The organism is Leptospira limi (assembly GCF_026151395.1).
Classification (GTDB): domain Bacteria; phylum Spirochaetota; class Leptospiria; order Leptospirales; family Leptospiraceae; genus Leptospira_A; species Leptospira_A limi.
Window position 1 is genome coordinate 230,685 of record NZ_JAMQPV010000002.1, and the last position, 57,671, is coordinate 288,355.

Genomic DNA, 57,671 nt, shown 5'->3' on the forward strand with positions numbered 1-57,671 from the left:
GTCCAATTCATGGAAGAGTAAACACCTTTGTATTCATCTCCTATGGCAGGAGAGTTATCAAGACCACCTAGGAAAAATAATCCATCTGTTGCATAAAATGGAGTTCCGTCACCAAACATGAGTCCCCATCCAATGGCCCAATAAGAGAAAGTTGCCGCAGCAAAAACGATAAAGTTTTTTGCTAAGATGTTCACTGTGTTTTTTGATTGTGCAAAACCTGATTCAACGAGAGCAAAACCAGCATTCATAAAGAACACCAACATACCTGCAACTAATACCCATAATGTGTCTAGTCCTACAGTTAATGTTTGGATTGCTTTTGCGGTTTCTTCTGCTGGGTTCACGACGGTTGCAGCTTCATCTGCAAAAAGGAACATCGGAACTACCAGGAGAAGGAAGGCGATTGATTTGAAATATTGTTTCATATTGCCATGTATCCTTTCCATGTTATTTGCTGAAGAAGGATGCAAGATTGGTACCCGATGAGAAAAATCGATTCAAATTGTCCAAAAAAAATCAAGTGGTGCCTAAAAACCCTCCAATATGCCTTAAAATCCAATCTGACCATTTAGCAGTGGAAACCAACTTCACTAGAACTCTTACTCAATCTGATGTTTTCAAAAACAGAATGATTAAATTATAAGCAATCCGCCTTATGAAATAAGATCTGTCCAAAAAAACCATTACAAGCAGACTCCATTCCCCCTCTAATAGGAGTGAATTCTGAACGTATCCGTATCTGTAACGACAAACCGATTCGTAACCATAAAACCTATGTCCTCTATTGGATGCAAGCCTACAGACGGTTTGATGCCAACCATGCCTTCGAACATGCAGTAAAACTTGCTCGTGAATTAGGTAAAGAACTCATTGTATACGAAGGCCTACGTATGGATTATCCGTGGAATTCAGAACGAATTCACAAATTTATCTTGGAAGGTATGTATGAGAACCAAACAAGAGCAGACGAACTCGGAATCAATTATTGGCCCTTTGTCGAAACTCCACAAAATTTAGGAAAAGGTTTACTCAAGGAGATATGCGAGAACGCATGTGTGATCATCACTGATGACTTTCCATGTTTTATCATACCAGAACAAACAGCAAAGTTAGCACAAAAGATAGACTGCCAATTACTTTCGGTAGATGGAAATTCGATCATCCCCTTCTCTCGGTTTCAAAAACCAGCAAGTGCAGCAAGAATCCTTCGTTTATGGATCCATAAAGAATTGAACTCCAATTTTCCGTCTCCCAGTAAACCCATTTGGAAAAAAGAAGACCTAACAAATACCAGAGGCAAAACAAAACCAAATCAAAAAATTGGACTTCCAAAATCCATCGAACCTATTATAAAAACAATTCCCTTCCAAAACCAAGTTTCCCCCGTGAAAGATGTGAAAGGTGGTCGGAAGGAAGCCTTGCGATTGTTAGATGTATTTATCAAAAAGAAGTTGGATCTGTATCTTACAAAACGATCAGAACCAAATCGACCCGAACAAACTGCAACCAGTGGGCTTTCTCCTTATTTACACTTTGGTTGGATTGGTCTGGAAGAAATTTTTTATGCAGTGTTAAAACATAGTTCCAATGGAAAATGGAATCCGGAACGACTGAGCCATACAAAACCAGGAGACAGAGAAAATTTTTATTCTCCCTCCGTTGCCACCAATCATTTTTTAGATGAACTGGTCACTTGGCGTGACATCGGTTATCTATTTTTCTGGAAAGAAAAACCTAACAACATTACACTCGATCATTTGCCAGATTGGGTGAAAACAAATTTCAAAAAACACGAGAAAGATCATCGGGAATTTGTTTATTCATTAGAACAATTTGAATCTGCAAAAACCCATGATGAAATTTGGAATGCTGCACAAACTGAGCTAGTCCAAACAGGCAGAATGCATAACTATATGCGCATGTTATGGGGGAAAAAAGTCATAGAATGGACAAAGACTTATGAAGAAGCATTTACAATCTTAGAACACCTCAATAATAAATATGCTTACGATGGTAGGAATCCAAATTCATACACTGGAATTTTATGGTGTTTTGGACTTTTTGATAGACCATGGTTTCCCGAACGAAATGTATTTGGAAATGTGCGTTTTATGTCTTCCGATTCAACAAAAAAGAAGTTTAAATTGAATTCCTATATGGAGTATATTGGTGAACTGAGTGGAAAATCCAACTCACTCTTTCCATGACAGAACCGATCCAACCGATATTTGAAGAGAAAACCAACTTAAAAAGCGAATCGGTTTACGATTATTTTGTAATTTTATTCAATGATTCCATCCATGAGTTTTCGTATGTTGAAGACTGTTTGATGAAAATATGTTTCAAAACAAAACGAGATGCCAAAAAAATTGCAATGGAAGCTCATTCGAAAGGCAAAGCCATTTGTTTCCAAGGGAGTATGGAAGAATGTGAAACAGTTGCTGAAAATATGACAAACGCGAATCTCACTGTGAGTTTTGGTGTATGAAAGAGTTAAAAGAAATTTTTTTAGAGGAATTATACAAACAAAAAGATTTAGATAAGGCTAAATTTTTCCCTCGGTTTTTTAAGACAGAACCAGGAGAATATGGTGAAGGTGACCAATTCCTTGGTATTACTGTGCCAAAACAAAGATTAGTTGCCAAAAAGTATGCACAAAACCTTAGCTTAAATGATTTACAATCCCTGATTGTTTCTCCTTACCACGAGGTACGTTTCACAACCCTACTCATCCTCATTCAAAAATACCAAACCAAAAAAATAACAGAGATGGAAAAAGATAAAATAGTCAAATTTTATCTAAAAAATACAAAGTACATCAATAACTGGGACTTGGTGGATGTAAGTGCCGATAAAATCATAGGTGATTATTATTTTGATAAAAATAATGTGACAATTCACAAACTTAGGAACTCGAAAGATTTATGGGAAAATCGAATCGCAATACTCAGTACGTTCCATTGGATCAGAAAAGGAAAATTTGAAGAAACACTATCGTTATGTGAACATTTTTTGAATCACAAACATGATCTCATCCATAAAGCAACGGGATGGATGTTACGTGAAATCGGCAAACGAGACATACAAACTCTTCGAATGTTTCTCAAAAATCATGCAACAAAAATGCCTCGTACAATGCTTCGTTATGCGATTGAAAAACTAACCACTTCCGAAAGGAAAAAGTGGTTAGAACTAAAAAAAGAAAACTAATCTCTAGGAAGTACTTTTGTTACAAAGTAAACCTTTACAGGTTCTGATTTCCCTTTTAAGTTTAACTCTTTAGTATCTTCAAATTCGATGTATTTTTCTCCGCCAGCAGCAAGGAAAGCAGCTTCCGATACGGCGACTTTTCCTGGTATTCCATGACTTTCCAGTCTTGCGGCCGTATTCACTGCATCACCAATGACAGTATAATCCATTCTTTTGACTGATCCAATGTTTCCGACAATCGCTTCCCCAAAATTCACACCAATACGTAATCGGAAAGTTCCTGGTTCTAAACCTAATTGTTCATTGATCTCAACCATTTTCTTTTGCATGTCCACTGCACAAGCGATTGCATGATAAGCATCGAGGTCCGTTTGTTTGGGTGCTCCCCAAAATGCCATGATGGCATCTCCAATGAATTTATCTAAAGTAGCTGAATAATGAAATATCAAATCCGATAAGGACTCAAATATTGTATTTAAATGGCTTAAAACGACTCCTGGCGGATTTTTTTCAGCAAATGTTGTAAAACCAACTATATCTGAAAACAAAGTTGCAATGTCTTTCTCTTCGCCACCTAACTTAATATTGTCTGCTACAATCGTTTCCATCACTGCTGGTGAAAAATAGCGGGACAACCTTTCTTTTTCTTCCTTTTGTTTTTCTACCATCTTACGTGAATCAATCATGTTTTTCACAATGGACAATGCAACTGAGATGGTGAAGGCAGCAAATGCATAATCCTTCACAAATGTATGGCTTGGGTACCATTCCCATTGCATTTCCACAAAAATATCATTTAACATGAGCATTATGAATGCAAAAAAACCAAATGATACCGTTCCCATCGAAGGAACTTTTCTCCCGAGGAACAGAATGTAAAACAAAGCTCCTCCGAGAAGAATTGTAAAGAAACTCCAATAAAAAAAGTATTTAGATAAAAAAAGTAAATTGGGAGATAATAGAACTACAATTGCGGAAACAATGCCAGCACCATCAATGTATCGATTTGTTAACCTGATCCAACCACTCCGAACATGTGCAAATCGTACGATAAAATTAAATAAAAAATGGACAAGTGCAATCCAAGTAACATACTCCAATTTTTTAATCCAAAAACCATCACTCAATATTGAATAAATGATCTGGCTCTGGAACAATGTATTGAGAGCCATAAAAATAGAACCTAACGAGAAGTATATGGTTGCATTTTCGTCATTTCGAAATAAAAACTGCCAATATAAATAAAAACATCCAAGTAAAATGGTCAATACGATGACAAAAATTTTCTTAAAATCATTCCAATACTCAGCTCGTTCAGAATATTTATAAGAAGAAATATAAAATTTATCATGTGACAAACCAGGACTCAAAGGGTATTTCGCATACACTCGGACAGCCAGTACATTTGGTTCATCAATTTTTAATAAGTGGAACGGAATTCGATAAAATCTAATTTTATCACTATAAAGAGATTTATCATCTAATTGGGCATTGGTATCAGTATCGAGAAGTAAACCAGTTCCACCGATGTACTTACCATTCCAATACACTGCATCTGCCTGGCTAATTTGACCAAGCCTTAAGCTTAAATTTCTTGATTTGAATTTATTTTGAATGTCACTACTCGTGATTGTGATCTCAGTCCGATACCAACCATAACCTTTGTATTTCTCCATATAATCAAAAAAACTTGGGAAATACAATTCGCCATCACCATCGGTCACCTTGTCCCAACCAGTTTGGATTTGAAAACCAGAAATCCATCCTGTTCGAACCGATTCATCTAAGTTTGGTTGTGCATATGAAAAAACATGTGCTTTGATTTCACCTTCCTCTTCATCCAGATATAAATCATCCTCTGTGTTTTCCGTCACTCGAGGTGAATCACCAGGTTTGAAACTCCATTTATGAATTTCCTTTCCGAAGGAAGATTCAGATCTTAAATCTAAGATTTGATTCGTGAGTAATACTTGTCCCGAAACTTGCGAAAAGGAAAAAAGAAGAATGAAAGGAAGAACAAACGTGGAAAAGAGTCTTTTCGAAAAAACCATGTCAGAAATCGTATTCAAAAGAAAAGGAACTGGCAAGTAGAAAACATTGGACAAAGTCAAAGTAGAAGGACTCAATTCCGACTTTTCGGGAATCGTTACTGCACCTAACGGAAAAAAGGTGGACATTTTTTTTGTCCATCCAGGTGACGAACTTGTAGTGGAATATGTCAAAAGACGACCACGCCAGAGATCCTTAAAAATCCATGAAATCATCCGAAACCACAACTGGGATTTGGTGAAATGTGATGTGTTTGGCAATTGTGGTGGTTGTACTGGCCAACACATACCATACGAAACCCAATTGGAGTTAAAATTCCAACCAATCTTACAATTATTCCAAAAAGATTTAGGAATTTCCTTAAAGCCAATCCCTCAAACAGAAACGTATTCCTACCGTTCGCGGATGGATTTTTCTGTATTTCCAGGTCCTATCATTGGCCAAAGGCAACGAGGCAATTTTAGGAAAGTTGTGCCCATCAAACATTGTTCCATCCAATCAGCTTGGGCGAACCAAGCGTTACAGGATGTACAATCTGTTCTCGACCAAATGCCAGAAGTCATATGGGACAGAAAATCAGAAGTTGGAGGATTAAAATACCTAACCATTCGTAAGGCGCAAAATACCGAGGATGGAATTCTCATTTTTACATTCACTGAAGGCTACGAAGCAGATCCCAAAATGGAATCCTTTCGAAACTTATGCCTTTCTCAATTGAAACAACCTTCATTGCTTTTTTGTTACAACCGTCCCAAATCAGAAGTTTCGGCAGTGGGCCGTCCTGAAATTTTACGTGGAAAAGATAGTTTTACTGAAATGGTCCTTGGCCATCGATTTGAAGTTCCATTTGATTCTTTTTTCCAACCAAACCCAAATGGATTTTTACCCATCTTAAATTTCATCAAGGAAAGAATGGCAAAGGATCAGTCAACTTTGATTGATTTGTTTTGTGGAAATGGTTTCTTTTCCTTGTTATACGGTGAACATTTCCAACATGTTGATGGTTACGAACTCACAGAATCTTCGATCAAAACTGCTTCTCAATTATTCAAAGAAATCTACCCAACAAAATCTCATTCCTTCCAAGTGGCCAATTTATTTCTTTCTACAGACGGACTCAAAAAACAAGAAAATGCAAGTTTGATTCTAGACCCTCCAAGAGCCGGTGCTGGAAAACTAGTGAACCATTGGATCCGGGACTTCGGCCCTGAATTTGTATTCTATGTCTCTTGTAATCCTTATTCACAAAAAGAAGATGTGACTTTATTTTTGTCGGCTTACGACTATGTTGATGGAATTTTGATCGATCCTTATCCGCATACACCGCATACGGAATCGGTCCTTTTCTTTCGTAGAAAACACCAATAAAATCCCTTTATCGATTTTCTCTTTCTTCCGAAAATAGTAGAGAGGGAACTATGAAACAACGGACAGCGATTTTATTTATTTGCATCGTCATTTTAGGACAAATCGGATGTGCGAGTGTTATGGTAACGAACTGGGCCCCAGATGAATCCAATTTTAAATCAAGACCCGTAAGAGTTCTTCTTGGTTATGCGAGTGAAGAAGAAATTTTTAAATCCTCAGGTGAAATCATTGTTAAAGATGCAAACGATCTCACTATCAAAAAAGCATATGATTTTTTATCCTTAAATCCAACAGCGATCAAAGCACCTATCTCCATTCAAAGTAATTCAGAGTGGGTGGATTACAAAGGTGTGAGTTACCGTGGCAGTATTTTACTAAAACCTATTGATGGAAAAGTTCTCATCATCAATTTTGTTCCCGTTGAATTATATTTACTATCTGTTGTACCTTCTGAAGTGAGTGCTTCTTGGCCTAAAGAAGCCTTAAAAGCACAAGCCATTTGTGCGAGAACGTATGTTGTGAAAGAAATGTTAAATCGAAAAAAACAAGAGTATGATGTGGACACATCAACGAATACTCAAGTTTACAAAGGTAAAAATAAAGAACATAAAAACACAACGGAAGCTGTATTTGAAACGGAAGGTCTGATCCTCATTCACAAAGGCCAACCAATCCAAAGTTTTTTCCATTCGAATGCTGGCGGTTACACGGAAGATCCAGCAAATGTTTGGGGGAATTCTGTTGAATATTTAAAACCAGTTCCTTCTGAATATGATAAGGATGGAGATCAATATTCTTGGGAAGAAAAATGGAAAACTGATTATGTAAACAATAGCTTACGCGACTTAGGTGTTGGTGATATCCAAGATATCATCGTTGCCAATCGATTCCCAACTTCCCGTGTGAATGAATTAGAAATTATAGGAACATCTGGAACCAAAAGAATCAAAGCGACTGAATTTCGAAAAAAAATCGGAGCGACAAAACTAAAATCCACTCGGTTTGGAATTCGAAAAGAAGAGTCTGGTGATTTTTATGTGAAAGGTTTAGGTTCTGGTCATGGTGTGGGAATGTCACAATGGGGAAGTTTTGCAATGGCAAAAAGTCAATTCAACCACAAAGAAATTTTACAACACTATTTCAAAGGAATTGAATTCGCAAGAATCGTTGCCAGATAAAGCTTAGATTTTGGTTTCCATCGTCAGAAGATTTTAAATTCTGACTTTAGGTCCCAAAACTTATGGCAACACTGGAAGAATACTTATCCCAAATCAAAGATCTGACGATTGTTCCGCCAGTCTTACTTTCCGTACTTTCCCTAGACGATGATAATGAACTTTCCTTTGGTGAATTAGAAAAAAAAGTCCAATCAGACCAGGTCCTTGTCGCAAGATTATTAAAATTAGCCAATTCTCCTTTTTTCTCCCGAGGAAATCCTGTCGCCAATATGAAACAGGTCATCACTCGTCTCGGATTTAAAACCGTTCGCAGTATGGTGGCAATGTCTATGACAGACTCTCTGTTTAGCCAGGGGAATTATAAAAAATTCCGTGATGAAGTTTGGGATCATTCCGTTGCAAAAGGAATTTTTGCTCAAATCCTCTGCGAAGAAAAAAAATTCAAAAAAGAAGCCGAACTTGCCATCACATGTGGACTCATGCAGGATTTGGGTCGAATTGTTTTGAATACAATAGATCGCAAAAAATATGTAGAAGTGTTAACAGAATTCCAAACATCAGATGTAAGTCTTATCACGTTGGAAAAAAAAGCATATGGCGTGGACTCGTATGAAATGGGAAGTGCAGCAGCTAAACTTTGGAAAATGCCTTCGATTATCATATCTTCCATTGAAGATTTATCAAAACCGATTGCAGAACAAACCTCCCTTGGTCAAATCATTGGTTTTGCTGGTGTGATTGCCAAACTAACTGGGCATGGAAAACAAGAACCAGAAACGATTCAAAAATTTGAAGAGTACCGAAGTGTTTTGGGTTTAGAAATTGAAGATATGAAAGTGTATGTAACTACAAAGGATGAAAAACTGAAAACAAACGAATTGTATCAGTTTTGTAGCACTTTATAATCTAAAGTTACTTTAGTTTGGTTTTACACTTAAAATTCTGTGTAATCCTTCTTTTCCTTTAATTTTTACAGGTTCCAATTCTTCATATCGGTATTTTTTAGAATACTCTTCCGGTAGATGGTTATATAAACCTTCCGAAACATAAACATGCATTGGCTTAGCCATGGATTCTAACCGACTTGCCATGTTCACAGTATCCCCTACTGCTGTGTAAGAAAGTTTTTGAAACGAACCCACGTTCCCTACAATCACATTCCCTGATGCCACACCAATTCCAATCTGCGGAGTGAATCCATAAATTTGATTCCATTTTGGTTGCCATAATTCAAATACTTGCAACATTTCTAATGCACAATCGAGAGCATTTTGCCTATGGTCTTCTTGGAATACAGGTGCGCCAAACAAACACATAATGGAATCACCTATGTATTTATCGATCATACCACCATAACCCAAAATCACTTCCGTCATTGCGGTAAAGTATTCATTCAAAAAGGAAATTACATGTTCTGGCTTCATTTTTTCAGATAATGATGTATAACCACGAATATCTGAAAATAAAACAGAGACTTCTTGTTCCTTCCCTTTTTGATCTAATGATAAAGTATTATTCATCAAACTTTCAACAATGATTGGATCAACGTACATCCCGAATACGTTTTGCATTTTCTTTTTTTCAAACTCTAAGTTTAACTTTTCTTCATATTCTTTCTCAAGTTCCTTTTTAAACTTTTTAACCATCGTATTCAAATCTTGAATTTCTGATTGGTTCATCCCGTAAAGATCTTGAAAACGTTTTAAACTATCGTCCATTTGGATGGAGACTACTTTTTTACGATAAATTTCTCGGAACAAATTTCGGAATCGATGTTCTAAAATATTTTTCTTTAACCTACGTTTGCTGAAGTATTCATTGATACCTAATTGAAACGCATGGATTGGTAGTTGTTTCCCCTCTGCCTTAGTAAATACAACCACTGGGAGTTCGGAAGGACCAGCCATATCCATTATTTTTTCTAAGATCAATTCAGAAGATTCTTCTAATTCAGGGAATTGGATCTCAGTAATGAGAAGGTCATACTGGACTTTTTTAATTTCCTCGGCTCCATTCTCAAAAATAGAACGCCATGTCAAATCAATGTATTCACCAAACCATTCCACAAGTAATTGGGAAATGGTATCGTATGATTTTTTCTGTGGTTCTAAAACCAACACTCTGACAATTTCTTCTTTTTCTAATTCCACGCGCCTTATTTTTCACTCTCTAAAAATTTGTGAAGCGCCTCTTGGAATTGGAATGAAAATCTTCCTAATAACAAACGGAAAGCTTGTAAAATGACATCAGGTCTTGGGGGATCTCCTGAAATATAAAGGTCTGGTTCTTTTGGTAACCTCCCCATGGGGAAAAGTCCACCACTGACAGCTTCTGTCCCACAGGCTATCAATGCTTTAGGTTCACTGATGACATCCCATGCAGTTTGCAACGGAGCTACCATATTTTCGCTGACAGGTCCTGAAAACACGATTGCGTCGGCATGTTTGGGACTGGCAACACATCGAACCCCTTCCCTTTCGGAATCAAAAACGGAATTGTAGGTGGCATTCAGTTCCGACTCGACTGTATTGTTTCCACCTGCTGCAACTTCTCTATACAAAAACCCACGTTTTTGTGTTAAATGGCGAAATCGTTTTTGGTTTTCAGTGAGTGTAAACTTAGTTTGGTTGGGGAACTCCAATTTTCCATTTTTGTAAGACGTGTAAAATTCCTCTCGGTGTAAAACGAAAGTGTATATAAATCCGGAATTGCAAAGTTTGCCCTCAGGGCAAATTTCGACACAAAGTCCACATTGCAGGCACTTACCATAATCCATTGTAATTAGGTCATCCCCTTTTCTATGGATTACCTTTGTTGGGCAAAGGGTTTCACATTCCTTACAGTTTCCACATCCATTCTCCATTGCCTTCGTGGGAACTGGAATCCCTCTTTGGTTCGGATGGACATAGGAAGTATTCTCAAAATTAAGAACATTTTTTTTCGTGAAAAAATTCTTTAATTCAAATAAAAAACTCATAAGTCAAATCCAGCATAACTTAGATTAAATGATTTATTGTTTAATGGGAAATCGCTCACTTGTTCTCCACGAACTGCTAACTCAAGTCCATGCCAATTTAATACAGAAGGATCGCGAATATAAGAATTAATTACAAACCCATTTTCATCGATATTAAGGGCAACTAATAATGGACCTCTCCATGCTTCTACTGTTGCATAAAAAATACCTGATTGTAATTTTTTTTCTTTTATACCTATTGATGATCCAATCCCTTTTGCATTCCAAATCGAATTCCAATCTAATTCCTCTACTTTTTTTTCCATCCAATGTAGCGACTGTTCAATCTCAGCATACCGAATGTACATTCTAGCCCACACATCACCATTGTAATGATGGTGTTCTTCCTTTATAGGAAGTGGATTCCAATCAGGGTAATCTGGATGATTGATTCGTAAGTCTTCCACGACACCTGCCATTCTAGAAACCATTCCAACGAATCCGTGTTTTTGAACATCGGATTCTGAGATAAATCCACAACCTTGCATCCTTTCCTTAAGGGTGGAAATAGAAAGAGCTCTTAAAATTTGAGGACGAATTCGAGTTTGGTAAACTTTTTTTAATTGGTAAAAGGCATCTTTAGCCTGTTTGGCGTTTATTCGATGATTGAGTAACAGTTTTCCTGGACGAATCACTGATTTCCCAAAGCGGTGTCCTGTCCATGTCTCCATAAGTCCTAGTGCAGCGCCCCTATCGGTAACACAAACTCCATATAACGGATAATAACCGATATCTTCCGAAATACCACCTAAATCTCCAATGTGGACGGCAATTCTTTCCAACTCTACGAGTAAAGATCGAAACAAGCGAAGGTCTTTTGGTAACGAGATTTTATAAAAATCTTCATATATTTTTGAAAAAGCTAACGCATATCCAACACTTGTATCACCAGAAATCATTTCTGAATATGGCATTACTTGATCCACCGACTTACCAATTAAAATATCTTGTATACCTCGTTTCTGGTAACCAAGACGAATTGTTAAATGGCGAATCACTTCACCTTCGACAACAAACCGAAAATGACCTGGTTCTATGATACCAGCATGGATGGGTCCAACAGCATGTGAATAATGATCGATCGAGAATGGGACAGATAATCCATGATAAGCTAAATCACGGATCACACCAGATTTTTGGTGTAAAGATAAAACTTTTCCTCTCTGGTCAGACAAATAATCATCTTCCTTTAAACCAGAATAGTCTTCATGCCCCATGTCCTGACCAAATGAATGCCTAACCAACCAAATCGGATATTGGTCATCCAATAAAAAATCAATTGTACTTTTTTTGGACCTTTCCACTTCCATAACTACATTTTGATTCTCATGAATGAATTGATAATATGTGTCGTTAAAATGAGTGATGCCTGTAATTTTCTTCATAAGTAAATTGCCATCAAATTATACATGCCATATGCACCAACTGAGATGGTGAAAATTAAACTAATCCAAAAAAAATAAAATCGCAAACGTAGTGTTCGATACACTTCAGGATTAAAATCACGGTTCTCAAGCCTTACCATTGGTAACACTTTATTTAATGAAACAAAAAAGAAAACGGAACCCAAAATTGGGAATATAAATAAGTAAAATTGTTTATTTATGATAGTAATCTCGATGATTTTCAAATCCAAAACAAAAACTGGAGAAAGAGGAAAAACAAATGCAGTCAATAGTGCCAATAAATAAACATACAATGCTTTATGGCTCAACATAGTCCCATTGAGGATCTGAGAAATTTTTCGTTTCCCAGCATCCATTCTTAATATCCCCATAGACAAAAAGACAAGTAGTTTTACTAAAACTGTTGTTGCGAGTAAAAAGTAAAATACTTCATCAGAAACATCCAACCATAAGAACAGAGTTAACATTCCCGTATGGAAAAGTGCAACCTTAGCGGAAATTCTTCGAATATCATCTCGAGATACTAACATTAAAGTTGAATATAAAATCGTTAAAATACCAATGAATAGTAAACCATTGGATGCATTTATCAAATGAAGATTTAATTCATTTTCCAGCTTAATCAACGGTCGAATTGCAAGTACAACGCTAACGGGGACAAATGAAGCAATCAAAGAAGATATTTGACTAGGGCTTTCTGCATAAGTATCGCCAACCCAAAAGTGATTTGGGACCAAACCCAACTTCCCGCTATATCCATAAATCGTTAAGAGGATTCCTGTTTCCACAAGAAGACCCGATTGGCCTACTAACCCAAGTTTGAGGGATGCAAAATCTAAATTTTCTAAAGGAGTGGATGCAAACAGAAGTATTACGATCCCCAAAAAGGCCAATCCAAGGGCATAGGAATTAATCAATAAAAATTTCCATCCAACATGGAAAGATCGTTCTGTTCCACTTGAAGAAATCAATAATGCCCCAAACAAAGTGGAAGCTTCAATCAAAATCCATTTTAATACAATATTATCTGTAAACCAAGAATAAAATAATACAGAAAAAAAACAAAATTTGAGTAAACTCCACAACCAAATCCTTGTTTGTCCTTTAGTGGGAGCAAAAATAGAAATTAAAAATATAATAACAAAAGTAATGATACCGGATAAATAAAATACGATTTCCATCATAACTTTCTTTCCTTTACATGCATGTGAGGCGAAAGCTGCAATATTCCTCCCGAAACTATTACCAATATTGCATCCAAAAATGATCCAAACTCCAGTCCAAATGGTAATCCCTTATCCAATACCATAGTTAAAACAAATATTCCATTTTCAAAAACACAAAAACCAGCAATTAACGCCAACCAATTCCGCCTAACAACAAAACACAAAATACCTACATATACCAATAAAATTACGTAAATCAATGCTATTTTATGAACAGGAATCGACAATAATGGAACTCCATCCGTTATTTTAACAGCAAGAACCAATCCTAAAACCATGAACAAGAGTGTTGCCAAGTAACCAAATCTAGGTGTGGTACTTTCATTCATTTTTGATTTATTCGCAGTCCAGTTTAAAATCCAAGGAGTTAATAGTCCTTTAAAAAGTACAACTAACAAAATTAATGAAATGGCATGTTGCCAATCACCTTCATGAGTTTGGATCACAGGAAATATCAGCAGAAAACCTTGAAGACTTAAAAATAAAATAATACGACTTAATCGATTTTCAACTAATACAACAATCCCAGACAAGAGTAATAATAAATAAACAAAATCGTATATCATTGTGTTATCCTATGAAAGTTTAACAAGTGTCCCCAAGATCAAAATCGCAATAAAGGTTAATCCCATAAATTCAGGTATCCAGGTCCATTTCCTTCGAACACTATTTGCTTCCCAGAAGCCTATCAAAATCGCCAAAAGAACTACTGCAGGTAAAATCAGGAATTCCTGATTGATTCCATTCAAATAATTAGATTTAAATAGTTTCGAATGTTCTAAGGCTAACTTGACCAAAAAAACTAGTAATGCGCAAAGTTTAATAGAACTTGCTAATTCAAAAAATGCCAACTGTCTTCCAGACGCTTCCAAAATCATTGCCTCATGAACCATTGTTAACTCTAAGTGAGTTCGAGGATCATCAAATGGTGGTTTTGCCAATTCTGCAAGAATCGCAATAAAGCTTAATGTTAAAAATAGTAATCCAATTAATATTCCTTGAGGAGTTTCTGAAATTTCGATCTGGGATTGCGCAGCGAGAATCATGAGGATAAAAGTAGGCTCTACCATCACTGACAATAAAATCTCTCTACCCGAAGCCATACCACCAAAGGAAGTAGCACCTTCCATTGCAAAGCCAATATAAGCGAATCGATATAAGGCCAAAAAAAATGGTATTAAGATAAAAGGAGCCCATTCAAAAAGAACAATGCTCCAAATCATCAATGATGAATAAATGACAATTCTCGGAGCCAACTTTGAAATCGAAGAAAAGTTATTGTTTACAACAGGTAGTTTCAAAAACGATTTACAAATCTCCAAATAAAATTGAATGACACTTGGTCCTCGCCTACCTTGTGCATACGCTCTTACTTTTCGGAAAATACCTGTTAACAAAAAAGGAAGGCATATAAACAAAACGACTAAGTAAACAAAATGAATGCAAGTCTCCATGATGTTATCCTTTAAAATCCCCAAATATCAGTAATGAAAAAATGAAAATCAAAAACATAGAAGAAATTGCTAAATATGTACTTATATCTTCTTCTTTTGATTCATTTGTTGAAGAAACTAATTTTGTACCAAAATTGAATATAAATGTTAGAGAGTTAATGATCAAATTATCAACTATTGACTCCCCCATTTTGTTCACAAAATATCTTCCCAAAGAATTTTTTAGAGGTTTCGAAAATACAGTCGAAGGAACAGATAGTTCGTGCCCCGTATAACCCCCACCACAATCCCATGTTTTTCGTTTAAAGTTTGCGATTTTCACTCGATTCCAATAATCATAAAAATAAAAAATGAAGACGAACAGAATTGTAACCAGAGATACAAAGGATATATTCCAGAACCAATTGATCAAATGTAGATCAGCAAATGGTTTCAACATTGGTAACTCAATAAAAAATGGCAATCCTAATGGAAATAGATAAATCATCAATGCGAGGCTTGATAGAGAAATATATAACCAACGTTTTTGCAAATTTCCAAACGGAAGTAAGTTAATGTTGTTTCGAGGAATAGACAAAAACATAGTCAAATATAATTTAATATGTGTAAATCCTCCTAGGACGATACCAAAGAAGATAAATATCATCGAAGGTAATAAAAAAACCGAACGGCCGATCGGTAGATCCAATATTCTTACGTTTAAATAAAAGTATGTAGCTTCCGAAACAAAACCTAAGGTCCCTGGTAATACAGCATAACTAAAAGTTCCAGCTCCTAATAATAATGGAGATATACCTAGTAATCTACCAATACCCTTCAATTCATCACTATTGTTTGAGTTGATAAGTCTTGAAACCATTCCAATTGAAAAAAGTTGAAAGGTTTTCGAGAAAGAATGATGAAATAAACTCAGAAAAAACAGAATCCTAAATGAATTACTTAAGTTCATTAATTCGATATCACCAGAAAACTGAAACATCCCAGTTATGATCAAACATAACCATAAAAAATTAAGGGATTCGATCGAACTATACGCTAGAGATATTTTAGGATCTTTGTGAAAAAAACTTGTGATTCCTCCGAAAAATATACCCAAGGCAGCTAACGGAAACAATACTTGGTAGATGATAGGGTCCAGTTGATTCGGTAGAACATAACGATAAAAGAGTAATAAAGGAAATATTTCCAAGACACCTGCAAAAGATCCAAGTGCATGAGATGGCCCTCCTTCATTTACCTTAGGCAACCAAATATGAAAACCAGAAAATCCAGATTTTATCAAAAGACCGATTAACAATAAGATAATACCAGTAATATCACCATCGGGTAACATCACCCATGCGGATAAAAATAAGGCGGATATGCCTGAAGCCAAAAGCAATGATCCTAAACTCTCGATTTGTTTTTTCCCGTATTCAGTACCTGAATAAATCAGAATGGTTGAAAATGAGGTAATTTCAAGGGCTATTGGCATCATTAATGATTTACCAGATATATAACAAATACCCAAAGCAGACCAAAAAACTGCATAACCAATTGTTACCTTATTTTTCTCCTTGGGTTCATAAGATTGAACAAGCATAAACGAAGAAAAACCAATGTATGCTTGTATAAAAAGACCAACTAATATAGGGAAATCGACAGATAAAATATCTTCGTTACTGATGATCAAAATAAGAAGTGGTGATAAGGCAGCAATCCCTACAACCAAAGATCTCAAAATCGATATACGTTTATCTTCTAACATAGGTTGACCAAATCTTTAAATCTTGGATAGAGAATCATTTTATTTTTTAAGAGTTATTCTAAACTAAATTGAGACGAGTGAAAGTATCGTTTTCCAAGTTCTCTTGGAGTAAAAATATATAGGATCGCCAAAAATTGAGTATAAATTCCTCTTAGCCAATAGAGGTCACACCGTCTCCCTCTCCACAAACGAATTTTTTAATTTTTTCACTGAGTGAAAAAAAAACTTAGAATTCTAGAGGCGATTTTAGAATTATAATAAAAAAGAAACTTCTATGCTTTGAATCCCTGAAATTGGATCTAAAATCTAATTTGCCCCGCACCGTTTCCGATCCAAATGGAGTTTTCATCTGTCCTATATATGGGAAGTGGTTCTAGATTAATCGATGAACTTGGTAAATCAAAAATGAATTATGCAGTTGATGTAAAAAATCTTAAGAAAAGCTACAAACAAGGTTCTCTTACGATTCCTGTGTTGCAGAACATCCACCTACAAATACCTGCTAAACAATTCGTTACACTTATGGGACCTTCTGGGAGTGGAAAATCTACATTATTGAATATCCTTTCAGCCATCGAAACTGCTGATGAAGGAAGTGTTCAAATTTTTGGACAAGAAATGGTCGATGCAACGGAAGGTAAACTAACGAGATATAGGAGGGACCAAATCGGAATCGTTTTTCAGTTCTTTCATTTATTTCCATATCTCAACGCTATGGAAAATGTCTCGATTCCACTCCTTTTAGCAGGAAAGCCTAAAAAATACGCTGAGCAAAAATCTAAAGAAATTCTGGACATAGTTGGATTAAGCCATCGGTGGAATTTTACACCAAAAGAAATGTCAGGAGGCGAAAAACAAAGAGTATCGATTGCCAGATCTATTGTTCATGAACCGAAAATCATTTTTGGCGATGAACCTACTGGAAACCTAGATTCAAAATCCTCCGAACAGGTAATAGAATTATTCCAAAAATGTGTATCTGATCTAGGTATAACAGTTTTCATCGTTACGCACAATGAAGGGATTGGAAAAACCGGAAACTCGAACTATCGCATGTTAGATGGACATTTAATCAAAAAATGATTCACTTATATTTATACTTCATTTTCGGCTATTTAAAGAACAATCTTAGCAAAGTATTTTTCAATTTAGTGAGCATCATACTTGGTATAGCATTATTTGTCAGTACTCAAATCAATGGATGGAAAGCTGAAAAAAGTTTAGTTGACCAAACAATAGGTTTCAATTCTCAAAATTTAATTGGGAGATATGTGCCGAATTCAACACAAGATGAAGTTGATACGAATACATTTTATTCCATGGATGCGATTTTGCCAGAAGCATTCCATCTCGAACCAGAGTTATTCATAAAAGGATATACGATACTCGAGGACAATCAATCGCTCAGCCTACCGATCATTGGTCGGGATCTAATTACATTTAGTCCCCACTCTAACAACCAAAATAAACAAAAAATATTTCAAAAGTATTTCATAAGTAAATCTTTACTGCAAAAAACAAAAATTACTAACGCACGAATTTCCATTCATCTTTGTAATCAAATCCTAACGATCAATCTAGATGAAATCTTACCAATCGAAGGTGATGGATTATTTTTTGTAACAGATATTGAACGATTACAATCAATATGCGGATTAAAAAATACATATTCTGCTATTAACATTATAAACGATAACAGTTTAAAAAACGTATTTTCGAATGTCAATTTATCTCAATTACCTAGAAATCAAAATTGGAAGTATGAATCAATCAATGAAATTAAAGAAAGAGCCGGGGTCGCACTTGGTTCATTGAAAATAAATTTAACAATCATTTCCCTTGTTTCTGTCCTTATTTCTTTTTTTATGGTTTCGAACATATATACAGGAATCTTTTTATCTCGAAAAATTGAGTTCGGAATTTTACTTTCAATAGGCGGAACCCGTCTCAACAATTTTCTCTTATTTATGACTCTCGCATTACTTTTAGGGTTGGTTGGCGGAATCATAGGAACCTTTTTAGGGATCACTTTAGCAAATTTTAATTTTTTCCAAACATCGAATACCATAACCGACTCTACCCAAATAGAATCATACAGAGAATTCCCAATTATGATTTTATTCTACGGAATATTTCTATCCATCGCTGGCTCAATCTTAAGTGCTTTATTCAATGCAATAAAGGCTTATAACATATTTCCTATCGAAATGCTAAAAGATAGAAATGAACCAACAAGAAATCCAAACAATAATTTTCAAGTTAAGTGGATCATATCATTTCTTTTCATATTTACAGGAATCATCATTGGGTGCTTAAAGATCCAAAAACAAATTCTACCAGGCCTAATCGGTGTATCCTTTGTGATACTTGGCTTTATTTTGATTAATTACGTATCCATCCCGATCATAGTGAAAGGGATTTCTAAATTTTCAGATAAGTTCAATTTATCTCCTAGTTTCATTTTGGCAATTAAAGAAATTGAAATGGAATCATGGAAAAATGGTTTAACTATTTCTACAGTCATGTTAGCAACATCTTTAGTTTTCACTTTATCCAGTTTAACTTTAAGTTATGAAAGTTCGCTAAAACGATGGATTCATGAAGAGAACCAATCTGATTTTTCACTAATAAATGAAAAAAAATTGAATTCAGGTGAGCCTGGAGTTCCAATCAACCTTTTAGACAAACTTAAAAACGCTAATTTATTTAGCGATGTTGAACCATTTTTTATTAATTCAAAATTCATAGTTAATGGTAATTACTTCACACTACATGTTTTAAAATTTCGAGAGAATGAAAATAAGGATGAAATTTTTGTTTCAAAAAACTTATGTTATCTTGAGAAAATCTGCAAAGGTGATTTATTAAAAATCAGCACTCCTTATAAAGGTGACGTAAATCTTAGAGTTCAAAACGAAAAAGAAAATTTTTTCTCCGAAAGAGGAACGATTATTATGGATTATTCCTTATACAAATCGTTATTTCCAATCCAAGAATTGAATTCTATCCGAATAACAATTTCCAATTTATCGAAAAAAGATGAAGCTGTAAAAACAATCGAAGAACTTGCGATCAAAAACGAACTCATCTACTTAGACCAGAAAAAACTGGAAGATTTGTATCTAATGGGAATGAATCGAGTTTTTTCCGTACTAGATTCATTAAAACTGACAGCGATTTTAATTTCTCTTTTATCTTTAGCTACATCAATTTTTTATTATGTAAAAGAAAAATCCAGAATTCTAGCCGGTTTAAAGGCGATCGGAATGAATTTCTTACAGATATTTTTATTATTATTTTACCAAACTATTTTTCTATTAACAGCGGGCATTACTTCTGGAATATTCAATAGCCTAATCCTCTCACCAATTGTGATATTTGGCATCAATCAAAATGCATTCGGATGGAATTTGATATTTACATTCCCAGTGCACTTTGTAGCAAATCTACCGATCTTAATACTTTTATATGCAACCCTAATTACAATTATTCCTTTTTATTTTGTATACAGAATGAGGATTTCAAATGAGTTGAATTACGAATAATTCTTTACCAAAAATATACCTTACATAATTTTAAGACATGGCGGGAAGTATTAAGGTTTGTTTGGATCTTGCAGACATGATTCGAAAGGAGAACTTAGAATCTCGTGAAAAAATTCCTACTTCCGATACACATTTAAGAGTTTGGTCATCCCAACTTGCTCGCACCGAAGAAGATATCAGAAAACTTTTAACTTCCCTAAGAGATAGCCACTATATATTCATAGTATCTATTGTATCACCAGACCCTAATTTGTTTGTATATGGTGAAGATGCTTACGTATTTGCAGAACCATTCATTTTGAATGAACTAAAAAAACATGCGGAAGAGTCGCTAGAAAAACTTTATGAAGCCAGTAATTACAAAAGGAAATCTGCGTTTCAGATCACTAGAGAACTGTTTCCAAAAATAAAAGAATTTAATAACACTCCTTTAGGTCGCTCGATCAACCTATCAGTGATGTTGGAAGAATTCCAACGGATGTTGACTGCTCAGAGTTACGAATATACTGACCAGTGGAGACGAAACAAACTTCAAGAAATATATAAAGACGAAGTATTGGTTGCAGAGGAATTAGCAAATAATGCAAACTTTAGAGAGAATGATCCAACCAAAAGGGCTATTGACCAATTAAAGGACCAAGCCCCAAAAGAGAAAATTGATTCAAATTGGGTCAAAGCAAAAGAAAACTTTTCCACCGAATTTTTACTTAGAGTCCATTTCAGAAAGTATGAATTTGATATTGTAAAAAAATTAATTCAAAGTGGAAAACTAAAGGAAGAGAAAGACATCAAATATGTCAGAGATACAATCCAATTAATGGAAAGTAGAATGGAACAAGACAATCTATTGAAACGATATGCCAACGAAATGGTTGAGCTCAGGCGTTATGCCCAAGCTAAATTAAACATGATTCGCCAAGGAGTAAGTCCAAAACAATGATTATAAGTGGATCACCAATTAACTCTTAAACCAACCTACTTTATCAAGCTGAGTGTATACCTGAAAAAAGAAGACAACCAAACTTATAAAAATCAACCTTCGTTTTAAAGAAAACTTACTATCGATATGATTTTCCTTTTCTGGAGCATACAATAAGTATATAATCAAATTTACATTTAAGAACAACCCAAGAAACTCTGGATTCAAAATCGGAAAATTAACTTTTACTTGAGGAATATAAAGCATCACGAGAATAACTATACTTGGAATAAAATAAATAGGGGTTTTTCGATTCCACAAACTATCTTCTGTTAAATCTTCTTCTCTTTTAATTCCTGAGATATTTTCTAGGAGAGAAATGAATTCCTCTCGATTTTTAATATTAACAATGGGGTGGATTTTTTCCTTCGTTTCTAAAACAACACGATCATAACCACGAAACTTATCTAAAATAATTTTCTCTAAATCTTTAATACGAACTGATGCACAATTTCCATTTGAATCAAATTGCTTCAGTAATCCGCCTTCTATCTCAACTTTTCCACTAGATAGAATTTCAATTTGTTTCAAATAATTCCTTCGAAGAAACCAAAAGAAAAGACCAAGAAGTGGTACAAATAAAGTGAAAAACTGTGTTCGTCCCTCGACTGGAATTTGAAGACTATTATAAACAACAAATATGAGAAAAAGTACCACGATGGTCCAAGTGCGGGTCAGTAGTTTTTTTCGAAAATAAGTTACATCATATAGATATGTTTTTTTTTCACTCATTAGAAAAACTCACTCTTCTTAAAAATGGAAGACATGGAAACATGTTCTTTCTCTAAATTTTCCCTTCCACCTTCCTCTCGATCGAGGATACAAATTCCATTTGTCACGGTAATTCCAGCATCCCTCAATACTTTAACAGCTTTTAAAGTGGATCCTCCAGTGGTGATCACATCATCAACAACCAAACAAGATTTCACTTCTTTCCAGAACCCTTCGATTTGTTGTCCGGTTCCATGACCTTTTGACTCCTTTCTTACAACGAGAGGAAAAATCGTTTTACCCCTCTTTCCATAAGCTAAAGAAATAGCATAGGCTATGGGGTCGGCACCTAGTGTAAGGCCCCCAATTGCTTGGAATTCTACATTTAATTTTGGAATAATTTCTTCGATGAAACAGTCTGCGATAATTGCTAATCGCTCTGGATGGAGAGTTACTTCTTTACAATTAAAATAATGTTGAGATTCCAATCCACTCGCTAAGCGAAAAGGTGTTTCGGAAAAACGATACACGTGGTTCTTCATCCATGAAAATAATTGATCACGATATGTATGGGACATATTCTAATTATTTTCTATGTATCTGGTTGAATACCAAATTTTAAAGGTCCAACCAATCGAAAACTTGCCTTTGGATCGTAGATACGCTGAAATGACGTAATCAGTTTCCAGTTTTCAGTTTCCATAAGTCCCCAAACCCAAAAACGCTCATTATTGGTTATCAATAACTTTACGTCTTTAAATCAGAAATCTTTTTCACTTTACATGGAATCTAAGATCGTTTTTTCGAATTAAATGAATTAATGTGAAATATTACATTGAATGTAAAAATAACATGACAGTAATAATTCGCTCGTAGTAAATTTATGTTTAAGGTAATAATAAATCCGAATTTTCTATTCTTCGTTTTCAAATATTGGAATTTTGATCCAGCAATTAGATTCTGGAACTGATATTATAACATTTTTCTCTGATTCCCGCAGAAAAGAAGGTTTTTTAAGACCAAACTGAACCAGCGAGTAACTATGGACAAGATGACATTGAACCGATTGCCACTGCGAATCCGTAAAAAGCAAAATACCGAAGAAATGATTCTTTCCGTTGCAAAACAATTATTCCAAAAAAAGGGATTCTCTCAGGTCACCCTGCCTGAAATAGCAGATGAAGCCGATGTCTCGGTAAAAACAATCTTTAATTACTTTGGAGCGAAGGAAGAATTAGCCTTTCGAGATGAAGTCCAATTTTGTGACCAGCTCATCCTTAGCATTTTATCCCGAAAGGAAAATCAGTCAGTTTTTGATGCATACCAAGAATTTATTTGGTCACTCATACAGTCAATCGACCCTGACCAACTCATTGAATCATTACCTGGATTTCACACTTGGATGGATGACCCTGCTTTGGAGCAAAGGTATCTTCAGTTATGGGAAAATTATGAAAAGCGGATCACCGATGCGTTACAATTGGAATTTGGTCATGCCGAATTCGACCCAACTTTACGCGTGATTGCCTGCCAAATGGTGACTGTACTTAAAACTCTTGGTTCAAAGGATTTCAAAAACTATTTAAAACCAATCCCCATGGCACTGCGTTACCGGGCATTAGAAAAATGGACCCTAAGATCCCTCGAATTACTTTCGGGGATCAGGGACCATCTTCAGAAAAACGACTAATTTGCTCGATTTTTATCTGCCAAAGTTCCTAAAAACAATACAATCTTTTTTGTTTCTTCTTCAGAAAGATTAATTCCTAATTGGTGGTAAGCCATTTTTTGAACAGCTTCTTCAATCGTTGCGATTTTTCCATCATGGAAATAAGGCCCTGTGAGCGTGATGTTTCTCAAACTGGGAACCTTAAAAACAAATTTATCTTCAGGTTTTTTGGTAACATTAAAACGACCCAAATCTTCAGTTTTGTATTCATTTACTAAACCGACTTTTCTGTAAGAATTCCCGCCAAGTAAATTTCCAGAGTGGCAAGATGTACAACCAGCAGCAAGAAAACTCTTAAACCCTTCTTGTTCCGCTTTGCTCATTGCCTTAAAATCTCCCTTCACAAAGTCATCAAATCTGGAAGGAGTCACAAGCGTTCTTTCAAATGCAGCAATTGCTCCAGCAAGATTATCATAGGTTACAGGAGCTTTATCATTAGGGAAAGCTTCCGCAAATAATTTTGGATATTCAGCATCTTCATTTATTCGTTTGAGTACTTCTTTTTCGGATGGCATTGCCATTTCAACTGGATTCAAAATAGGACCTTTGGCTTGTGCTTTTAGATCCGCAGCTCTTCCGTCCCAAAATTGGACAAAGTGAAATCCAGCATTTAACACTGTTGGTGAATTCCGATCCCCATTTTTGCCGAATGCACCAGGAGATGTGGGAAGATTGTCTACACCTGCGGATTTTCCTTCAATATTGTGACAGGAGTTACAGGACTGAGATTCATTCATCGAAAGTTTTTTCTCAAAATAAAGTTTTTTACCGAGTGAAATGAGTTTTTCAGAATCATTTTCAGATCCTGGCATTTTTTCTGGTAAAGCACCAATGATTTGTTTCGCTTTTCCTTGGATTTCTTTTGTTTCTTCTGAAGGACCACAAAAGACCAAAGAAAAGAGTAGAGCTGTCATTAGAAAAGGTGTAAGTATTTGTTTAAGCATGTCTTTCCTCTATCGGCTATATACCGAGAAATCAATTATCTGGGCAAGTGAGATTTATCCTCCATAAAATCAAAAGTACGAGTGAAACCCGAGCTTCCGCGCTAAAAACTTCGTAAAATAGAGGCATTTTACCTCTTATCATTCAGAAAGGATGCTAATGGAAACGGCATTCAAAGGCAAATGAATGGCATAGTCGTGCCTTATCGATGGAAACTTCACTGAATTCAAACCAGAGCCTCTTGGCACGATTTTTGCAAAATAGTGTCTGTACAATCGTTAGGGGGCTTGATATGTTAAATACGAGAAGAACAGAAAGAATACCATCGATCGAATGGGATGACCTAGTCTTAAAATTATTTTCAATCAATGAAAAACCAGAATTTCTAGTCACGAAAATAGGTAATATCTCTGAGCTTGGAGTCAGTAGTTGGATCCAACACGAAATTGGATTAAATGAAAAAGATCAGGTAACCGGGGTCATTGAAAGTGATTTAACACGGTCTCGAATAACATTCAGAGGAAAAATCGCTTGGATGAAAGAAACTGACGATGGTATCCAATTTGGGATCAAATTTGCCGAGGAGTTAATTTTACCCAATTTTATCATCGCAAGATCAATGGCGGAATCAGCAGCATAAAAAAACGATTTCTTCGTTCCAATCGGAAGACTTTCCTCTCGATTTAGGAACTATACAATCCGATACTTGTAAGGAAGCTATGTCCCAAGTGAAACATTTGATATCCTGGCAAGATTGGTCCGATGGAGAAATCCAAGAGTTACTCGACTTTGCAGTGTATGTAAAGAAAAATCGGGTGTACTTTTCAGGGCATATGTCTGGACGTTCTCTCGCAATGTTGTTCCAAAAAACATCCACGAGAACCAGAGTATCTTTCGAAGCTGGTATGACTGAACTTGGTGGGCATGCAATTTTCTTAGATTGGATGGCATCCAATTTTTTACTGTCTGATATCGATTTTGAAGGAAGATATCTCTCAAGTAATGTTGCCATCATTATGGCACGTTTAAAAAAACATGAAGATTTGTTAGTGTTAAAATCGGGGTCTACTGTCCCTGTTATCAATGGCTGTTGTAATTTGTTTCATCCTTGTCAATCCTTAGCAGATATCCTAACAATTGTAATGGACTCTCCCAATGACTGGAAAAAGAAAACCTTATGTTACATTGGAGTTCATAATAATGTAGCCAATTCACTTGTAGAGATTACGGCTGCGCTTGGCATTCATTTAATCCTTGTTACACCAATTGCTTCAAAAGAATCCATTGTTACAAATGCAATGGAAAGAGCAGAAAAAAAAGGCACTGTTTCATGGGAAATGGATGTAAAAAAAGCAGTATCTCATGCTGATTATGTATACACGGATACATGGGTGGATATGGAATTCTTTAACGATCCAAAGTTTCAAAAAGAAAAAGAAGAACGGATCCAAATGATGATGCCTTACCAAGTGAACACAGCACTTATGAAACACACGAAAGCCAAAGTGATGCACGACATGCCGATCCACGCAGGTTATGAAATCACTAGAGAAATGGTAGAAAGTGATCGATCAATTATTTTCACTCAAGCCGAAAATAGACTCGATGCACAAAAAGCTGTCATTTTAAAACTTTTAGAAAATCATAACTAATCGGTTAGTCAAAAAAGCACTCTTATTTGTGATATAAATCTACTGAATTTTTGTAATTACATTGAGTTTCAATTTTTAGAGAATGTGAGAATTTGGATTCTACACCTACTCTTTGGTTCCTGATTCTGAATACTTTTCCCATGGTGGCTCTTTTCGATTCACCATCCAACCACTAAAACCATCGAGAAAATAAAGAAAGTCGATTTTGTCATCGTGATCAAAATCAAATTTTTGTAAGGCCTCATCATAACATTGGAACCAGGTTGTCCTTTCTTTTTCTGAGATGGGAAAAACAAAATGGCGCATCCTCATCCTTGCAGGACCCCATTTTTCTAAATAATAACTCGGACCACCTAACACCTGAATCAAAAAGTCTGCTTGTTTCTCTTTTGCCAAATCCCAATCTCCTTTGAACATCCAACGAATCTCTGAGGTACGGATCAGATCATAAAAATCGGAAACTAACTGGCGGATGTTTGTCTCTCCCCATTTTTCGAAGAGATGTTTTACATTGGGATTGGTCGGTGGTGGTCCGCCAGGAGGAGTGTAAATATCGTTTGGATCCAAATCAATTTCCAGATTTGCGAAAGGGACAGGAAGGGGAAGTCGATTTTCGACCGGAGCCGCGAGGCGGAGCCCGGACTGGCCCGGCCCTTTGGCACAAAGGGTTCGCCCAGAAAGTTCTGAACGGTGCGAGAATTACCTCCCATGTAACTTTACTATAATGGTTTCATGGGACTTAGAGCAGTTCGGATTTTGCCATTAAATCCTGGACGACAGGCAAAATTCACAAAACTTGGTAAAAAAATCCGAAAAAGGTATACTAAATGGCACTGACTCACCCGCAATCAGCTCTCTTTGCAGGAGAAAAACCTTTCCCTATCATCCCTGCTTGTGAACACTTCGCTGGATCTGAAAAACTCATCACAAAAGCTCTCGAGTTACAAAACAAACTTGGCGGACTTTTCGACATCACGATGGACTGTGAAGACGGTGCTCAAACAGGGAAAGAAAAAGAACACGCAGAAATGATTGTTCGCATTCAAAACTCTGAACTCAACAAACACAAAATGAGTGGTGTTCGTATTCATGACTATACCAACGAACATTGGAGAGGTGATATTGATATCATCGTTCCAGGTGCAGGAAACGTAATCGCTTATATCACAATTCCAAAACCAACAAAAGCAAGCCAAGTGAAAGAACAAATCACTTACATCCAAGATGCTTGCAAAAAAGCTGGAATCAAAAGAGAAATTCCAATTCACGTATTAATCGAAACTCACGGTGCATTGAACGATGTATTTGAAATCGCAAGCCTTCCATGGTTACAAGTTTTGGATTTCGGACTTATGGATTTTATCTCTGGTCACCATGGTGCAATTCCTGCTTCATGTATGAAGTCACCAGGTCAGTTTGATCATGAATTGTTAAGACGTGCGAAATCATCTATGGTCGCTGCCGCTCTTATGAATGGTGTAATCCCTGCACACAATGTCACGTTGGATTTAAAAAACACTTACCAAACGTACCAAGATGCAAAACGTGCTCATGATGAATTTGGTTTCTTACGTATGTGGTCCATTTATCCAGCACAAATCCAATCAATTTTAGATGCGATGGCACCTAACTTTGCTGAAACTCAAACTGCTTGTGATATTCTTATCAAAGCACAAGATGCTGATTGGGGACCAATCCAACATGATGGAGATCTTCATGACCGAGCAACTTACCGTTATTTCTGGGAATTAGTCCAAAGAGCAAAACTCACAGGACAAAAACTTCCAGATGAAGTAGAAAAAAGATTTTTCTCAAAATAGATTTTTAAATCTAAATAGAGATTTTTCCAAAAAGGCCCACTTAAAGTGGGCTTTTTTTTTACTTCAATTTGAATTTCTCTACCTGAGTGGAAAGGTAAGAGGCTTGCGAGGCAATTTCAGCAGAAACAATGGTTAGTTGGTCGGAACCTGAGGCAACATCTTGAGTACCATTGGATATACTAATAATCGTTTTGGAAATTTCTTCAGTTGCCCTTTTTTGTTCAAACACTGCTTCTTCAATTTGTAAATTTAAGTTTGTCAGTAAATTTGAATTTTGTGCAATGTCTTTTGCATTATTTTCCTGCAAAAGAACTGAATTTAACACTCGCTTTGCGGATGTTTCAAATTCTTTTACTCTGTTATTCAATAAATTTAATACTTGAGCGGCTTCCGTTACTTTTTGGTTTCCATTTTCCACAGCTGAATTTGTAGAAATCACTAAATCTCCAATTTCTTTCACGGATGTACCTGTTTGTAACGCAAGTTTTCCAATTTCTTCTGCTACCACAGCAAATCCGCGTCCTGCATCCCCTGCCCTTGCTGCTTCGATTGCAGCATTGAGTGCTAATAAATTAGTTTTTTCTGAGATTTCAGTAATGATATCCAATACTTCACTGATTCGTTCCGCTTTTTCACCAATGTCTTCCATAGCTTTTGTAGAATCGTTCATTGCAGTTTCACCAACCAGAGCGTGTTCTCGTGATTCCGATGCAAACTTAGCTAAGTATTCCATCTCTTTGTTGATGTTTTGTACTTCTTCCCTAAGTGTTAAAACGGACTTATCAATTTCTTTCGTCTTAAGAACAGCTTCTTCCATTGATTTGCCAACATTATCAGCCGAAGCAGACAATTCTTCTACTGCAGCAGAAGATTCTTCCGCAGCACTTGCCTGTGTTTGAGATATATCTGATAAGTTTTGTGAAGTTGATGCCATTTGTTTTGATTGGTTACCCAATTTTTCGACTGTTTGTTTAATATCTCCAATGATAGAGACCAAACTATTTCTCATCTGATTCATCGAATCTAACAAACTACCTATTTCATCAGTATTGATTTCGTCAGCAGATGTTGATAGATTACCACTTGCAATTTGTGAGGAAAATTGAATTGCTTTGTTTAAGCGGTTACTGATCAAATTTTTAAACACAAAATTTAAGAAAAACAATACAACAAAAAGAATGAGTAATGAGATTGTCACAGAACTAATGATCACTTTTGTCACTTGTTCTGTGAGAATTGAATCAGGAATACTCACCTGTAATGCCCAAAATTGTGGATCTTTTCCAATATGAAATGGAGTAAAATAATCTGTGTATCCATCATGTTGGATGGTAAACATTTCTCCTAATTTCAATTTTTCTAAATAAATTTTGAGATGTTCTGGATTTTGAATTTTTTTCCCAAGTTTCTCTTTGTCTTGTCCATACATCACATAAGTTCCGTTATCCGAAATAAAAGAGATATATCCCTGACCACGAAAAGGCCGGTTGTCCCCAATTTTTTCCTGAAGAGTTCCAATATCTAAATCAATTCCTGCTGCACCTAAAAATTTTCCCTTTGGATAAATAGGCACAACCAAAGAAATCATTTGGATTTTTTTCCCTCCTGCAAGGTATTCATAGGGACCAAAAACTTTGGCTTTATTGGTCTTTTTTACCTGAAGATAAAAATCACCTGCACCATTTGGATTATCATAATCAACCAGAGGTTCAAAATTAATTTTTCCATCGGGAGTGTGATGGAGATAGGGAATGAATCTTCCCGTTTTATCATGGCCAGGTTTCGAAACAAAGGCCGCATCCCGTCCTTCATAGGCATTTGGTTCGTAACAAAGCCAAATTCCAAAAATATTATCATTCCTTTCTAAAATTTCACGAAGGCTACTCACCATTGATTCCCTAGGAGGTGAAGCATAAAACAATGCAAATCGATAACCACGAATGACTCCCATCATCGCATTCAAGTGTTCTTGGATTTGAAAGGACCATTTTTCGGATGTGATTTTTGCATTTTCTTGGATTTCTAAGCGAAGGTCAGTGATTGTTCTGTAGATCTGAAACGACGTCAGGATCGTAAATCCCACAAATAAAATTCCAGCAATGAAAAGAGAAACCCTCTGGCGTATACTCATAGGGATCGATCTTATGTGTTTGGAAATTTTTGTAAATTGTTTCGCGTAATTGATTTGGAAATTTCCTGCCTAAATAAACAGCGTTTTCCGATTGAAAGAGGCAAGATACATAATGCACGACCCTCTTTTCAGAGGAATCGTGACTTTGATTGTGGGATTATTTTTTGGTTTTTGTTAGCACTTTGAAATTTTTATATTCTACGTATTCAATATCATCCACTTTTAGTTGGAAAACTCCTTTGGTGGAATGCACGATAAAAATATCACCTAACTGAGCCACCACTGCACCCGATAAAACTTCACCATTTGATTTATGGATCGTTTCTAAGACACTGTAATGATTTTGGATGTCTTCTTCGTTTTGAAGGCCCATTTTCTCTGCTTCTGTCGTGATGTTAGTCAACGCTTCGTTACGTTTGCTCTCATGTTCTTTTTCAATGTTTTCCACAATTTCTTGGGTAACGGCTTGGTTTTCTGCTTTGTTTTCCACTTGTTTTTGCACAAGTGAATTATCAATCGCAACAAGGGTCTCTGCTTCCGCTTTTTCTTTTGGAGTCACTGGACTTTCAACTTTTGAAATCCCTTTATATAAATCTGTCAATCCAGCTAACTCATCTTTTGTGATGGAAGAGGCTGCCATTTTTGCGTTGATGATATAAACCATTTCATTTAGGGAAGGATTCACTTCCATGGTTTCACCTGATTCAAGGACAATTTCATTTTCTTCTAAGGTTTTCACCAATTGGTCATAGTTTTCTTTGGAAAGACCATCATTCAGTTCCACTAGTTTTGGACCTGTCTTAAAGGCAACAGCAACTGCCCCTTCGTATACTTTTACTTTTGGAACGGAACCTTTTTCCAATTCAAAGGAAAAGATAGTTCCTCTAACACCCGCCACCATGGTTGGAGATGAGATGGATAAATTTTGATTCGCTTTTAATTTAACAGATTTGACTAAGAGGTTTCCTGCCAAGATAAAGAGCTCGGTATTCGGTTGTTTATCACCTGCTAAATCTCGAAATAATACATCGGAATTTTCTTTGATCCGAATGACTTCACCACGGTAGGTTTGTAAGTCCACTTTCCCTAGTTTTGATAAAATCCGATCACCAGGTTTTACCACATCACCTAGGTTTGCAAACGTTTCCTTACCTTCCTTCATCAGGACCACTTGGCCTTGTAAAAAGGTAACAACTGCACCAGCAGTTTCATCTTTTGAATCTTTTTGCCCAAAAGAAAATTTCTCGCATTGGGAGAAAGTAAGAGTGAGAAGGAAAAGTATAACTAATTTTTTCATATGTGTTTCCGAATGTGGCTCTGTGAGATTTAACATATCAAAGTAGGCACATTCTCAAAAAAGGTAAAACATTTTTAAAAAAAAGTGAATTTACAAATCCGAAATTCGCTTTCCAACATCCTTTTCGGATTGAAATAATTTCCGTTTGGCGATGATTTGAGAGGAATAGATGCTAGCGTGGCCTGAGAAGATGAAGGCAATCTGCGTTACGACCAAATAGAGAATCCCACATTCATAACCAAATAATTCCATCCCCATAATGGCACATGCCAAAGGTGTATTGGTTGCTCCTGAAAAAACAGAGATAAATCCAACACTCGCAAATAATGCGAGATGGATCGGATCAAGTGAAGCAAATAAATTTCCAAGTGTAGCGCCTATGAAAAAAAGGGGAGTTACTTCACCTCCTTTAAATCCAAAGCCAATGGTAATGGTAGTTAAGAGGAGTTTCCAAAGAAAGGAGTCCTTTGGTAATGATTCCACAAATGCGTTTTGAATGGTTTTTACACCGAGCCCAAAATAATCCAAACTCAAGCCAAACACAAAAAATCCAACTAAGAGGATACCCCCAAAGATAGGCCGAATCGGAGGGTAGAAAATCCATCTTTTTCCAAAGGAAGAAAATAAATGGAGGAGATGAATGAAACTCTTGGCCACAAAACCAGAAACAATCGCAAGCAAAAAGATACTTACTAAGGATGTAAAATTCCAATCAAAGGAAACATTCGGAAAGAGGGAATGAGTTACTTTCCAAGCCAAACAAACTTGGTGTGATAACCACGCAGTGATGAGGGAAGGGAAAAAAAGTTTCCAACGATAGGAACCAACCAAAATCACTTCAATGGAAAAAATGGCAGCGGCGACCGGTGTACCAAATACAGCAGAAAAACCAGCACTCATACCTAAAATGATTAGGCTCTCTTGTTCCTTCCGAGTCATAGGGATGATCCGAACCAATTGGTGGGCAATGGATCCTCCCATTTGGACTGCGGTCCCTTCCCTACCCGCTGATCCACCGAATAAATGCGTGATGAGAGTCCCAAATAAAACAAATGGAGTCATCCGAATGGGGATCACTGAACTTGGCGAATGGATTTCCTCTAAGAGTAGATTGTTTCCTTTATTAATGTTTGAACCGAAATGATGGTAAATCCAACCAATGATAAAACCGGCCAATGGTAAAAAGTATAAAAGTTGAATGTTGTTTTCTCTTACCTCGGAGACAAATTCTAAAGCATGTAAAAAGAAAGCAGAGATACTTCCCACAATTCCAGCAATCGCAAGGATGATGAGTGACCAACGAACCATAAAAGGAAAATATTCTTTGATTCGTGCGAAACGAATGTTACTCATCACCAAAAGTCACCCACTTGTAATTGTAGAGAAAATTCTGAGACTAGAATTTTTGATCTGGGCATTCCAAAAAAGTGAAAAAATGCAGATGCTATCATTTTTCATCACATGTAAAAATAAGGATTAAGCAAAAACTTATCATTTGAGCAGGAAATGGCCCAACAATGTTAGGTTTCCCGATCTCTTAGGAAACCAGACATTTTAATTTTGGAGGATAAATTTTTTTTCCTTTGTTTCCAAAATTTGTTTTTTTTCTTTCATCAAGGTTTCGGCCTTAGCAAGATATTCTTCAAAGGTTGGATAATCTTTTGCTAATATCGAACCACAAAAATGGAAGTATATCGTTTTTGATTTTGTTAGGTGTTGGTATTCTTGCAAATTGGAATACCCCATAAAACCACTGACGACAAACACATCTAAGTCAATATTGAATTTATAAGCAATTTTCATCACACCAGTTTGGAATGGTTGGATATCCTCCGTGAACGTTCGTTCCCCTTCTGGATATAAAAAAATGGATCTAGTTTTTAAAACACGTAGAACATCAGTTTTAAAATTTCGAAAATTTGGTTTTCTCTCGGAATAAATAACAGCTTCCACGATTGTTTTATGCATCATGAGTGGAATGATTTTATACCTTTGAATGATATCACCACCTAAGTATGAGAGACGAACATCTTTCGATTTGGTGAGATAAGGTAACGAAACAATTAACGGTACTTCTAATGCATTCGTATGGTTACAAATGAGAAAACGATTGTTCCCATTTGGATTCCAATTTCCTTGTGAAAAATCAAGTTTTCGACCAGTTAAGATGAAAAAAGAACGATACCAAAAATATCCTAAAAAATTGTTAATTCGGTTAGACCATCGATCCAGTTTTGTTATCTTAAATAGATAAGAAAAAGTCAGACCAATTGGAAATAGGATTACTAAAACAGGAATTGCATAACATAAGACGACAAAAAATTGAAGTTTGCCCATGAATGAATAGAAGTAGAATCCTATAGAAGGTAAACTAATATTCTAAATGATTTTCCAAAAAAGTAAGAATTTAAATTTTAAGCTCTAATACAAACTTAGGAAAATTGTTCCTTTCAATGTGAATTTTTCCTTCAATTTGTTCTACAAGCATTCCAATCAATTGTAAACCAAAACCAGGAGTGTTCTGAAATGAAATAGATTCAGGGATACCTGCGCCATTATCAGAGTATTCCAAAAACAATAGATTCTGTGATTTAAAAATTCTGAGTTGAATTTCAGGCATTGAAGTTTCTGCAAAAGCATGTTTCATTGAATTTGTAATCAGTTCATTTAAAATGATTCCAACAGAAGATAGTAATTTTGCATTTAACTCGATCGTATCTTGTAGTATATCAAGTTTCACTTCCACATTCTTAGGAAAAATTGAAACAATTTCCGTACAGATAGAAGGAAAATAATCCTGAATGGAGACACTATTGTCTGTTTCTGAATGATAGAGTTTATCATACAATACAATCATACTTTTGATTCTACCAGCAGCTTCATAAAGAATTGTTTGGACCGAATTATCTTGTGACTTTGCTTGTAAGGTAAGTAAGGTAAACAAAGAACTCATATTATTTTTTACACGATGATGTATTTCCTTTAGGATGTTTTCTTTTTCGTGTAACAATCTCTGGATTCTGGATTCGGATATAGTCCTTACACTAACGTCTCTTAAAATTACAGTATATAATGCTTCGCCATTTACAGATATCTGGGAAATAGAAGCTTCAATTGGAAATTCTTCGCCATTGAATCGAAGTCCACTAATTTGACCCAATGCTCCCATCGCCCTTCTGCTAACACCAGTTTTACCAAACTGATCAATATGTTTATCATGTTGTTTTCGAAAATTTTCTGGAATGAGTTGGTCTAAAGGTTTTCCCATGATCTCTTTCGATTCATAACCGAACATTTTTTCTGCTGCTCCATTGAACAAAACAATTTTTTTTGAATTATCGATACTGATGATAGCATCCATCGCTGAATCAATGATCTGAGTTAATTTTGCTTCTGATTCGAGGATTTGTTTGAGTGCTTTTAAACGATCAGAAATATCCCTTGCAACAAATATATAACCTATCGGAAGATCCGATTCATCGTTCAATAGTACTAAATTAATTTCTATATTTCTGGCACTTCCATCTTTTGCTTCCTGGACTACTTCTCCAATGAAACTTCCTTCTAAATTGACTTTTTCGATCACTTGTTGGTGTGAGAAAGTATCATACTTAGTTTTTAGTATCTCTAAAATATTTTTCCCATAAACTTCTTCCGCTTTCCAAAGGAAAATTTTTTCAGCGGCCTTATTCCAATAATTGATTTTTTGCGTAAAATCAGTTCCTATCACCGCATCCAATACATTATCCAACATATTTGCTTGTTTGGCGATTTGACTTTGCACATTATATTCAGCAGTGATGTCTCGAAAAACTAAAACAACACCTTTTGTATCACCATTTAGATCTTTGATAGGAGAACCTGAGTCAGAAATTTGGAATTCTGTTCCATTTTTAGCAATTAATACCGTATGGTTTGCTAAAGCGACAACTGAATTTGTTTTTAGTACAATCTCAACTGGATTTTCAACTTTTTGGCGTGTTTTGACATTGATGATATTAAAGACTTCATTGATCTCACGTCCAAATCCATCTTCATGACTCCAACCTGTCAATTTTTCAGCAACTGGATTGATCCTGATTACCTTGCCATCCCTGTCAGTTGCGATCACTCCGTCACCAATCGAGTGTAACACGGTCTCTAAATGTTCTTTTTTACTTTTTGTAAGTTCATTGGCCTCAAAAAGTTTGAATGCCATTTTGATAGATGCATCTAATACAGTGAATCCAGAATTTTTCACTACATAGCCATAGGAAGTGATACTCTCTGTTTTTTTAACGATTTCCCTTTCCGTATGGGAAGATAAAAAAACAATTGGGATTTCTCTATGATTGAGGATATGAGTGGCAGTTTCCGTTCCATCCAACCCTTTGCCCAAATCAATGTCCATAAGAATCAAATCAAAAGGATTATCATCTTTGATCACCAATTGAATTGCATTTTCACCACTAGGAACATGTGTTACCTTGTAACCACCTTGCTCCAATTGGTTCTTTTCATAGAGAGCTAAAATAGCTTCATCTTCTACAAGTAAGATGGATTTGTCTGCTATGAGGGTCATCATTCATCCTTTTGTATTTTTGATCAAAATCGAAGAAAAAATACAGAACTCCAAATAATGGTCGATTGAATTTTAAATTCAATCAATAATTTAGAAATTTTCTAATATACGAATGGATTTAAATGCTAGGAATTTTTTATTTTTATCGCTGATTTTATGACAAAAAGTACGATTCGTATTCTTACCAATCCTGAATACACCCAGACAGGCCAATCACTCCACTTGGGATAAAATAGCCATATTTTTAAAGAGGGGATGGAAGAAACGAGAATTCCATCGTTTCTTCCAAAATAGGCTAACGAACATTTTGTCCTTCCGTATTTCGCATACATACCAGATTGCAAACTTTGTGCAGACTGAACGTAGGAATCTCCATTTGGAATGCTAAAACCTTAATTTCAACTAAGAAATAGCGCTTGTTATTTGTGTCGTCTCCCAATTGATAGATTCAGGATACTTTTTTCACTAGTTAATTCCACTGTTGTTTCTAAAACATTTCGATGCCGCGTGGTATTAGGAGAAAATAGGTATCGTCCATTTCAATGTAAGATCGGATCAGACCTTAGTTTTCCAGGCAAAAGCAAAACTATGAACTTTATTAAATTTAAAATTTTATAAGCGAGGAATACTTTTGCTTAAAATTAGTTTGTGTGATAGAGAGGACGTATTGGGTGGCGGGTCTAGAACCCCACCCAATTCAGGGCGGGGATACAAAATTCACGCGAACTCATTTCTTCGCATGCGGATGCGCATTTCGATACACTTCTTTCAATCGGTCTCTCGAAACACTCAAATACACCTGTGTAGATGACAAAGAAGAATGACCAAGTAACTCTTGTACGGCGCGAATATCAGCACCTGCATTCAATAAATCAGTAGCAAAGGTATGTCTAAACTTGTGAGGAGTAATTGCTTTTTCCATACCCATCACAGACCTACGTTCCGCTAGAATATAACGAATCCCACGAGTTGTTAATTTTCCACCACGTTGGTTTAAAAAGATTTCATCGGGACCACTATTCCCACGTTCTTCCAAATAATCTTTGAGAGCTTCTCTTGCTTCAGGTCCAATGAAAACAAATCTTTCTTTCCTTCGTTTTCCCATCACTTTAAGAGATGTTAACTCCTCATTCAAGTCACTTAACTTTGCATTGACTAATTCGAACACACGAAGGCCTGTGCTATACAAAACTTCCACAATGGCTTTGTCCCGTTTTCCAAGGACTTCTTTTTTTTCAGGATCTTCATAATCCAGAATGTCTTCTGTTTCAATTGGTGTGAAATTTTTAGGTAACTTCTTCTTGGTTTTAGGAAAACTCACCTGTAAGATTGGATTGGCTCCAATTTTTTCTTCCCTGAATAAAAATTTATAAAACGTACGTAACGATGAAAGTTTGCGACTTTGTGTTCGTTTGTCTTGTTTCTTAGTGGATTTTAAATCAGAAAAGTAAGCCCTCACGTCCAAAACATCAACACTCAATATATCAATTTCTTCTTTTAGACAAAACTCAAAGAAAAATTTCAAATCTCGTAAATAAGCAAATAAGGTATGCTCTGAATAATTTTTTTCAATTTTTAAGTAGGTGCGGTAACTGCGAAATAAATCCGCCATTACTTGGGGAAAATGCTCGGGAATTTGGACTTCGAGGGCTGGCAGGGTCATACAAGAAACCTATCGGCTAAGTTTTCTTTCTCCTCCTCTAAAAAAATACTATACAAGTACTTACATTTTGTTTAGTGTTGAAAACGGAAAAAAAAAGACATAATCCAGAAAAATTCCCCACTCTTCCTAATTTGTCCCAGGCCTAATGCATAATGGAGTCACTTCGGAAGAGAAAAAGAGTGGAATTCGGAAGGGATGGGTTCATCCTTGAGAGAGTCAGTCGGATTTTTTAAAACCAACTGGCCAAGTCCCCTACCTAGTCTTTCGGAACACCGACTTAGGAGAAAGATTGATTCATGAAAAAAGAGAAAGCTGACAAAGCACAAGACAAAGAGACCGACCAAAGAAAACAGGCCATTGATGCGGCCCTAGGCCAAATTGAGAAACAATTTGGAAAAGGATCCATTATGCGTCTCGGTGCCGACACACGTATGGCTGAGATGAATGTAGTTTCCACTGGATCTTTGGACCTCGACATTGCTTTGGGGATCGGCGGTTTTCCATCTGGTCGAATCATTGAAATCTATGGTCCAGAATCTTCGGGAAAAACGACTCTTACCTTATCTGCCATTGCGGAAACGCAAAAAAAAGGAGGCATTGCTGCCTTCATCGATGCAGAACACGCACTTGATCCATCTTATGCAAAAAAACTTGGTGTCAACGTAGACGACCTTCTCGTCGCCCAACCAGACAATGGGGAAGAAGCACTTGAAATCTGCGAGTCACTCGTTCGTTCCAATGCAATTGATCTCATCGTCATCGACTCTGTTGCGGCGCTCGTACCAAAGGCGGAGATTGAAGGGGATATGGGTGATTCTCATATGGGTCTGCAAGCTCGACTCATGTCACAAGCGCTCCGTAAATTAACAGGAACCATTTCCAAATCTAGTACAACTGTTATCTTTATTAACCAAATCCGTATGAAAATTGGTGTGATGTTCGGAAGTCCTGAGACCACTACTGGTGGTAATGCATTAAAATTCTATGCATCGATCCGACTCGACATTCGTCGCATTGAAACACTCAAAGAAAAAGAAGAACCAGTTGGTAACCGTGTAAGAGTGAAGGTGGTCAAAAATAAATGTGCACCTCCATTCCGTCAGGCGGAATTTGACATCATGTATGCTAATGGTATCAATCGTGAAAGTTCACTGATTGACTTGGCAGTTCGCCATGACCTAGTCGCAAAAGCCGGATCTTGGTATTCTTATAATAGTGAAAAAATTGGCCAAGGTAAGGAACAAGTAAGGAACTTCTTCTTAGAAAATCCAGACATTGCTTTTAAAATTGAAAACCAAGTGAGAGATCTCAATGGATTGCCATTACTCGACCAAGCGAAGATCCAAACACGCGAAGTGAAATCGATTGAGAGAGATCCAAAGGAAACGAAAGAAACAAAATCTAAACAACCCGTAAGTTTCTCTACCGAAGGGGACGGAGATATCGCCGTAGGCGAATGAAAATAAACAGGCTTTCTTTTTAGGAACCATTGACCGGTTCGGGGTTTCCCGGGCCGGTTTTTTTTTACCTATTTTCTCACATTCTTCCTTACGAAAAAAGATATATGAAATTGATAGGAATCAAAATCTATCCACAGTATCTATCCTTCAGAATTCGAGTTTCTAATTTATGAATCCAAAACTATTCTTATGTATTTTATTATTCTCTTTGCAGTGCCAAGTTGTTAATAACAAACCAAGTGTAACTCAAATGGAATCAAATGAGTTTTCTGAATGGGCGGGATTATCAACCGATGATCCGGTCCATAAAAAAGAAATGGATACTAGTTGGAACAAATTGATCACTACGAAAGATTTGATCACTGAGTATTTAAAACAAAAAGACTACCATCCACATGTTAAAACTGTTGTTTATCCATTTAGTGGAATTGATGTATTAAATTTATTTTCCTTTTTTCCTCAATGCCAAAACTACATACTCTTCGGATTAGAAGATCCAGGATACCCAACAAAATACAGTGAGTTGTCGGAAAAAGAGAAATCAATTGTCAAGTCTGGGATTCGAAATCTATCCGATCATTTAGCTGGCAGAAATTATTTTACATATCGTAAAATGAAAGAGGAAACGAAGAAAAAAGAATTAAATGGTGCTTATCCCGTTTTTGTAGCGTTCTTGAAACGAATGGGTAAAGAAATTCTGGAATCAAAAGAAGAAACAATTTCTGGAAACGGAATCACTTACAAAGGATTCACCTTACTTTTATATGACACCAAACTTAACAAAAAGGAATCACTTACATATTTTAAAATATTCTTAATTGGCAATGAAGGCATCCCTGGTGATGGATTGTATGAATATTTTTCCAATTTAGGCGAGATCGGTGTTTTCACAAAATCAGCTGAATACCTCTTTCATGGTGAAAAACGAAAATCTTTCCGAGATTTACTTCTTAAAAATGCAACATTTATTGTACAAGATGAATCTGGTTTTCCAATCCGATTGTTTCCAGAAGAATCTTGGAAACGAAGTATGTTTGGAAGATACGAAAAATCTTGGAATTTATCGGGAGCAGTGACTCCAGAAAATCAACCAGAATTAATCAAACTAAGCAAAGAGACCAACGACCAAATATTACCATTCCCTTTTGGGTACGGTTTTTTAGGAACTAAAGACAACAGGCAATCTGCTGTCCTAGTGTTTGAAAAAAAATAGAACGTCAAAAAGGGATTCTAAACAACCGTCGTTGGATCCCAACAAGTTCTAAAGTTTTCATTCCAATGATTGATTTCTTTCATATCCACTGGTGTTAAACTAAAATCATACACATCTGCATTTTCTTTGATACGAATTGGATTTTTTGATTTTGGAATCACAACATTTCCAGATTGTAACGACCAGCGAATCAGAATCTGTGCATTGGTTTTATTGTACTTTTTCGCTAAATTCGTAACCCTTTCATCTTCTAATTTTTGTCCATGCGCTAATGGACTATAAGCTTCTAATAATATCCCATTTTTTTCACAGTATTCTTTTAAAGGTAAGTCTTGTAAAAAAGGATGGTATTCGACTTGGTTCATGGCTGGAACAATTTGGGAATCTTGTAATAATTCTTCTAAGTGAGGGATCATAAAATTACTTACCCCGATTGACTTTGCCTTCCCTTCTTTTTGGATTTTCTCCAAAGCTTTCCAAGAATCTTTCCGTTTCCCTGAAACAGGAAAATGGATCAAATACATATCTACATAATCTGTTCCCAGTTTACTTAACGATACATCAATAGCTTTTTGAGCTTCGTCATATCCTTGGTCTGCATTCCATAATTTTGTGACTAAAAATATCTCACTTCGAGGGATACCACTATCTCCAATGGCTTTCCCTACATCTGCTTCGTTTCCATATATTGCAGCAGTATCAATGTGACGGTAACCTGATTCCAGGGCGGCTTTTACTGCTTCATAACATTCTTTGGGTCGAGACTTCCAAACACCTAATCCAAGTAAGGGTACAGAAATCGATTGGTTTGTCGCAATTGTTGAAGTAATTTTTAGTTCAGACATGTGTATGTCTTAGACGAAAAGACCCTACCATAGGTTTTCCATGGTAGGGATCAAATTTTAAATTTGGATTTATTTTTTGGATCCTACTAACTCTGGGATTGGAGCAAATTGCAAATCATCGCCATTCCAATCTGCTCGGTATCTTCCCTCCGCCAGGGTTCCCGATAGGATTGCTTTCGCCAAAGGTCGATTCACAATTCGATTGAAGACACTACCTAATGGTCGTGCTCCAAATTTTGGATCAAAACCCTGCTCTCTCAGAATATGCTCTGTACTTTCCGAAAGTTCGACAGAGATTCCTTTCACTTTCAATCGCTCGTTTAACATACGTAATTGTTTTTCGATCAATTTTTCCATGATGGAAGAATCCAACGAATGATAGGTTAAAATTGCATCCAACCTTCCTAGTACTTCCGGTTTAAAGTCGGCTTCAATATTTTTTGAATTGGTAGTTAGAATCACAATTGTGTTTTTAAAATTGATGGTTCTACCTTTGTTGTCGGTAAGTCTACCTTCATCTAAAATTTGAAGTAATATATCGGAAAAGTCTGGATGTGCTTTTTCTACTTCATCGAATAACACAACTGAGTAAGGTTTTCTTCGAATGGCTTCTGTTAATATTCCACCTTCATCATAACCTACATACCCAGCAGGAGCACCAATTAGTTTCGCAACAGAGTGTTTTTCAGAGTATTCACTCAAATCTAAACGAACCAAATTGGTTTCTTGGTCAAATAAAAACTTCGCAATTGCTTTTGCAGTTTCAGTTTTACCAACACCAGTTGGACCCTTTAACAAAAAAGATCCAAGTGGTCTTGTCTCTGAAGAGATACCTGCATAAGAAGTTAACAAAGTATCTGCAATTTCTCGAATGGATTCTTTTTGACCATACACAACTGAATTTAGATCTTCTTCTAAGTGGAGTAAATTCTCTTGTTTGGTTTTTAGAATTTTTTCTACTGGTATCCCAGTTTGCCTTGCGATCACAGCAGCGATATGATTACGTTCTAAAATCCAACTATTTTGAAATCCACTTAGTTCTTTTTCCAATTCAGGTAAAACTGCGTATTTTAATCGAGAAGCTTCCGTATAATCTGCTCGCTGTTGTGCGGCGTCTAAATCAAATTTTACTCGATCTATTTTATTTTTGATCGAAGCAATTTGTTTCAAAGAATTGACTTCTTTTTCCCAAACTTGTTTTCCTTCTTGGAACTTTTTCTCTAAAACTTCAATTTCCTTAAGAATATCCTCGTTTTTCTTTTCTACTTGAGAGTAGATTTTTTTTGAGCGGATTTCACTCTCTAGTTCCACGAGTTCTGTTGGCATTGCTTCTGCGGAAAGTTTTAAAGCCGATGCAGCTTCATCCACCAAATCGATCGCTTTGTCTGGCAAAAACTTATCAGTGATGTATTGGTCGGACAAAAGAACTGATGCATAAATAGCCTCATCAGAAATTTTAATCCCATGGTGAATTTCATGTTTATCACGTATTCCCATTAGAATTTCAATGGCATCCTCTTTACTTGGTTCGTTTACAGGCACAGCACGAAATCTTCTTTCTAATGCTTGGTCACCAAGGATGTATTTTTGAAATTCATCACCTGTCGTTGCTCCAATACAATGGAGTTCACCTCTTGCCAAAGCTGGTTTCAGTAAGTTGGCTGCATCCATAGCACCTTCTGTTTTCCCAGCCCCTACCAATTGGTGGATTTCATCGATAAACAAAATTGCCTCACCAGCTTGTCCTTTAATATACCGCAAAAGTGCCGTTAGTTTTTCCTCAAATTCACCCCTGTATTTTGTTCCAGCCATTAATTGGCCCATATCAAGAGAATAAATGGTTTTCCCTTTTAATACATCAGGAACTCTTCCCTTTACAATTTGTTCTGCTAGACCCTCAACGATTGCCGTCTTTCCAACTCCAGCACTCCCAACTAACACCGGATTGTTTTTGGACCTTCTACCCAAAATTTCCATTACTGATCTGATTTCTTTACTTCGACCTATTACAGGATCCAATTTTCCTTCTTTCGCCAAATCATTGAGATTCACAAGAAAATTTGGTACTTCTTCGTCGGTCTCTTTGATATTCAAATCCTCATAGTTGATCTTTAACTCCGGCAAAATCTGAGGCAAAAATTTCAGAAAATCTGCTTCCTTCAGCTCTTCCCTTCCATTCTCAGCAGCTCTGGACGATGCCATGGTAAACCATTGGGCAAGTTTTGGAGATGTACGAAGTGATTCGAAAGGAATCTCTCCTGAGGCCCGCGCTTGTTTCTTTAAAAATTCATCAACTGTAGATTTATATTTCAGTAACGCCTTTCCTGAAACAGAAGTGGGTAAGGTCATAAATCCCCATACCAAGTGGTAAGGAGTGATTTCTGTATTTTGCCTGCGAATTGCTTCTGTCTGTGCAATGTCCAAAGCTCCTTGGACGTTTGAGTCATATTGTTTCATAGTGTTTCCTCACTTTTAGCACTCTAAGGCTTAGACTGCTAATTTTACGTTCTGAATACAAGTTTTTTTTGAAAAGGGCTTTCTCAGATGCATTCTTCGTCCAATTCTAGTGAAGTCAGTAGGAAGATTGGAACCAAACCCTTGGGAACAACAGGTACCACAATGAGAGGAGACGGGATGTTTGTGCTTTTTTTTAGAAAAACATTCTGGTTTGGAATTCTTTTCCTTTGCGCGATCCCAATAGAAGCCCTACCCCTCTCCATCGAGGAAACAAATAATTATAGAGACATAGGAAGGTATTTTGAGTTTACGATCCCGAGTAACCCAGAAGTGACTCTAGAAGAAATTTCAAAACAGGAAACACTCTGGAAACCCAATCCTAAAAATGTGATTTCGTTCCCTAGATCCAAAAACCCCGTTTGGTTAAAAGTAACACTAATCCATTATGGAAACTTTCCTCACACTTTCTTTTTGCACCTATCGAATCCCGTGGTGGACCTTTTCGAATTGCATTCAGAAATCAATGGAAAATGGAACACACAATGGTCAGGTGAACAGGTATTACAAAAGAATAAGCCAATTTATTCCCATTTATCAGCTTTCCCGATTACATTATCAGCAAATGAAACAAGGACGATTTATTTAAAGATCAGATCGGACAATCCAATCTTTAGTTTTGCATCAATTTATAATTCGAGAACCTTTATCGCCTATTCCAAAAAACAAGATATATTCTTCGCCGCTTATTTTGGAGCAGGATTTATGATGTTCCTTTTCAGTCTTTTTTTGGCACATACCCTACGGTATAAAAAGTTCTTTTACTTTTTCTTTTATCTTGCAACTGTCTTATTTCTAAACACTTACTCTACTGGATTTATTCAATATTTAGAATTCGGTAATTCCAATACTTGGAAATATTATTTGTTCCCAATTACAATTTATTTTTCATCGATTTTCGGATTACTTTTTACATTAGAGTTTTTAGAAACCAAAAATAAATATACAAAACTATTCAAAGTAACGTCGAGTTACATTCTCTTATTATTAATCGTGATTCCAACGATTTCCTTTTTGGATTTACGATTTTTCATGCAACTAACGGTTGTCTTGGTTTCCATATCGCTTTTTTTCACAATCATCATCTCAATCACGACTCTGTTGAAAAGTAAGAGGAAAATTGAAGTAATATTATTCCTTTTGGCTTTTGGATCATTACTGATTGGAGCATCCTATTATATTTTTACTGTCCAAGGATTTATCAAACCATTTCATTTTGCATCTTACTCATTGCCGTTGGGCTCAGCAATGGAAGTATTTTTTCTCTCACTTGCCCTCGTTTTAAGGGTATCCGATTATAGAAAGTCAAACGAACAAAAACAAGAAATTGATTTACAACTTAAAATTGCGCAGAAACTACAAAATGGATTATTACCAAAAAAAAGAACTCATGCATTAGAATACCCCCTTGGTTTTAGATATTTACCAGCAACAGACATTGGAGGAGACTTTGTAGAAATCATTGTAAAAGAAAATGAACTTGGATTATTTTTGTGCGATGTGTCTGGGCATGGAATTCCTGCAGCGATGATTGCTTCCATGACTAAAGTTTCATTGGAAATTTGGAATGATACACTAGACAAACCAGCATTAGCTGCTGAAAAAATAAGAAAATCTCTATTAAGTTCTTTATCTGGCCATTTTTTAAGTGCATTTTTTGTATATATCAATCCAAAAGAAAACACACTCCGTATAGCAAATGCAGGCCATTTACCCCTCCTTCACCTAGACCGAGAGGGAAAAATCACTACGTATACTAGTTACGGTAGAGCCATAAATGAATTCATTAAATCGGATATGATCGAAAAAAGTTTCCCCCTTCCAAAAGAAGGAACCTTCATTTTATTTACTGATGGTGTCATAGAAGCAAGAAATATCAATACCGGAGAACTATTTGGTGAAGAACGATTTTACAATTTAATCCAAACTCTCGCCAATAAACACCCACAAATCATCTGTGATTCTGTAATCGAAGAAATTCAAAAATTCCAAAAAACTAAACGATCAGATGATGATATTACGATTTTAGCTTTATCGATGGATACAGATATTAACTTCGAATGAACTATTTTGTCAATTTTTTAAACCATAGCTTTCCAAGCTGGGAAGTACAAATCAAATTGAGTTCCAACCCCTACCTTGGAATCAACTAATATCGTTCCTCCCATTTTGGCTAAAATTCCATAAATGATGGAAAGACCGAGTCCCGTTCCTTTTCCACCTTTTGTGCTGAAAAATGGATCAAAGATTTTTTCCAATATCTCCTTAGGAATCCCGCTTCCATTGTCTATAAAACTCAGTTTCCAATATTCAGTGTTTTTCAAAAAACCTACATGAAAAAGTTCTGATTTCTCATATGAAACTTTTGTTAACGAAATTGTGATTTTAGGATTTTGCGAATCTTGAAACGCAAATAACGAGTTTTCATATAAATTTGACAAAATCTGAAAAATCTGAATCGGATCTGCTTCAATAAATGCTGACTCATTTCCTAAATCAGTAAATAGAGTCACTTTATTTGCAGAAACAAATTTCACTTCGTTTAACACCTGCAACAGTTGTTCTCGCAAATCTAATTGTTTAGAAGTAACATGTTCAATTTTAGAATAAGTTAAAATTTGTTGGATTAAATTTTTTGCTCGTTCCAATGATTTGGAAATTCCCTCGATCGCAGGAAGGGACCTTTCGATCATTTCATTCGATGATTCCTTTGACCACTCCGCATTCAAATAGGAAATATAAGCCATCATAGGTGTTAATAAATTATTAAAATCATGTGCAATTCCACCTGCAAATGTGCCAAGAGCTTCCAATTTTTGAGCTTGTGCATAAGCTCTTTCTAAAACAATTTTTTCGGTGATGTCTTTGGCTTCTAACACAATGTATATTATTTTACCATTCGCATCATTTAATGGATAAAAATCGCAATCAAAGTATTTTTCACGTCCATCTCTCAATCTATAAGATACAAATACTTCAAATGTTTGATTTTTTAATGCTAACTTCATCCCATAAGTTAATTTTTTGATAGAATCTTCATTTGAATCGGAGAAGATAGAACTAATCAATTCTAATCCTTGAACATCGGATTCATTGCGCTCGAAGGATAAAACTGAATTCCGATTCATCCGTATGATGTGACCCTGTATATCTAATAAAAATATAGCTTGTGATGAATTATTGAAGATCCCCTTGAATAATTGTTCATTGAGTTGGATAGAATTTTCTAAATCAGAGACATCAGATATGTCATGGATGGTTCCAAAAATACGAAAACGATTTTCATCAAATCGCTCTGCCTCCAACCATAAATTTACTTTTTTACGACCGTGTTTTGTATTTAAATGTAATAAAAATTCTTTTGAAGTATTTTCGCTGGTGACTTCTTGCCAAATGGATTCAATTTTTTTCCTTTCCTCAAAATCTAATAAACTCCATACCTTATCCATCAATGGAATTTCATTAAAATCATAACCCAATATTCGATACAATTCCAATGACCAAAGGGTATTACTTTCAGGAAATATCACTTCAAAATGACCTAAATGAGAAATCTTTTGTGATCTAGTTAAAATTTCTTCACCATGAACCAACATCTCCCAAGCTTTTTTCTGTGATTGTTTTAACCTAAGAGCTTCTAACTCTCGATTGACGACAAACGGAAGTTTGATAATGGATGATTTTGGAAGGAATTCAGATGCTCCTAAATTTAAATATTCAGATGCAGCTTCTTCAGGAATGAATTCCGTAACGAGTATAACTGGTAATTCAGGATTTAATTCTTTGATGCGATGAATCACATACTTGCCATCAAAATCTGGTAAATAATAATCTGAAATCACAAGATCCCAGGACTTGTCTAAAATGGACTTTTCAAATTCAATTTTCCATTCTACCCTTTCTGACGAGACAATGAATCCAAAATTTTCTAAAACAGATACAATAGCCTTGTAAGAAGCAACTGAATCTTCTACAACTAAGACTTTTATTTTTCTTTGGCTATCCATGATAGAAATTTTTAATTAAACAATCCAAATATGGGCAATTCCATATCTCCTAAAATCTCGGCTTTATGTTTATATGCAGTACCTCGCCCTTCTGCTAAAGCAAACTTACCTTTGGAAAAATCATTGGGAGATAAATAAGGAGAATTTGTTTCTAATCGGATTAATTTTTTACCTTTCTCTTTTGCTAAAAGTGTTTTCAAATCCTCTGTTTCGGTTTCAATGATTTGCACTGATGCATCTAACGCCCGCTTCATCATATTTTTACTAACGGGTCTATTGTTGTTAATTTGATGGATGACAATTCGATCGATGCTTGGATCTAAAATTAATTCTTTAATAGGTTCTCCATCTCCAATGCCTCCATCTAAAAACTCTTGTCCTTGGAATTCTTGCACTTCATAAAGGAATGGAAAAGCAATTGATGCCATTACAGCATCTAATACATTCCCTTCAGTGATTAACTCTCTTTTGTTTTTTGATAAATTAGAAACTGCAATCCCCAATTTGATAGGTAATTCGGAAAATTTTTTATTCCCTAAGTATGGATATAAAATTTTACGAGTTGCTTTCCCTGTCAAAACTCCGCTAGATTGGTTCCATCCTTTTTTTAAGAGACGGCCGAGCAAAGTTAAGGAATTGCCTTCCCAAAAATCTTTCTTTTTGAGACCCAATACAACGGATTCAAAATCCACCATCTCTCTTCCAGTTGCATAGAGTGCACCAATCATGGCACCTGAACTTGATCCAGTGACGATCGCAGGCTTAAATCCAATTTCTTGCAAACCTCTTACAAAACCTGTGTGAGCAAAAAAACCAAAAAAAGCAGACTTTAAACATAACGCCGAATATTTTTTAGGAAAAATAAGTTCAATCATAAGTAGAATTAGAGATACCTTTTTAAACGTTTCGAAACCATTTTGATACGGATACTTTTGTTATATCATAGAACAAAACTCCAATAAAAGCAACCAGTATCGCTGAAGAAAATTGTAGAAAATTGAGTGGAACAAATCGAAACAAACTGTTCATTCCAGGCAAATAGATCGACAGAAGTAAAACTGCGATGGTTCCAATAAATACAATATTGATCATTGAGTTTCGAATTCGCATCCGACTCCACATCGATTCATGTAAAGAACGATTCGCCAATATCAAAAACAGATTCGAAAATACTAAAGTAACAAATGAGGCTGTGCTTACCACTTGGTTGTTCGATTCATGATTTAAAAACATATGAGTAAGCCAATAAGTAGAAACAACTGACAACAAGGAGAAGGCTCCTTGGATTAAGGATGTAACGAATAGTTCTCTATCCAATAGAGGTTCCGAAGATACTCTTGGTTTCCGTTTCATCAAATCAAATTCCGCATCTTCTTTTTCAAAAACGATCGTACATGTTGGATCGATTACCATTTCCATAAATACAATATGAATAGCAGAAAGTACTACAATAGGCCAGTTCAATAAGATTGGTAAAAATGTGATTCCAACGATTGGGATGTGCACTCCAATTAAATACCCAAGAGCTTTTTTTAGATTATCAAAAATTTGCCGACCAATACGAACAGATTCTAATATAGAGGAAAAAGAATCATCTAACAAGACTATATCGGCAGCTTCCCTTGCGACATCCGTTCCACGTTCTCCCATTGCTACTCCAATGTTAGCAGTTCGTAATGCGGGAGCATCATTAACTCCATCTCCTGTCATCGCGACTATTTCACCTTCAGACTTCAGAAATCTAACCAATTTCCATTTATCCTCTGGACTAACCCTGGAAAAAACATTACATTCTTTTAGTACTTTTTTAAATTCTTGCTCCTCTAAATTGGTGAAATCTTTTCCCGTATATACTAAATCTGAATTCTTTAAACCAATTTGTTTAGCAATATTTTTTGCTGTTTCTGGATAATCTCCTGTGATCATTATCACACGGATTCCAGACTCATAAGCAGTTTTTACAGCGATTGGTACAATCTCTCTAATTGGATCCAAAAAAGAAAGTAAACCATACATTTCATACTGAGCTCCGGTTCTTTCTTCCGGAATATTTTTCAAAGGTGTTTTCGATTTTGCGACAGCTAGTACTCGATACCCTTCTTTCGCTAACTCATTTGTTTTGTTTGTCCAATATTTCAAATTTTCCGAATCCAATTGGCATAACTCAAACACTGCCTCTGGTGATCCTTTCGCATAACATGAATATTCGTTTTCTTCCTTTAAAACTCGAATCATAGTTAATTGTTCAGGTGTTAACGGAAAATCTTTTATAGACAATAATGATAAATCACCTTTTTGATGAAAAACATTCATACAATCGGTAATTGCGATGTCCATAGGATCAAAACTCGGATGTTTGGAAGCAAAATATGCAATTTGTATTATGGTTTTTGAAATATCAGAGACTTCATTTACATGTTCTAAATTTTCTTCGAGACCCTTTGTTGTAATTTTTCCAACTTTCATTTTATTCTTTGTAATAGTGCCTGTTTTATCAGAACATAAAACCGTTGCAGCACCCAGAGTTTCAATGATTGATGATCTTCTTACCAATACATTTTTAGTACTCAACCGATATGCACCCAAAGCAAAAAAGATTGTCATTACTAAAGGTAACTCTTCCGGCATTAACCCTATAGCAAGTGTTAACCCAGACAATAATCCTTGTAACCAAAGGGATTTCACAATTCCAAAATAAAGAGCAAGTAAAATGCATAAACCAGCAGCAACGAGAAATAGATTTCTAACCAATCTTGCCACCTCAATTTCCAGCAGTGTTTTTCCAACGGTTTCATCTGCTATCTTTCTTCCTATTTTACCAATTTCAGTATGATTACCAACTGCGTTTACCCTACAAACACCTTCCCCTGAAACAACAAGAGCTCCACAATATACCGATTGTCCCATTCCCTTATTCACTGGGATCGATTCACCCGTTAGTAACGATTCATCACATGAAAACAATCTGTCAGATAACAATTCAGCATCTGCAGGGATTCGGTCTCCTTCATTTAGAATGATCAAATCCCCATATACAACATCTTTCCCTTCAATTCGAATGATTTCTCCTTCTCGAATAACGTTCGTTCGTGGACTCGCTAAAGAACGTAAGGCAGAAATTGCTGTTTCGGTTTTTTTCTCTTGATAAAATGTAATACAAACAATTCCGATGACTGAGCCTAACAATAATAAGGCCTCACCTCGGTCTCCCAATAGTAAATATACAATACTAATGGAAATGAGAAGCAGAATCATTGGTTCTGTCACCACTCCAAACAACATCCGAAGGAAACCAATTCTTTTGGAGGAACTAATTTCGTTTGCCCCATAAACTGAACGGTTCTTTTTTACCATGTCTAAGGAGAGACCCATTGTGATGTATTCAGAGATTTGTTTTGGTATTGATTGCATTTTGATTCGAATTTTGGTTTGAATTTTAAATATTTCAGATTAACATTCTAGAATGTGCGATACATCTCTTGCGACTGAAAAATTTACAAAAACGCAAAAAAGGATCTTTGCGAAAAACTCGGATAGGGAACCAAATGAAGCCCAATCGATTCTTCATCTGCCTCGAAAGGAGTATCCAAAAAATTCGATCTTAAAAACCACCTTCATTGAAATACCACAAACATCCGTTACTTATGAAGTTTTTTTATCAAAACCGTTCCATATGTGGGGCGCCGAAATGGGAGTGAATGAATTTGGAGTTTGTATTGGAAATGAAGCTGTCTTCACAAAACTCAAAATTCATAAAAAGAATAATGGCTTAACGGGAATGGATTTGATTCGTTTAGCTCTAGAAAGATCAAAAACAGCAAAAGATGCCTTATTTTTGATTACAGAACTTTTAGAAACATATGGTCAGGACGCTTGTGGTGGATATGAAAACAAATCATTTTTCTACCACAATAGTTTCATCATTGCAGACAGAACTGATGGTTATGTTTTAGAAACTGCAGATCGATATTGGGTAGCAAAAAAAATTGATTCGTACTATGCAATTTCCAATGGACTAACAATCGAAAGAGATTTCGAGTATTGTTCTACAAATTTAATTGAAAAATTAAAATATAAATCCAAAGAAGATTTTTCCTTCAAAGCTTATTTTAGTGATTCTTTTTACACTTATATGAGCCATTGCCATGAAAGGAGAAAGTTACACCAAAAAACTGCAGAACAGTTTCAAAACATTCATTCTACTTACGATTCAAAATTGGCAATCGAAACTTTGAAAACACATCTCATTGATACGAATGAATTTGAACCATGTTTTTCATCCATGAAGTCACTCTGTTTACATGCAACAGGTCCAACAACACCTAACCAAACAAATGGAAGTTTGGTTGTTGAATGGGATACTTCAGAAACTAACCAAGACCCATTACGAATTTTTTACACTGGTACTTCTACTCCATGTTTGAGTTTATTCAAACCATTCTTTTTTGGTACAAAAAACTTCATCAATGCATCTAGTTTAGATTCCAATGGAAACTATGCAGACACATTATGGTGGTTACATGAATCAATAGCAAGAAAATCTAATTTTGATTACCAAGGTGTAAGATCCATTCTTGTTCCAACACTTGTTGGACTACAAGATTCCATTTATTCAATGACAAAAGATCCACTTTCCATGCAAAAAAAGGAGGAGATCCAATGGAGGTTTTTGAAGGACCATGTTAACATTCTGAAAAAAGTAGATGATGAATTATTTGATGCAAAAATCGGTAAGAGCCGATGGCAAAATCCGATTTTTCAACTCTATTGGAATAGCCAAAATCGAAAACTAGGATTTCGTACTTCCAACTAACAGGATCAATATATCATTTACATTGGTGCCAGTGGGTCCAGTCGATACTAAGGCATCTATGTCCTTAAGGATTGGATAAGAATTGGAATTGAGTAATTCTTTTTTTGGATTCCAACCTTTATTTTCCATTTTATGAATGGAATCATTACCAACAAGCCCGCCTGCAACCTCGGTTGGACCATCTGTTCCATCCGTTCCACCAGATAAGAACATCCATTCCCGTTCTGTAGGATGTTCATTGAGTAATATCGAAACCCGAAGTGACGTTTCTTGGTTTCGACCGCCGATCCCATCCCCCAAAACAGGACATACCATTTCACCACCTAACACAATCATTTGACTCATCGGTGAATCTAATGCTAATAGAAATTCCTTTTCAAAGAGATACGATGTCTCTTCTGAAGAACCTGACCAAGTATCACTTAACAATTTTGTCTGGTATCCTAATTTTTTTCCTTCTTCTAAAATTCGATGGATGGAACGAGTGAGATTACCCAATATAAAATAATTTGTACTTGGATAAGTTGGTCCTGAAGAAATCGAATTTGGATCATCTCCAATAACATCCGAAATGACCAAGGTATACACTTCCAAGTCTTCGTTTAGTTCTTTTAAAAGTTTTCCTCCTTTGACTTTCGAATACTTTTTTCTTTCTGAATTGATTTCCTGAATGGATTTCCCACTCTTTAACAATTGATTTTGAATGTTCGTAAGCTCTCCTAATGACAGGCCATCAACTGGAATTTCGAATAAACTAGATCCTCCTCCAGAAAGTAAAACCACAAGTCGATCATTTTTACCCAATTGTTTTAATTGGTCCAAAACTTCGAGAGCATACCGAATTGAATTCTCGTCAGGAATAGGATGGGAAGCCTCTCGGTATGTCCAAATTAGGTCCTTACCATTTCCTGAATAAACAAATGGTAAATGATTGTACTTCGTTAGGACATAACCTTTGTTCACCGGAAAAAAATCAGAGAATGATTTTGCCATGGAGTAAGCAGCTTTACCCAAGGAAAATACAAATTGTTTTTTTGATTGGTCGGATAGTTTCTCCACCAATTCGAGGTTTCCATTACTAAATTCTTGGAACAATTCCTTTGGACTTGCTGCATTTATCCCTTGATGAAATAAATAAAGTATATCATCTCGAAGCGATTCCAAGAGTTTTATTTCCTAGTTTTTGCATCCAGTAAGTCAAAGCTGATTTGATTTCCATTTAGTTTACCAAAACTCAAAACATCTGTTGGACACAATGAAACACATGCAGAACATCTTACGCACTGTACGCTGTCCATGGGAATCCCACGACTCGCATAACTCATCACATCGATACCTTGGTGGCAATTTTTTGTACAGATATTACATGATATACATTTTTTTTTATCTGAAAAAATTCGAAACTTACTAAATCTCGCATATATATGCATAAGTGATGCAAGTGGACAAAACATCCTACACCAAACTCGGCCCGAGTATAAAAAATAACATCCAACACCAACAACACCAGCGAGACCAATATCAACAAAAATGTCGTAATACAATTTGATAGAATCGGCAATCATTTCTCCTAATGATAGAACAGGTAACAATGACTTCCCATACACACTAAAGAGTTTTAGAACTGTAAGTAAAAAGCTTAAGAAGAGAATGTATTGACCTGTATGTTCCCATCGATACGCCGTTTTGGAATGTGGCATTTTTTGACGGTATTCATCCCCTAGAGTTTCGGCAAGCCCACCACAAGAACAAATCCAACCACAATACACACCTTTTCCGTAATGATACACCATTAAAGGAATCAAAACAAAACTAAAGGACAAACCATAAACCAACCAAAAGGTAGTGATCCCACCGTCATACAACACACCCATACTGAGGGGCCATGCTAAAATGAATCCATACGCCTTCCAATATGCATTAGAAGGAAATATTTCCCTTCTAATAAATCCTTCTGGGCCACCTAAATAGCCAAGATCACCTAACTTTGGTAATATCAATTCAGGCAATAGGAATAAAAAGAAAATCTGGATTCCAATTAAAGACAATGTTTGGTAAAAGATGTACTGGGTTTTCCGAACCACCATCCTTCTAATTCCAAAGATCAAAATTGTGAGTGAATATAAGAAGGTGTAATGGAAGGAAGGGTATTTGCCAAATAATTGGAACTGTTGGTAGGTTGCCAAAAAATAAATTGACAAAAAATACAAAAAAGCAAAAACGAAATAAGAAACTTTAAAAATCTTCCACCCATCAAACTTTTGTTTGTTTTTGGATAGCGAAATAGTAGCATATAAAATCAAACTCAATGCAGAATAAACGGCAAATGTGGATGCCACTGCGGAAAACCAAAAAGGACCATAAAAAGAGGCTTTTCCAAAATAAGCAGTGAATGCAAAACCCAGAAGGCTCGAAAATCCCAACCAATCCAAAAAATTCTTTTGGTTTTGTAACTTAACACCAATTTTCTGAAAAAAATGAAGTGGTGGCATATTACCAATTAATATATATACTAAATCCGATTTGATTTTGAGAGCGGATTCTTTTTCTATCACAAAAACATTCGTTTGGTTAATCTCTGTTAGTGTTGCGTTATAAAGGATTTTAATTTTCCCTTGAGATGAAAGTGTTAAGACCTTTTTTACATTTTCAGATTTTGCTTTATTAAATTCATTCCCTCTATGTATGAGTGTAATCTCTTTTGCATATTCGGAACACAGAATGGCAGATTCTAATGCGGTATCACCCCCTCCTACGATGACCACTGATTGGTCCTTGGTATCTTTCGGATCGATCAAACGGTATAGAACATTCGATCCCATTTCTCCTTTGATTCCTAATTTTTTTGGATCACCTGATTTTCCCATTGCAATCACAACAGAATTCGTTTGGTATTTCGAGCCAGATTCTGTTACTAAAGTATACCCAATCTGGTCTTTTTGGATGTGGACAACTCTTTGGTTTGTTTCGATTTGGATTGGATTTTGTTTTAAAAAATGATTTAAATCTTTTAGAAGACCTTCCTTTGTTGTATCAACAATTTTGATTGCAGAACTTCCAATATAATCATTTGGTTCAGCAAAGATTGGTTTTCCATTAGGATAACTCTGAATGGTTTGAAAGGGTAAATTCGATTCTAAAACGATATACTTTTTACCCAATCGTTTTGCTTCTAAAGCACAAGACACACCGGAAGGTCCTGAACCAATGATCACCACGTCATAACGATCATTTTTAAAATTAGGGATGTGATTCCAAACTTGAACACCGCTTTCTGTAGCCATTTTCAAAAGTGGAACACCCGTTAGATCTCCAATCACAAATACATTCGGTAAATTTGTTTCATAGGAGTCAGATAATTCTGGGTAAATTTCCACTTCACCAGTGGGAGATGAGTTTCTTAACCAATTAAAATAAACTTGAGGCCACATACCATTGTATTGGACATGTGGTTGGAAAAAAAAGAAACTAATTTAAGGAGAGTTAGGAATTCTAATCGTGATTTTTGTCCCATGATTTGTTGAACTTGTCACATTCATCGTACAACCCTGGTTCCTTAACATTTCCGTACATACTAAGAGGCCTAGTCCAGTTCCTTTTTCACCTTGGGTTCCAAATGCTGTTGGAAATGGTTTCCCTTCCCCTATCTGCCGAATTTGATCCATAGACATTCCAATTCCCATGTCGACAATACTCAAGTCTACAAATTTTGGTCCAGTCACACTGGTGATGGTAACTGTTCCTTTGGGATGGGAAAATTTAATCGCATTGGAAAATAAATTCCGAATGACTGTGCTAATCATTCTCTCATCACAGTACACCATTAAAGGATCTGAAAGTTGGATCTTCCATTGGATTCCCTTATCCGTTGCTTGTAATTCCAAAATGTCTTTTGCATTTTGAGTCACTGCACATAAGTTGATGAATTCTAAATGAGTGGGAATTTTTTTGGATTCATTCCTTACCCAATCTAGTAAATTTTCTAAGACCAAATAAGATTGGTTTGTACTTTTTTTTAATTCTTTAAGTGCTACGAGTAATTCTTCACGGTCCGGCAATGTTTCGTTTAAAAATCCTAAATAGGAATTCATTGTTCCAATAGGACCTTTTAAGTCGTGGGCTAATATCGAAAAAATTCGATCTTTATGTTCGTTGGTTCGTATCATCTCTTGTTGGATACGATTGGTGTTGCGTAAGAAATAAAACATGATGAGGGCAACAAAGAACAAACAAGATACAACCGAATTGACTCGAAACAATTCTTGGATTTTGGGATCATATAATAATGTGCCTTCTTGGAATTTTCCTGGAGTTCCAAAAAATTCAAACCAAATATAAAATAGATTATTGGTCAAAAAAACAAGAAGGATCCAGAACTTATCTTCGTAAGAGAACAATACAAATGGGGCTAAAGCAAAAACCAAAAAATAATAATAAAAACCACCTGAATTTCCAAAACTAATCAATGAAACAAATACCAACGGAATCGAAATTGTAAAAATTAAGAAAATCCTAGCAAGTGAATACCGTTCCTTAAAATTCAAATACAGAATATAAGAAAATATGCAGATCACGGAAAGATGAATGCAGTTCATAATCCAAACATTGGGTGCACCAGCGACTACGAACAAAATGGAATATTGGATATTAGAGAATATTCCTAAAACGGCGATTAAATTGGCCAACTGCACCCTAACCGAAGTTTGAAGGTCTAATTGGTGTTTGACTCCCAAGTTGAGCAAATACCGTAACCCAATTTTGTGGAAAACCAATTTCATAGGAAATCGATCGTAAAGTAAGTTACATCATCTGACAATCGAAAAGTAAATTTTTTGATTTCCGATTTGATTTTTTCGTTTAGTTCCTTAGGACTTAATACAATTCCTTCTAATAGTTGGGTTCGAAGTCGCGTTTCTCCGAACATTTCTTTTGTTCGGTTATGACTTTCTGTGATTCCATCCGTATAAAAAAAGAATCGATCTCCAGGTAGTAGTGGGTGTGTAAATGTTTCCAAAAACACATCCTTTTTCCAACCCATGATTGGCCCACGACCACCTAATGCCTCCAATGTGTTTTCCTTACGATTTTGGTGGAATGGACTTGGATGTCCCATAACAGAATACTGAAACACTTGG

Annotated in this window: 45 protein-coding genes (2 of these 45 cut by a window edge); 17 read left to right on the forward strand and 28 right to left on the reverse strand. The window is 35.9% G+C overall.

The annotated features are described in order from the left end of the window. Positions 1-425 carry the 5' portion of an ammonium transporter gene (locus tag ND812_RS14655; RefSeq protein WP_265376127.1) on the reverse strand. The gene continues 964 nt to the left of window position 1, outside the view, so 425 of the gene's 1,389 nt are visible here — the first part of the coding sequence; it begins with the start codon at positions 423-425; its stop codon lies beyond the left edge, outside the window. 291 nt (positions 426-716) lie between these two features. Here ND812_RS14655 and ND812_RS14660 point away from each other — a divergent pair, with 291 nt between their 5' ends. The 3 genes from ND812_RS14660 to ND812_RS14670 are packed head-to-tail and all read left to right on the forward strand — an operon-like array spanning position 717 to position 3,210. Further along, positions 717-2,207, forward strand: coding sequence for a deoxyribodipyrimidine photolyase (locus tag ND812_RS14660; protein WP_407658565.1), 1,491 nt, complete (start codon positions 717-719; stop codon positions 2,205-2,207). Continuing rightward, positions 2,204-2,488 (forward strand): ATP-dependent Clp protease adaptor ClpS, encoded by a 285-nt coding sequence (locus ND812_RS14665; RefSeq protein ID WP_265357365.1) that lies wholly within the window; start codon positions 2,204-2,206, stop codon positions 2,486-2,488. Before ND812_RS14660 ends, ND812_RS14665 begins: the two co-directional genes overlap by 4 nt. Continuing rightward, a complete protein-coding gene (locus ND812_RS14670) occupies positions 2,485-3,210 on the forward strand; it encodes a DNA alkylation repair protein (protein WP_265376128.1) in 726 nt (241 codons plus the stop codon). The genes ND812_RS14665 and ND812_RS14670 overlap by 4 nt, the downstream gene beginning before the upstream one ends. Here the strand turns inward: ND812_RS14670 and ND812_RS14675 are convergent. Continuing rightward, complete coding sequence (locus ND812_RS14675) at positions 3,207-5,261, reverse strand: adenylate/guanylate cyclase domain-containing protein (protein WP_265376129.1); 2,055 nt, start codon at positions 5,259-5,261, stop codon at positions 3,207-3,209. The genes ND812_RS14670 and ND812_RS14675 overlap by 4 nt on opposite strands. Positions 5,262-5,307: 46 nt before the next feature. On the opposite strand from ND812_RS14675, the gene ND812_RS14680 reads away from it, so the two are divergent. From ND812_RS14680 to ND812_RS14690, 3 genes are all read left to right on the forward strand, one after another. Continuing rightward, the gene (locus ND812_RS14680) at positions 5,308-6,627 is read left to right on the forward strand and encodes a class I SAM-dependent RNA methyltransferase (protein ID WP_265376130.1); all 1,320 of its coding nucleotides are present in this window, start codon (positions 5,308-5,310) and stop codon (positions 6,625-6,627) included. A 50-nt stretch (positions 6,628-6,677) separates the two neighbouring features. Next, on the forward strand, positions 6,678-7,805 hold the full coding sequence (locus ND812_RS14685; RefSeq protein ID WP_265376131.1) for a SpoIID/LytB domain-containing protein: 1,128 nt from the start codon (positions 6,678-6,680) through the stop codon (positions 7,803-7,805). Between the two features lie 62 nt (positions 7,806-7,867). Then, on the forward strand, positions 7,868-8,710 hold the full coding sequence (locus tag ND812_RS14690) for an HDOD domain-containing protein (protein ID WP_265376132.1): 843 nt from the start codon (positions 7,868-7,870) through the stop codon (positions 8,708-8,710). 12 nt (positions 8,711-8,722) lie between these two features. Here ND812_RS14690 and ND812_RS14695 read toward each other — a convergent pair whose 3' ends face one another. From ND812_RS14695 to ND812_RS14725, 7 genes are read right to left on the reverse strand one after another with little or no spacing between them, the layout of a single operon-like run. Beyond that, positions 8,723-9,955, reverse strand: a complete 1,233-nt coding sequence (locus ND812_RS14695; RefSeq protein ID WP_265376133.1) for an adenylate/guanylate cyclase domain-containing protein — start codon at positions 9,953-9,955, stop codon at positions 8,723-8,725. Positions 9,956-9,960: 5 nt separating this feature from the next. Continuing rightward, positions 9,961-10,782, reverse strand: a complete 822-nt coding sequence (locus tag ND812_RS14700; protein WP_265376134.1) for an NADH-quinone oxidoreductase subunit B family protein — start codon at positions 10,780-10,782, stop codon at positions 9,961-9,963. Next, on the reverse strand, positions 10,779-12,206 hold the full coding sequence (locus ND812_RS14705; protein ID WP_265376135.1) for a hydrogenase large subunit: 1,428 nt from the start codon (positions 12,204-12,206) through the stop codon (positions 10,779-10,781). The genes ND812_RS14700 and ND812_RS14705 overlap by 4 nt, the downstream gene beginning before the upstream one ends. Next, positions 12,203-13,411 carry a proton-conducting transporter transmembrane domain-containing protein gene (locus ND812_RS14710; protein ID WP_265376136.1) on the reverse strand — a complete coding sequence of 403 codons (1,209 nt, stop codon included), beginning with the start codon at positions 13,409-13,411 and terminating at the stop codon, positions 12,203-12,205. Before ND812_RS14710 ends, ND812_RS14705 begins: the two co-directional genes overlap by 4 nt. After that, positions 13,408-14,019, reverse strand: coding sequence for a formate hydrogenase (locus tag ND812_RS14715; protein WP_265357355.1), 612 nt, complete (start codon positions 14,017-14,019; stop codon positions 13,408-13,410). The genes ND812_RS14710 and ND812_RS14715 overlap by 4 nt, the downstream gene beginning before the upstream one ends. Before the next feature lie 9 nt (positions 14,020-14,028). Beyond that, positions 14,029-14,907: a respiratory chain complex I subunit 1 family protein gene (locus tag ND812_RS14720; protein WP_265376137.1), complete on the reverse strand. Its 879-nt coding sequence runs from the start codon at positions 14,905-14,907 to the stop codon at positions 14,029-14,031. Between the two features lie 4 nt (positions 14,908-14,911). Continuing rightward, positions 14,912-16,654 (reverse strand): proton-conducting transporter transmembrane domain-containing protein, encoded by a 1,743-nt coding sequence (locus ND812_RS14725; protein ID WP_265376138.1) that lies wholly within the window; start codon positions 16,652-16,654, stop codon positions 14,912-14,914. Between the two features lie 405 nt (positions 16,655-17,059). On the opposite strand from ND812_RS14725, the gene ND812_RS14730 reads away from it, so the two are divergent. From ND812_RS14730 to ND812_RS14740, 3 genes are read left to right on the forward strand one after another with little or no spacing between them, the layout of a single operon-like run. Beyond that, positions 17,060-17,737, forward strand: coding sequence for an ABC transporter ATP-binding protein (locus ND812_RS14730; protein WP_265376220.1), 678 nt, complete (start codon positions 17,060-17,062; stop codon positions 17,735-17,737). Further along, complete coding sequence (locus ND812_RS14735) at positions 17,734-20,199, forward strand: ABC transporter permease (RefSeq protein WP_265376139.1); 2,466 nt, start codon at positions 17,734-17,736, stop codon at positions 20,197-20,199. The genes ND812_RS14730 and ND812_RS14735 overlap by 4 nt, the downstream gene beginning before the upstream one ends. Before the next feature lie 37 nt (positions 20,200-20,236). Next, positions 20,237-21,139, forward strand: a complete 903-nt coding sequence (locus tag ND812_RS14740) for a hypothetical protein (protein WP_322113698.1) — start codon at positions 20,237-20,239, stop codon at positions 21,137-21,139. Positions 21,140-21,157: 18 nt separating this feature from the next. Here the strand turns inward: ND812_RS14740 and ND812_RS14745 are convergent, their stop codons facing one another. Both ND812_RS14745 and pyrE read right to left on the reverse strand, forming a co-directional pair. Next, positions 21,158-21,709, reverse strand: coding sequence for a hypothetical protein (locus ND812_RS14745; RefSeq protein WP_265376141.1), 552 nt, complete (start codon positions 21,707-21,709; stop codon positions 21,158-21,160). A gap of 200 nt (positions 21,710-21,909) precedes the next feature. Continuing rightward, complete coding sequence (gene pyrE, locus ND812_RS14750) at positions 21,910-22,467, reverse strand: orotate phosphoribosyltransferase (RefSeq protein ID WP_265376142.1); 558 nt, start codon at positions 22,465-22,467, stop codon at positions 21,910-21,912. A gap of 464 nt (positions 22,468-22,931) precedes the next feature. Between pyrE and ND812_RS14755 the strand changes: the two genes are divergently transcribed. After that, entirely contained in the window at positions 22,932-23,579 is a 648-nt protein-coding gene (locus ND812_RS14755; RefSeq protein ID WP_265376143.1) for a TetR/AcrR family transcriptional regulator, read from the forward strand. Here the strand turns inward: ND812_RS14755 and ND812_RS14760 are convergent. Next, positions 23,576-24,562, reverse strand: coding sequence for a cytochrome-c peroxidase (locus ND812_RS14760; protein ID WP_265376144.1), 987 nt, complete (start codon positions 24,560-24,562; stop codon positions 23,576-23,578). The two genes, ND812_RS14755 and ND812_RS14760, sit on opposite strands and share 4 nt — an antisense overlap. 290 nt (positions 24,563-24,852) lie before the next feature. On the opposite strand from ND812_RS14760, the gene ND812_RS14765 reads away from it, so the two are divergent. Further along, positions 24,853-25,200 carry an LEPBI_I2431 family sigma-54 regulated protein gene (locus tag ND812_RS14765; protein WP_265376145.1) on the forward strand — a complete coding sequence of 116 codons (348 nt, stop codon included), beginning with the start codon at positions 24,853-24,855 and terminating at the stop codon, positions 25,198-25,200. Between the two features lie 79 nt (positions 25,201-25,279). Further along, complete coding sequence (locus ND812_RS14770; RefSeq protein WP_265376146.1) at positions 25,280-26,212, forward strand: ornithine carbamoyltransferase; 933 nt, start codon at positions 25,280-25,282, stop codon at positions 26,210-26,212. 105 nt (positions 26,213-26,317) lie between these two features. Here the strand turns inward: ND812_RS14770 and ND812_RS14775 are convergent, their stop codons facing one another. Continuing rightward, positions 26,318-26,779, reverse strand: coding sequence for a globin domain-containing protein (locus tag ND812_RS14775; protein ID WP_265376147.1), 462 nt, complete (start codon positions 26,777-26,779; stop codon positions 26,318-26,320). A gap of 260 nt (positions 26,780-27,039) precedes the next feature. On the opposite strand from ND812_RS14775, the gene ND812_RS14780 reads away from it, so the two are divergent. After that, positions 27,040-28,032, forward strand: coding sequence for an HpcH/HpaI aldolase/citrate lyase family protein (locus ND812_RS14780; RefSeq protein ID WP_265376148.1), 993 nt, complete (start codon positions 27,040-27,042; stop codon positions 28,030-28,032). Positions 28,033-28,090: 58 nt separating this feature from the next. On the opposite strand, the gene ND812_RS14785 is transcribed toward ND812_RS14780, so the two are convergent. The 6 genes from ND812_RS14785 to xerA all read right to left on the reverse strand — a co-directional run bounded on the left by ND812_RS14785 (position 28,091) and on the right by xerA (position 37,684). After that, positions 28,091-30,163, reverse strand: coding sequence for a methyl-accepting chemotaxis protein (locus tag ND812_RS14785; protein ID WP_265376149.1), 2,073 nt, complete (start codon positions 30,161-30,163; stop codon positions 28,091-28,093). Between the two features lie 157 nt (positions 30,164-30,320). Next, the gene (locus ND812_RS14790; protein ID WP_265376150.1) at positions 30,321-31,460 is read right to left on the reverse strand and encodes a FecR family protein; all 1,140 of its coding nucleotides are present in this window, start codon (positions 31,458-31,460) and stop codon (positions 30,321-30,323) included. Between the two features lie 90 nt (positions 31,461-31,550). Beyond that, positions 31,551-32,813: a chloride channel protein gene (locus tag ND812_RS14795; protein WP_265376151.1), complete on the reverse strand. Its 1,263-nt coding sequence runs from the start codon at positions 32,811-32,813 to the stop codon at positions 31,551-31,553. A gap of 201 nt (positions 32,814-33,014) precedes the next feature. Then, complete coding sequence (locus ND812_RS14800) at positions 33,015-33,797, reverse strand: lysophospholipid acyltransferase family protein (RefSeq protein ID WP_265376152.1); 783 nt, start codon at positions 33,795-33,797, stop codon at positions 33,015-33,017. A 70-nt stretch (positions 33,798-33,867) separates the two neighbouring features. Continuing rightward, a complete protein-coding gene (locus tag ND812_RS14805; RefSeq protein ID WP_265376153.1) occupies positions 33,868-36,021 on the reverse strand; it encodes a PAS domain S-box protein in 2,154 nt (717 codons plus the stop codon). A 727-nt stretch (positions 36,022-36,748) separates the two neighbouring features. Further along, positions 36,749-37,684 carry a site-specific tyrosine recombinase/integron integrase gene (gene xerA, locus ND812_RS14810; RefSeq protein WP_322113699.1) on the reverse strand — a complete coding sequence of 312 codons (936 nt, stop codon included), beginning with the start codon at positions 37,682-37,684 and terminating at the stop codon, positions 36,749-36,751. A gap of 296 nt (positions 37,685-37,980) precedes the next feature. Between xerA and recA the strand changes: the two genes are divergently transcribed. Continuing rightward, positions 37,981-39,144, forward strand: coding sequence for a recombinase RecA (recA, locus tag ND812_RS14815; RefSeq protein WP_100727826.1), 1,164 nt, complete (start codon positions 37,981-37,983; stop codon positions 39,142-39,144). A gap of 169 nt (positions 39,145-39,313) precedes the next feature. Further along, complete coding sequence (locus ND812_RS14820) at positions 39,314-40,357, forward strand: hypothetical protein (RefSeq protein ID WP_265376154.1); 1,044 nt, start codon at positions 39,314-39,316, stop codon at positions 40,355-40,357. A gap of 17 nt (positions 40,358-40,374) precedes the next feature. Here ND812_RS14820 and ND812_RS14825 read toward each other — a convergent pair whose 3' ends face one another. Both ND812_RS14825 and ND812_RS14830 read right to left on the reverse strand, forming a co-directional pair. Continuing rightward, the gene (locus ND812_RS14825; protein WP_407658569.1) at positions 40,375-41,208 is read right to left on the reverse strand and encodes an aldo/keto reductase; all 834 of its coding nucleotides are present in this window, start codon (positions 41,206-41,208) and stop codon (positions 40,375-40,377) included. A 63-nt stretch (positions 41,209-41,271) separates the two neighbouring features. After that, positions 41,272-43,659: an ATP-dependent Clp protease ATP-binding subunit gene (locus ND812_RS14830; RefSeq protein ID WP_265376156.1), complete on the reverse strand. Its 2,388-nt coding sequence runs from the start codon at positions 43,657-43,659 to the stop codon at positions 41,272-41,274. A 177-nt stretch (positions 43,660-43,836) separates the two neighbouring features. On the opposite strand from ND812_RS14830, the gene ND812_RS14835 reads away from it, so the two are divergent. Next, positions 43,837-45,780, forward strand: coding sequence for a SpoIIE family protein phosphatase (locus ND812_RS14835; protein ID WP_407658567.1), 1,944 nt, complete (start codon positions 43,837-43,839; stop codon positions 45,778-45,780). Positions 45,781-45,797: 17 nt separating this feature from the next. On the opposite strand, the gene ND812_RS14840 is transcribed toward ND812_RS14835, so the two are convergent. Genes ND812_RS14840 through ND812_RS14850 form a run of 3 tightly spaced genes read right to left on the reverse strand, consistent with a single transcriptional unit; the run spans position 45,798 to position 51,134 of the window. Beyond that, the gene (locus tag ND812_RS14840; protein WP_265376158.1) at positions 45,798-47,723 is read right to left on the reverse strand and encodes a hybrid sensor histidine kinase/response regulator; all 1,926 of its coding nucleotides are present in this window, start codon (positions 47,721-47,723) and stop codon (positions 45,798-45,800) included. An 11-nt stretch (positions 47,724-47,734) separates the two neighbouring features. After that, complete coding sequence (locus ND812_RS14845; RefSeq protein WP_265376159.1) at positions 47,735-48,598, reverse strand: patatin-like phospholipase family protein; 864 nt, start codon at positions 48,596-48,598, stop codon at positions 47,735-47,737. Between the two features lie 22 nt (positions 48,599-48,620). Then, a complete protein-coding gene (locus ND812_RS14850) occupies positions 48,621-51,134 on the reverse strand; it encodes a cation-translocating P-type ATPase (protein WP_265376160.1) in 2,514 nt (837 codons plus the stop codon). 52 nt (positions 51,135-51,186) lie between these two features. On the opposite strand from ND812_RS14850, the gene ND812_RS14855 reads away from it, so the two are divergent. Next, on the forward strand, positions 51,187-52,536 hold the full coding sequence (locus ND812_RS14855; RefSeq protein WP_265376161.1) for a C69 family dipeptidase: 1,350 nt from the start codon (positions 51,187-51,189) through the stop codon (positions 52,534-52,536). On the opposite strand, the gene ND812_RS14860 is transcribed toward ND812_RS14855, so the two are convergent. The 4 genes in view from ND812_RS14860 to ND812_RS14875 are tightly spaced (at most 42 nt apart) and all read right to left on the reverse strand, a layout consistent with a single transcriptional unit that may run on beyond the window. Next, a complete protein-coding gene (locus ND812_RS14860) occupies positions 52,513-53,700 on the reverse strand; it encodes a glycerate kinase type-2 family protein (RefSeq protein ID WP_265376162.1) in 1,188 nt (395 codons plus the stop codon). The genes ND812_RS14855 and ND812_RS14860 overlap by 24 nt on opposite strands. Before the next feature lie 5 nt (positions 53,701-53,705). Then, positions 53,706-55,967, reverse strand: coding sequence for an NAD(P)-binding domain-containing protein (locus ND812_RS14865; RefSeq protein ID WP_265376163.1), 2,262 nt, complete (start codon positions 55,965-55,967; stop codon positions 53,706-53,708). Positions 55,968-56,009: 42 nt separating this feature from the next. Next, on the reverse strand, positions 56,010-57,314 hold the full coding sequence (locus ND812_RS14870) for a sensor histidine kinase (protein WP_265376164.1): 1,305 nt from the start codon (positions 57,312-57,314) through the stop codon (positions 56,010-56,012). Continuing rightward, positions 57,311-57,671: the 3' portion of a PP2C family protein-serine/threonine phosphatase gene (locus tag ND812_RS14875; RefSeq protein ID WP_265376222.1), read on the reverse strand. Its footprint extends 1,523 nt past the window's final position; the window shows 361 of its 1,884 coding nt (coding positions 1,524-1,884); its start codon lies beyond the right edge, outside the window — the gene reads right to left on this strand; the stop codon is at positions 57,311-57,313. Before ND812_RS14875 ends, ND812_RS14870 begins: the two co-directional genes overlap by 4 nt.

Coding starts and splice junctions, on each gene's coding strand:
- ND812_RS14665 (WP_265357365.1), top strand. CDS start 2,204: ATGACAGAACCGATCCAACCGATATTTGAAGAGAAAACCAACTTAAAA.
- ND812_RS14670 (WP_265376128.1), top strand. CDS start 2,485: ATGAAAGAGTTAAAAGAAATTTTTTTAGAGGAATTATACAAACAAAAA.
- ND812_RS14675 (WP_265376129.1), bottom strand. CDS start 5,261: ATGGTTTTTTCGAAAAGACTCTTTTCCACGTTTGTTCTTCCTTTCATT.
- ND812_RS14685 (WP_265376131.1), top strand. CDS start 6,678: ATGAAACAACGGACAGCGATTTTATTTATTTGCATCGTCATTTTAGGA.
- ND812_RS14690 (WP_265376132.1), top strand. CDS start 7,868: ATGGCAACACTGGAAGAATACTTATCCCAAATCAAAGATCTGACGATT.
- ND812_RS14700 (WP_265376134.1), bottom strand. CDS start 10,782: ATGAGTTTTTTATTTGAATTAAAGAATTTTTTCACGAAAAAAAATGTT.
- ND812_RS14705 (WP_265376135.1), bottom strand. CDS start 12,206: ATGAAGAAAATTACAGGCATCACTCATTTTAACGACACATATTATCAA.
- ND812_RS14710 (WP_265376136.1), bottom strand. CDS start 13,411: ATGATGGAAATCGTATTTTATTTATCCGGTATCATTACTTTTGTTATT.
- ND812_RS14715 (WP_265357355.1), bottom strand. CDS start 14,019: ATGATATACGATTTTGTTTATTTATTATTACTCTTGTCTGGGATTGTT.
- ND812_RS14720 (WP_265376137.1), bottom strand. CDS start 14,907: ATGGAGACTTGCATTCATTTTGTTTACTTAGTCGTTTTGTTTATATGC.
- ND812_RS14725 (WP_265376138.1), bottom strand. CDS start 16,654: ATGTTAGAAGATAAACGTATATCGATTTTGAGATCTTTGGTTGTAGGG.
- ND812_RS14730 (WP_265376220.1), top strand. CDS start 17,060: ATGAATTATGCAGTTGATGTAAAAAATCTTAAGAAAAGCTACAAACAA.
- ND812_RS14735 (WP_265376139.1), top strand. CDS start 17,734: ATGATTCACTTATATTTATACTTCATTTTCGGCTATTTAAAGAACAAT.
- ND812_RS14740 (WP_322113698.1), top strand. CDS start 20,237: ATGGCGGGAAGTATTAAGGTTTGTTTGGATCTTGCAGACATGATTCGA.
- pyrE (WP_265376142.1), bottom strand. CDS start 22,467: ATGTCCCATACATATCGTGATCAATTATTTTCATGGATGAAGAACCAC.
- ND812_RS14755 (WP_265376143.1), top strand. CDS start 22,932: ATGGACAAGATGACATTGAACCGATTGCCACTGCGAATCCGTAAAAAG.
- ND812_RS14760 (WP_265376144.1), bottom strand. CDS start 24,562: ATGCTTAAACAAATACTTACACCTTTTCTAATGACAGCTCTACTCTTT.
- ND812_RS14765 (WP_265376145.1), top strand. CDS start 24,853: ATGTTAAATACGAGAAGAACAGAAAGAATACCATCGATCGAATGGGAT.
- ND812_RS14770 (WP_265376146.1), top strand. CDS start 25,280: ATGTCCCAAGTGAAACATTTGATATCCTGGCAAGATTGGTCCGATGGA.
- ND812_RS14780 (WP_265376148.1), top strand. CDS start 27,040: ATGGCACTGACTCACCCGCAATCAGCTCTCTTTGCAGGAGAAAAACCT.
- ND812_RS14785 (WP_265376149.1), bottom strand. CDS start 30,163: ATGAGTATACGCCAGAGGGTTTCTCTTTTCATTGCTGGAATTTTATTT.
- ND812_RS14790 (WP_265376150.1), bottom strand. CDS start 31,460: ATGAAAAAATTAGTTATACTTTTCCTTCTCACTCTTACTTTCTCCCAA.
- ND812_RS14795 (WP_265376151.1), bottom strand. CDS start 32,813: ATGAGTAACATTCGTTTCGCACGAATCAAAGAATATTTTCCTTTTATG.
- ND812_RS14800 (WP_265376152.1), bottom strand. CDS start 33,797: ATGGGCAAACTTCAATTTTTTGTCGTCTTATGTTATGCAATTCCTGTT.
- ND812_RS14805 (WP_265376153.1), bottom strand. CDS start 36,021: ATGACCCTCATAGCAGACAAATCCATCTTACTTGTAGAAGATGAAGCT.
- xerA (WP_322113699.1), bottom strand. CDS start 37,684: ATGACCCTGCCAGCCCTCGAAGTCCAAATTCCCGAGCATTTTCCCCAA.
- recA (WP_100727826.1), top strand. CDS start 37,981: ATGAAAAAAGAGAAAGCTGACAAAGCACAAGACAAAGAGACCGACCAA.
- ND812_RS14820 (WP_265376154.1), top strand. CDS start 39,314: ATGAATCCAAAACTATTCTTATGTATTTTATTATTCTCTTTGCAGTGC.
- ND812_RS14830 (WP_265376156.1), bottom strand. CDS start 43,659: ATGAAACAATATGACTCAAACGTCCAAGGAGCTTTGGACATTGCACAG.
- ND812_RS14835 (WP_407658567.1), top strand. CDS start 43,837: ATGTTTGTGCTTTTTTTTAGAAAAACATTCTGGTTTGGAATTCTTTTC.
- ND812_RS14840 (WP_265376158.1), bottom strand. CDS start 47,723: ATGGATAGCCAAAGAAAAATAAAAGTCTTAGTTGTAGAAGATTCAGTT.
- ND812_RS14845 (WP_265376159.1), bottom strand. CDS start 48,598: ATGATTGAACTTATTTTTCCTAAAAAATATTCGGCGTTATGTTTAAAG.
- ND812_RS14850 (WP_265376160.1), bottom strand. CDS start 51,134: ATGCAATCAATACCAAAACAAATCTCTGAATACATCACAATGGGTCTC.
- ND812_RS14855 (WP_265376161.1), top strand. CDS start 51,187: ATGTGCGATACATCTCTTGCGACTGAAAAATTTACAAAAACGCAAAAA.
- ND812_RS14865 (WP_265376163.1), bottom strand. CDS start 55,967: ATGTGGCCTCAAGTTTATTTTAATTGGTTAAGAAACTCATCTCCCACT.
- ND812_RS14870 (WP_265376164.1), bottom strand. CDS start 57,314: ATGAAATTGGTTTTCCACAAAATTGGGTTACGGTATTTGCTCAACTTG.